Annotated in this window: 33 protein-coding genes and 1 pseudogene (1 of these 34 running past the window's edge); 9 read left to right on the top strand and 25 right to left on the bottom strand. The window is 41.4% G+C overall.

The genetic code is table 11. From position 1 onward, the window contains the following. Positions 1-1,580, top strand: partial view of a fibronectin type III domain-containing protein gene (locus LPH68_RS03750; protein WP_015532384.1) — the 3' portion only. The gene continues 16 nt to the left of window position 1, outside the view; only the last 1,580 of its 1,596 coding nucleotides appear in the window; its start codon lies off the left edge, out of view; its stop codon occupies positions 1,578-1,580. A 227-nt stretch (positions 1,581-1,807) separates the two neighbouring features. On the opposite strand, the gene LPH68_RS03745 is transcribed toward LPH68_RS03750, so the two are convergent. The 5 genes from LPH68_RS03745 to LPH68_RS03725 form a co-directional block, all read right to left on the bottom strand. Next, on the bottom strand, positions 1,808-6,382 hold the full coding sequence (locus LPH68_RS03745; RefSeq protein WP_192923095.1) for a hybrid sensor histidine kinase/response regulator transcription factor: 4,575 nt from the start codon (positions 6,380-6,382) through the stop codon (positions 1,808-1,810). A gap of 90 nt (positions 6,383-6,472) precedes the next feature. Next, a complete protein-coding gene (locus tag LPH68_RS03740; protein WP_134985078.1) occupies positions 6,473-7,813 on the bottom strand; it encodes an ATP-binding protein in 1,341 nt (446 codons plus the stop codon). Between the two features lie 332 nt (positions 7,814-8,145). Next, positions 8,146-9,894 carry a pectinesterase family protein gene (locus LPH68_RS03735; protein ID WP_004315063.1) on the bottom strand — a complete coding sequence of 583 codons (1,749 nt, stop codon included), beginning with the start codon at positions 9,892-9,894 and terminating at the stop codon, positions 8,146-8,148. Positions 9,895-10,253: 359 nt separating this feature from the next. Further along, positions 10,254-11,225 (bottom strand): pectinesterase family protein, encoded by a 972-nt coding sequence (locus tag LPH68_RS03730; protein ID WP_004315061.1) that lies wholly within the window; start codon positions 11,223-11,225, stop codon positions 10,254-10,256. Between the two features lie 9 nt (positions 11,226-11,234). Continuing rightward, a complete protein-coding gene (locus tag LPH68_RS03725) occupies positions 11,235-12,434 on the bottom strand; it encodes a glycoside hydrolase family 88 protein (protein WP_151923406.1) in 1,200 nt (399 codons plus the stop codon). A 301-nt stretch (positions 12,435-12,735) separates the two neighbouring features. Between LPH68_RS03725 and LPH68_RS03720 the strand changes: the two genes are divergently transcribed. The 4 genes from LPH68_RS03720 (at position 12,736) to LPH68_RS03705 (ending at position 17,204) form a co-directional block, all read left to right on the top strand. Then, complete coding sequence (locus tag LPH68_RS03720) at positions 12,736-14,142, top strand: PTS galactitol transporter subunit IIC (protein ID WP_004301502.1); 1,407 nt, start codon at positions 12,736-12,738, stop codon at positions 14,140-14,142. A gap of 67 nt (positions 14,143-14,209) precedes the next feature. Continuing rightward, a complete protein-coding gene (gene kduI, locus LPH68_RS03715; protein WP_004301501.1) occupies positions 14,210-15,130 on the top strand; it encodes a 5-dehydro-4-deoxy-D-glucuronate isomerase in 921 nt (306 codons plus the stop codon). Positions 15,131-15,458: 328 nt separating this feature from the next. After that, positions 15,459-16,976: an MFS transporter gene (locus LPH68_RS03710; protein ID WP_008642154.1), complete on the top strand. Its 1,518-nt coding sequence runs from the start codon at positions 15,459-15,461 to the stop codon at positions 16,974-16,976. Between the two features lie 87 nt (positions 16,977-17,063). Beyond that, positions 17,064-17,204, top strand: a complete 141-nt coding sequence (locus tag LPH68_RS03705; protein ID WP_153882606.1) for a hypothetical protein — start codon at positions 17,064-17,066, stop codon at positions 17,202-17,204. A gap of 176 nt (positions 17,205-17,380) precedes the next feature. Here LPH68_RS03705 and LPH68_RS03700 read toward each other — a convergent pair whose 3' ends face one another. From LPH68_RS03700 to LPH68_RS03675, 6 genes are all read right to left on the bottom strand, one after another. After that, entirely contained in the window at positions 17,381-20,902 is a 3,522-nt protein-coding gene (locus LPH68_RS03700; protein ID WP_151923407.1) for an AAA domain-containing protein, read from the bottom strand. Beyond that, the gene (gene tatC, locus LPH68_RS03695) at positions 20,865-21,701 is read right to left on the bottom strand and encodes a twin-arginine translocase subunit TatC (protein ID WP_004301498.1); all 837 of its coding nucleotides are present in this window, start codon (positions 21,699-21,701) and stop codon (positions 20,865-20,867) included. The genes LPH68_RS03700 and tatC overlap by 38 nt, the downstream gene beginning before the upstream one ends. Before the next feature lie 17 nt (positions 21,702-21,718). Then, on the bottom strand, positions 21,719-21,940 hold the full coding sequence (gene tatA / locus LPH68_RS03690) for a twin-arginine translocase TatA/TatE family subunit (RefSeq protein ID WP_004301497.1): 222 nt from the start codon (positions 21,938-21,940) through the stop codon (positions 21,719-21,721). Positions 21,941-22,094: 154 nt separating this feature from the next. Continuing rightward, complete coding sequence (locus tag LPH68_RS03685) at positions 22,095-24,635, bottom strand: bifunctional UDP-N-acetylmuramoyl-tripeptide:D-alanyl-D-alanine ligase/alanine racemase (protein ID WP_151923408.1); 2,541 nt, start codon at positions 24,633-24,635, stop codon at positions 22,095-22,097. Then, the gene (locus LPH68_RS03680) at positions 24,611-25,600 is read right to left on the bottom strand and encodes a GSCFA domain-containing protein (protein WP_151923409.1); all 990 of its coding nucleotides are present in this window, start codon (positions 25,598-25,600) and stop codon (positions 24,611-24,613) included. Before LPH68_RS03680 ends, LPH68_RS03685 begins: the two co-directional genes overlap by 25 nt. Before the next feature lie 26 nt (positions 25,601-25,626). Further along, complete coding sequence (locus tag LPH68_RS03675; RefSeq protein ID WP_151923410.1) at positions 25,627-27,084, bottom strand: RNA-binding domain-containing protein; 1,458 nt, start codon at positions 27,082-27,084, stop codon at positions 25,627-25,629. 148 nt (positions 27,085-27,232) lie between these two features. Here LPH68_RS03675 and LPH68_RS03670 point away from each other — a divergent pair, with 148 nt between their 5' ends. The 4 genes from LPH68_RS03670 (at position 27,233) to LPH68_RS03655 (ending at position 32,433) form a co-directional block, all read left to right on the top strand. Further along, entirely contained in the window at positions 27,233-27,370 is a 138-nt protein-coding gene (locus LPH68_RS03670; protein ID WP_153882607.1) for a hypothetical protein, read from the top strand. Positions 27,371-27,638: 268 nt separating this feature from the next. Next, entirely contained in the window at positions 27,639-29,543 is a 1,905-nt protein-coding gene (gene dxs / locus LPH68_RS03665) for a 1-deoxy-D-xylulose-5-phosphate synthase (RefSeq protein ID WP_022199673.1), read from the top strand. 1 nt (position 29,544) lies between these two features. After that, positions 29,545-30,885 (top strand): Trk system potassium transporter TrkA, encoded by a 1,341-nt coding sequence (gene trkA, locus LPH68_RS03660; RefSeq protein ID WP_004305310.1) that lies wholly within the window; start codon positions 29,545-29,547, stop codon positions 30,883-30,885. Positions 30,886-30,981: 96 nt separating this feature from the next. Continuing rightward, entirely contained in the window at positions 30,982-32,433 is a 1,452-nt protein-coding gene (locus LPH68_RS03655; RefSeq protein ID WP_004324867.1) for a TrkH family potassium uptake protein, read from the top strand. Between the two features lie 213 nt (positions 32,434-32,646). Here the strand turns inward: LPH68_RS03655 and LPH68_RS03650 are convergent, their stop codons facing one another. From LPH68_RS03650 to LPH68_RS03585, 14 genes and pseudogenes are all read right to left on the bottom strand, one after another. Next, a complete protein-coding gene (locus LPH68_RS03650) occupies positions 32,647-34,029 on the bottom strand; it encodes an SGNH/GDSL hydrolase family protein (RefSeq protein WP_004324866.1) in 1,383 nt (460 codons plus the stop codon). A 49-nt stretch (positions 34,030-34,078) separates the two neighbouring features. Further along, entirely contained in the window at positions 34,079-35,212 is a 1,134-nt protein-coding gene (locus LPH68_RS03645) for a glycoside hydrolase family 130 protein (protein WP_004324865.1), read from the bottom strand. Between the two features lie 78 nt (positions 35,213-35,290). Continuing rightward, positions 35,291-37,447 carry a GH92 family glycosyl hydrolase gene (locus LPH68_RS03640; protein ID WP_230296861.1) on the bottom strand — a complete coding sequence of 719 codons (2,157 nt, stop codon included), beginning with the start codon at positions 37,445-37,447 and terminating at the stop codon, positions 35,291-35,293. Between the two features lie 30 nt (positions 37,448-37,477). Next, on the bottom strand, positions 37,478-39,751 hold the full coding sequence (locus LPH68_RS03635; RefSeq protein ID WP_151923412.1) for a GH92 family glycosyl hydrolase: 2,274 nt from the start codon (positions 39,749-39,751) through the stop codon (positions 37,478-37,480). A gap of 50 nt (positions 39,752-39,801) precedes the next feature. Beyond that, positions 39,802-41,397, bottom strand: coding sequence for a sulfatase (locus LPH68_RS03630; protein WP_369867928.1), 1,596 nt, complete (start codon positions 41,395-41,397; stop codon positions 39,802-39,804). A 48-nt stretch (positions 41,398-41,445) separates the two neighbouring features. Beyond that, positions 41,446-43,434, bottom strand: coding sequence for a sialate O-acetylesterase (locus tag LPH68_RS03625; RefSeq protein WP_151923413.1), 1,989 nt, complete (start codon positions 43,432-43,434; stop codon positions 41,446-41,448). Positions 43,435-43,591: 157 nt separating this feature from the next. Beyond that, on the bottom strand, positions 43,592-44,914 hold the full coding sequence (locus LPH68_RS03620; protein ID WP_118218930.1) for a DUF5005 domain-containing protein: 1,323 nt from the start codon (positions 44,912-44,914) through the stop codon (positions 43,592-43,594). Positions 44,915-44,938: 24 nt separating this feature from the next. Continuing rightward, positions 44,939-48,025 carry a TonB-dependent receptor gene (locus LPH68_RS03615; protein ID WP_049701900.1) on the bottom strand — a complete coding sequence of 1,029 codons (3,087 nt, stop codon included), beginning with the start codon at positions 48,023-48,025 and terminating at the stop codon, positions 44,939-44,941. Between the two features lie 6 nt (positions 48,026-48,031). Then, complete coding sequence (locus tag LPH68_RS03610; RefSeq protein ID WP_230296860.1) at positions 48,032-49,789, bottom strand: RagB/SusD family nutrient uptake outer membrane protein; 1,758 nt, start codon at positions 49,787-49,789, stop codon at positions 48,032-48,034. A gap of 11 nt (positions 49,790-49,800) precedes the next feature. Next, positions 49,801-52,929: a SusC/RagA family TonB-linked outer membrane protein gene (locus tag LPH68_RS03605; protein ID WP_118218975.1), complete on the bottom strand. Its 3,129-nt coding sequence runs from the start codon at positions 52,927-52,929 to the stop codon at positions 49,801-49,803. Positions 52,930-52,977: 48 nt separating this feature from the next. Next, positions 52,978-54,039, bottom strand: coding sequence for a DUF4961 domain-containing protein (locus tag LPH68_RS03600; protein WP_118218932.1), 1,062 nt, complete (start codon positions 54,037-54,039; stop codon positions 52,978-52,980). Between the two features lie 17 nt (positions 54,040-54,056). Further along, positions 54,057-54,512, bottom strand: a complete 456-nt coding sequence (locus LPH68_RS03595) for a DUF5004 domain-containing protein (protein ID WP_118218977.1) — start codon at positions 54,510-54,512, stop codon at positions 54,057-54,059. Positions 54,513-54,528: 16 nt separating this feature from the next. Continuing rightward, on the bottom strand, positions 54,529-56,388 hold the full coding sequence (locus LPH68_RS03590; RefSeq protein ID WP_049701899.1) for a RagB/SusD family nutrient uptake outer membrane protein: 1,860 nt from the start codon (positions 56,386-56,388) through the stop codon (positions 54,529-54,531). Between the two features lie 139 nt (positions 56,389-56,527). After that, a pseudogene (locus tag LPH68_RS03585) lies at positions 56,528-57,316 on the bottom strand (transposase); the annotation flags it as partial. Between the last annotated feature and the right edge of the window lie 355 nt (positions 57,317-57,671).

Here is a 57,671-nt window from a genome sequence, read left to right as displayed (position 1 = left end):
ATATACACACGCTATTAAGCATCATTTGCTTAACAGTTATTTCATTTTCGTCTTGCGACAAAAGTAATGACTGGAGTTCGGACGAACGATACAACCGCTTATTCCGCAGCAACAATCTTGCGGTTACTCCCCAAACATTCGAAGCAGAGGTTATTTGGAACGCAACTCCCAACACCGACTACTATATCATAGAGGTAAATAAAAACGAATTTACAAATGACGAACTGCAAGAAGGCTCTATCATCTACGGAGAAGACAAAGGCATTACAAGCAGCCCTTACAGTATCACAGGACTAGAAGAGCAAACGACGTATTACTTGCGTCTGCGTTCCTGTTCCGAATCTGCCCAACCGTCTAAATGGTGCACTTTGGAGGATGGCACTTTCACCACGAAGAGCGAACAAATTATCGAAAGCAGCAGCAACGTGACCAGCAAGAACGCCACCATCCACTGGACTGCAGGAGTGGACGTTACCCACTTCCTCATCGAATCTACCGAAGAGGAGACACGCCGCGACATCACCGCCAACGAGAAGAATGCTGGTCAAGCTACGTTGACAGGACTCAAAGCTGCCACCACTTACAAAGTTTCTATCTATAACAATCAGAAGTTGAGAGGAAACTGTAAATTTGAAACAACAGAAGACTTTCCGGAAGGATACAACATAGCCAACCTGAAAGAGGGCGATGATATTGATGCGGTTCTTGCCGAACAACAAGGAGATGTAGTACTCGTCTTCCCTGCTGGAAGCACTTTCGAACGTACGGAAAAACTCAGCATTCCCGCATCGGTAAATGCAATTATCTTCTGGGGCGCCTCCGGTGGGACACAGCCTAACTTCAAGCCCAAAGAAGTGACAGCCACAGAAAATACGACTTCTATCAAGTTTTATAACATGAACCTCTACAACAACGGTAAGAGTGGCGACTATATGATTAATCAGGATGCCATGACAACGGATGTAAACATCTCTTTCGACAAATGCAACGTATCCAAAACTCGTGGTATATTGCGTGTGCAAGGCGGCGGTGTGGATTGCTCCATCAATAGTATAGAGTTTACTAATACCACCTTCAGTGAAATCGGTTCGTATGGTGTCATCAACACTAAAGACATGACGGGAAATCTGAATTCCATTCATATCAGTAAATGTACATTCAATAATGTAGCAGCTACCGACGGACCGACATTTACACTAACAGCAAAAAATACAATGCATCCTATCACATTCAATATCGATCAATGTACATTCTATGCTTGCGATCAAAAAAGTGGAAAACACTTCATTGATGCAAACAAAGTGGAACTACATGATATCAGAATCACAAATTGCTTATTCGCCAACTGTGGTAGCAGCGATGCCAAAAACAAACTATGTAGCATAAAGGGTATCGTTAAAGAGACCTCCGACAACTGGTATACCACCGATTGCGCATGGCACAGTGAGGCACAAGCGATGTGCACCGAATATAGCAAAACATCTGCCGAACTCTTTGAAGATCCTGAAAACGGTAATTTCAAAATTAAAGACGCTTTATTCAAGAACCGTGCAGGCGACCCTCAATGGTTCAGTGAATAATATAGTTTTTACCTAAAAAACATATAAAAAAGATAGGGCGAATGTATATTTGAATATATACACTCGCCCTACTTTTTTATATACATTCCCAAGCAAATGAACGTTTACAAACAAAGCATATAAAATACACTTTGAGTTTGGAATATATGAATTGAGAAGTTCATAGGAATAGTCTCTCAAATCATTTATATCCTAAAATAGAATAACAAAAAGATTATTATTACGTATTACCGGCCTATTTTTTCCTTATACTCAGTTGGTGTCATACCCACTTGTGCCTTAAAACATTTGCTAAAATAACGCGGGTCGTTGATTCCGACCATATATGAAATCTGCGTCATATTAAACTCTCCGGTTTCAATCAGTTGCGTAGCACGCTTGATGCGTATTTCTTTGATAAACTCAATAGGTGCCAGTCCTGTCAATGTCTTCAGCTTCTTGAAGAACACGGAACGACTGACAGCCAGTTCACGTACCAAATCATCCACTACGAGGTCTCCATTATCCATGTTCTGCTCCATCAATTCCACCAGTTTATCCATAAACTTACGGTCATTTGGAGACATATCAGGAATGGTCGGTTGCTGTTGTGACTGTAATTGCGTTTGCTCTTCTTCTCGCTCCGACACTATCTTTTTTTCCTCTTCAGCCATAGCCTTTGTCGACGCAGGCAACTCGCCGGAAGTAACGGACATATTGATATGCATCAGGCTATCCCGATAGAAACTTTGCAGTTTCTTACGCTGCATCAACAGATTTTCCACACGGGCTTGCAGATAGGTAGCACTGAAAGGTTTCGTGATATAATCATCCGCACCATATTCCAATCCTTCCAGTTTACTTTCAATCGTAGTCTTGGCAGTAAGCAGGATAATAGGTATATGGCTGGTTGTCATATCCGCACGCAGTTCACGCGTCATTTCAATACCGTCTTTCTCGGGCATCATCACGTCACTGATAATAATATCCGGAAGATACTTCAATGCTTTATTCGCTCCTTCCCTACCATCGGCAGCTTCCACTACCCTGTACATCGGAGTAAATATACTACGCAAGAATTCACGTAACTCCTGATTATCTTCGACTAATAACATCAGTTCTTTGGAGTTTTCTTCTTTCGCAGCATCTTCCTCATAAACGGCTTCAATTTTCTCCGAATCATCGGGTATCAGCGTTTCAGACTGAATGGAAGAGTTGGCTATATCCACCACTTGCCCCATCCTTACCGGAGCTTCCGCATCTTCCAGGATAAACTCGGTTTCCTTATCATAATGTTCTTTCCCTTTCAGGAAATCGACTTTGAAACAACTTCCCTCTCCCAAACGACTATCCACGGAAATTGTAGCCTTGTGCATCTCCACAAGCTCTTTCACCAATGAAAGTCCGATACCCGTACTAGCCTGATTGAACAGATTCTTGTCCACCAGATTCTCAAAACGGACAAACAAGGACTTCTTTTTATTTTCCGCGATACCAATTCCCTGGTCTTGTACACCGATAGAAACTGTATTCTCATCTTCACGGATAAACATCGTTATCATCTTGCCATTCGGCGTATACTTAAATGCATTGGAAAGCAGGTTGAATACAATCTTTTCCAGCTTATCGGCGTCCACCCAAAGATAAAGATGCTCCTTTTCCGTCTGAAACAGGAAATCAATCCGATGCTCTTCGGCCACAGCCTCAAAATTATCCATCACCTTGCGCACGAAAGGAACGATGTCCACACGCTGTACCTGCATCTTCATCTTCTTGTTCTGAATCTTACGGAAGTCCAATATCTGATTGACAAGACGAAGCATACGGCTGGTGTTCCGTTCAACCACCACCAACTGTTCGCGGGCATCAGCCGGCAATTTATCATTCTTCAAGACTTGCTCTACCGGACCTGCTATCAACGTAAGCGGAGTACGCAACTCATGGGATATATTCGTAAAGAAGCGCAGTTTTATATCCGAAATCTGCTGTTCGACCGACACTTCATGCTTCAACCGGTAAATGGTGAACAGGATATAAACGGCCACAAGAATAATAATCAGAATGAAAAGTATATAAAGCACGTATGCTATCGGCGTTTCCCAGAAAGAAGGCAGAATGACAATATCCAAGATACGTTCGTTATCCACCCACACACCATCGCTATTGGTAGAACGGACGCGGAGCACATACTCTCCTTTCGGAAGATTCGTATAAGTCACGCTACGCTGTTTGTCGGCAAAGGTCCACTGTTTTTCAAATCCGTCGAGAATATAAGCATACTGTATATTCTGCGGATTGGTATAATCGAGTGCCGCGAAATGAACGGAGAAAATATTCTCTTTATGCGAAAGTACCAATTTATCAGTGTCGTCAATATCCACTTTCAATAATGAGTTGCCGCCGGGGGTAATGTCCTCATTAGCCACTGTCAGTTTGGAGAATACGATAGGCGGGATATAGCTGCTCTTACGAATAGAGTCAGGATTAAATATAAAGACTCCGCCACTGGCACCGAAAAGCATGCTTCCTTTAGCAGTTAATGCCGAAGCGGCTTCACTAAAACGTACGGGGAAAGTGATACTACGTTCGTCATAACTTTCAAAACGTTCTTCAGAGGGGATGAACTTACAAATTCCATTCTCTGTACTAATCCATAAATTCTGCTTACTATCTTCGCGGATGGAAAGCAGGACATCAGAAGGAAGACCATCCAATACGGAATATGATTTGAATTCTCCGTGACCGTCCTTACTGATAGATACCAGTTTGTTGAGTCCGCCGCCGAAAGTAGCCAGGTAAAGTTCCTTTTTCTTGGTGGAGATAATCCAATGGACATCATTATTACTCAAACTTTGCGTATCATTCGGCATACGGGAGAAATGATAGAACTTCACATCCTCCGGTTTCTTAAAATTCTCATCAAAAGCAACGGCACCCGTAGTTGTTCCTACCCACAAGCGTCCGTTGTTATCGGAAGTGATGAAACGAGCTTTGTAACAAGGATCGATGGGATAACCTTTCAGGTTGTTCCGGTGATTGATAAACAATGTCTTTCCAGCTTCATTCTCCGTGATATAATTGATACCTCCGGCAAAAGTTGCCAGCCAGATACGACCATAATGATCTTCATAGACGCAATATACATTATTATCGCTCAAACTGTACATATCATCTTCACGATGAAGATAACGGGTCAACTTATAAGACATTCCGTTGGAAGAAGTCGGCTCGGCACGAACAAGGCCGTCTCCTTTTGTCGCAATCCAGATGATTCCTTTTGAATCCTGAATAACAAAATAAACGGTTCCCAACATGGGAGTACCGATGGTAGAGATCGTGCCGTTTTCGGTGAGGTATCCTTTATAAGTTTTGCCGGCATCATATATACGAAGTATACCGTCTTTCAAGCCAACCCACAAATTGCCCAGTTTATCTTCACACAGGGCACGCACCTCATTATGCAACGATTCGTGTTCATGAGGCATAGGGGTCATCATCGCAAAGGGTACATTTCGATAAGTCACCTTCTCCAATCCTTTGGAGTGGGTACAAAGCCACAGATTACCTTGTTTGTCGGAAAAGGCCGAATGAATCTTATTGGAAAAACGCCAGTCACGGCTACCCAGTCCGTTATAGAAAGGAACCAAGCATTTTTTTTGAGGATCGAAGTAAGAGAAACCTCCTCCGTAAGGATGTACCCAAAGATAACCGTTTACGTCTTCATGGATATGAAAAGCCGGACGGGAACGTTCGGGATTACTATATTCTATTGGAATTTGTTCACGGGTCACCACTCCGGTCGAGGGATTAAAATGAGCTACAACACCCGGTTCTTCCTGTTCGAACCACACTTCCGAAGAACGGTCTACATAAGCAGAAAGGATCGGCTTTGCGGGTAACGCCTTACAAGCCAGGAACGAGTAATGTACGTTTGTTTTTGTTCGCAGGTTGTAAGTAAAGAAGCCATCCGAATCGGTAGTAATAACGGATACGTCCGGTGCAATGGGATGAATGGAGGTTATCTGTCCTTTTGTGGGAAGCTCGATCAACGTAAACTCTCCGCTTTCTTTCTGATAAGACCAGATGCGTCCATGATCCGAGGCGAAGCAAATATCTTTATCGCGTTCCTGCACAGCATAGAAAGCCTGATTCATTCCGCCAAACTTTCCTTTTGTCTCCGTAAAATAAGAATCCGGCTCTTTCTTTCCGGGATGGATCATACCGAGGCCATTATCCGTCAACAACCAGTCATTGCCGGCTTTATCCTGATGAACTTTGAATACATGTAAAGAAGGAAACAGTTCTGTCTTGCTGGAATAAATATCCCATGTCAAGCGATTATTCTCATCCGGATGCGTCAGGATGCGGATAGCTCCATCGTTTTCCGTTAGCAGCCAGACGGTTCCGTTCGGCATCACTTCAATGGTATGCACATTGAAAGCACTCCCCTCTTCTCCGGCAGCAGGCACTTGCTCGAATGTCTCTGTCTTCGGGTCGAAACGATGGACACGGTTGTCATAAGTCAGCAACCACAGAAAGCCGTAACAATCTTCATACATACGGTCTACACGGTTATTGGTCAGACTGATGTAGTTTCCCTGACGAGCCTTGTATGTTTTGAAAGTATAACCGTTGAAACGGTTGATACCATCCCAGGTGGCAAACCAAAGGTTGTCTTTGTGATCCTGCAAGATGTTCATCACCGTATTTTGGGATAATCCATCTTCAGTAGAATAGTGGGTGAAAAAACAGTGCTGTTGCGCGTATGTTGAGAACGCAATAGCTAACAAAAGAATTACTGAAATTAAGGTTTTCTTCATCATATCACTCGGTTCTGTGGCGTAAAGATAGAAAAATACTTGTAGTATCATGCAATCTTTAGCGGCTATTTAACAGAATCGGGCCAACATGACTTATGTCTCTATTTTTTTTAAAATATTAGGCAATGCGGCTATCATGTAAAAAGGAAGGTTGATAAGTTTGAAATGTTTTCCTTCATTAGTAGTAACTTCGTCTATGGCATAATTCCCCGACCAGATTCGAACTGCCAAATCATGCTCCGTTTCATTCATAAACTGATGAATGGATTTTAAGTGGGCGTTGTGTCCGTTTTTCACTTCAATTGGAATGATTTTCCCGCCATATATGTATACAAAGTCCACTTCTGCAGAACTCCCCCTTTTAGCCCGTACCCAAAACTTTTGCTTCTTACCTACTTCGTTGGAAAGAGCTTTTAATTCCTGCGCAACGATTTGTTCGGCAGCCATACCTCTCCATGTATCCGTCAAATCTTTACTAAGAAGATATTCTTTTTGTATTTCAGCCGCATAATTTACTAGTCCTGTATCCAGCCAGATCAATTTAGGAGCGCGTTTCAAATCTGTGGTAGCTGGCATTATCGTATGAGTGGTAGGATATACCAACTCCAGCAACAATGCTTTTTCCAGAGTACGGAAAGCCTCGCCCGTTTCACGGGCTTTGTAAGCGGACTGTGCAAATCCTCCTAAAGTGACAGCTTGCCCTGCATATCCCCAACCTTCTTCCAGTATGTAACGAATCACCGCAGCTTGCGTGTTTGTCCCCGCATACTTTTCCACATCATTCTTGTAGGCATTTAGCAGTTGATTGTAAGTATCGGACAAGGATACAACATCTCGGTTGGCAGCATACCTCGCTACAATTTCGGGCATCCCGCCTATCAGTGCATAACTATTAAAAAGTAGCATTAATTGTTGATGGAAAGCCTCCGGCAAACGTGCTTCCAAAATCCAATCTACAAACCGTCCCTCTCCTATTGCCTGAAGAAATTCAATAAAGGAACACGGATGCAAAGCCATATACTCCACCCGTCCTACAGGCAACGAGATGTGTTTGTCCAACATATTTTCCAGAAGAGAACCTGCTGCAATAACATACAACTCCGGCAATTCCTCGTAAAAGTACCGCAACAATGCAACAGCTTGTGGCGACGACTGTATCTCGTCGATAAAAAGCAGGGTTCGTCCCGGCCTCTGCGGCTTATTATCATACAAAAACAATAAAGGCAGCAGCATCTTTACATCATCAGTAGACTCAAACAAATCCTTTGCCTCTTTCTTTTCAAGATTTAAAGACAGGAAATTATCAAATTCTTTGCCAAACTGCTCAACAATAGTGGTCTTCCCTACTTGGCGGGCTCCTCTCAATATCAGAGGTTTTCTATTATTTTTCTCTGCCCACTCATGCAACTGATTCTGTATCCTTCGTTCAAACATATCGTAATTTGTTTATTTACAGTTACAAATATACAAATTTGTTTCATTGCAGGGGTGAATTTACTCATTTTTTGTTTCATTGCAGAGGTAAATTAGCTTAATTTTTGTTCCATTGCAGAGGTATATTACACCAACTTTGTACCAGTTCAATAAAGTTGTACCAGCTCAATAAAGCAGTGTACCAGTTGAGCATATGCAGTTCCGCCCTTTCAGGGCTTATGTTTGGTGTATACCTATCACGTAGGGCAATGCCCTACGCTATATAATAGAAGGCTTTCAGCCTATTAAACTACTTCCGAAACTTGAGTAAACAATCATATCTGTTCGTCAGATCAACGCTTTACCGTTATCAGTTTATTTCCGTTCTCTATCGGATTCCATCCGTCTTCTCCTGCCAAAACTGCATTTATCTCATATCCTTTCAGATTCTTCAATTGTTGGGAGAAAGCAGCGCGCGCTTTCGGATGGGCTCCTTCGCCCCGACTTTCATATTCGGCATAAAAGACAGTTTTCTCGTTTTCCTTCTTGCCCCAGTTGTTCCAGCCAACGGGAAGAATGTGTTTCCCCAATTCGCAACGGATGAATACAGCTTGTGCATACGGACGCCAGGGACGGGACAGATACACTTTTGTGGCTTCCGGTTCCGCAGTCAGTTTGCAATTATAGAATACATAGCCATATTTTTTACCTTTATCAGTAGAGGGAGCGGTGACATAACCATCCCGTTTGCTATGAATGTGGCAACGGTTGAAAACAGCCGTAGACCAACCGAAGATAAAATCTACCGTTCCTTCGATGTAGCAGTCTTCATAATATTGGCGGCTTTGCTTGCTGTATGTATAGAGGGTATCCTGGAAGCCGAGGAAACGACAGTTCTTAAAATAGACACGATCGGCAGACACAAAGCAGGCAACTGCCTGTCCTACGGGACCTGATGAGTTCTCGAATGTGATATTCTCCGCATAAAAATCGGGGGCATAGATGTAACAGCTGGACGAACCGGAAGTTCCCATGTTCTCGCCGAATACATTTTTCTTGTTTGCAAAACCGTCATAAGTCAGTATCGCACTGTCTTCTCCAATCAAAGAGATATTAATCTTGGATTCAGGGATGATGAGTTTCTCTTTATAAGTTCCTTTACGAATCAGGATAGTGGTACGGACGTCTTTGCGAAAATCGGGAACAGCATTGATAGCTTCCTGCACGGTAAAGAAATCACCGCTACCGTCTTGGGCCACTACATAATCGAATTGACGGATATATTTCGCCAGTTCCGGAATTTCCTTGCCGATGGCATCCACTGCCAGTCCGGCAATTGTTCGTGCTCCGTATACGTTTAAATGAGTATTGTCTTCACGACCTTTCGGGAAAGCCGGCACCTGATTGGGTTCGACAAACATAAATAGTTTCTTTGATTCTACTGGTCCCAGTTCCTGCACCAGGTCGTGGGTGATTTTATTCATGTCGATGAAAGTCACTCCCAGTTCTTTTGCCACATTGCGGGGAGCATCCAGATAGGCGCCATGCGTATCGAATAAAACAATTCCTTCTTTCGGTTGTTCCTTTTCCCCTGGTGTGCGGCGGACATCTTTTGCGATGGCATCATCCTTCGGCTGTACGAAATTTCGACGGACGATAGAGTTGAACAATACCGGTATTCCACCTTTGGCGCGGGTTTCATTCACATACCGACGAAGATTTTCATCAAAAGTACTGCCCGGATCGGTGTGACGGGTAGAGTCTGCTTTCTCATCATTATGGCCGAACTGAATAAAGACATAATCTCCTTTTTTCACTTTAGAAATTACTTTTTCCCAGCGTCCTTCGCTGATAAAGCTCTTAGAACTTCGACCGTTGGCGGCATGATTGTCTATCCGTATGTCTTCGGAGAAGAATCCGGGAAGTACCATTCCCCAACCACGTTCGGGATTTCCTCCGTCTATTTTCTTGTTAGCCATTGTCGAATCACCTATCATAAAGATAGTGATGACCGGTTTGTCTGCACGAAATGCAGAAAAAAGAATAAGAGCCGTTGCAAGTAGCCCTACCATTTTAACCCTAAGTGTTTTCATATTCTTCATCCCCTCTTACGAGTTTTATTTTTTGTTTTTATCTGCCACCTGCAACGTTTTGCTTGTATCTTACTTGCAATCAACTGATTGCAGCGTTGCAGATACTGTTGCAGATACCGTTGCAGATGTTTATCTGCAACACCTTATATAATCCTGTTTTGCACGCAGGCAAATTCAGTTTCCACGCATAGGAACTACAGTTTCCCCGGGAAGAAACGCTAGTTTCCACGTAGAGAAACGACAGTTCCCACATAGGGAAACTGCAGTTTCCTGCCTTGGAACAGGAGTTTTAAGCTAGGGAAAGCAAAGAGCCAAGCCCGGAAACAAAAATTTCAAGCTGCATAAACAGTCGGAAAACCTACGTATTTTTATTTATAGGGATACCAATTACTGCTTTCCTTAAAGATATTTTGCGGAGTATACTTCATTGCCTCCTTATTTGTCAACTGTTTAGCCCATGCCACACGCCCGGAAGTATCTGCGCCCGCACCCGTATTTCCGAATTCGGCATAACGGGCTGTCTTTTCGTTCTCCGGATTCTTCCAATTGTGCCATCCTTCGGGACGGATATGATTACCAAACTCACAATTGATAAAGACCGTTGCCGCATAAGGACGCCACGGACGACCTAAATATACTTTTTTCACTCCCGGAGCGGCCGTCAACTTACAGTTTTTGAAAACATAACCGAATTCTTCACTTTGAGGAGTGGAAGCGGCAGTGATATACGAATCACGTTTACTATGCAGTTCACAATATTCGAATAGAGCGGTGGAAGGACCAAAAATAAAATCGGTAGTTCCCTCGATATAGCAATTTGTGAATAAGAGACGCGCTCCTTCGGTTCCTGTATAAATAGTATCCTGATTTCCCAAGAAACGACAGTTGACAAACATCAGTCTGTCACCTTCGGTGTGAAGAGCTACCGCTTGCCCCAGTGGAGCCGCATTATTTTCAATCGTCAGGTCTTTGAAAGTGATGTCATTCCCTTCCACTTTTACCGTATAGGTACGGAAAGTACCCATCTTATTGATATTGGCATGGTCATCGTAAGTGATAATCGTTTTTTCTGCGCTTTCGCCCACTAATTGCACATTCTTTACCCAGGAAGGAATGACCAGTTTTTCTTTGTATATACCGTTCTTGATAAATATCGTCACCGTATAATCCATAAAAGCGCGGACAGCTTCCACGGCTTCCTGAATGTTACGATACTCCCCTGTCCCGTCGCGTGCCACAACTAATGTGTCTTTGCGTTGCTGTTGTTGTGCATAAACAGATGTTGCTCCCACACCCAGTAGAAGCAAACACATCATTCCTTTAAAAATACTCCTTTTCATTGTCGGAAATTACTTTTGTAAACGTTCGTATTCCAAGCTAGCCATAATAAAAGGTCCTACGGCTTTAGGATCGTTATTGCGGATAGTTTCATTAATATAATAGTCATAATCGCCGGAACGATAGACCTTTCCTCCCAATCCTGCCACTGCACAAGCCTTGGTGATGGTTACCAATCCGTTCTTGTCCACTTCGATAAAATTATCCAGGAATCCTTTGTAGCCCTTCAATGCCACATCCAGATAAGACTTATCAATATATCCCAAACGAACCGCCTTAAAGAGCGAATAAATAAACATAGCGGAACAGGAAGATTCTACGTAATTACCCTTATCACCACTCCGGTCCATCACCTGATACCATCCTCCGGTCTTCGGGTCCTGAAGTTTCTTCACCTGCACAGCTACATTATTCAATATATCAAGCAGGGAATCTCTTCCGGCTTCATGTTGCGGAATAAATTCGAGCACATCCACCAATGCCATCGCATACCATCCCATTGCACGTCCCCATGTATGTTTCGATTGTCCGGTCACCGGGTCCGCCCAACGTTGAGTGCGGCTTACATCGCACGCATGACGATAAAGACCATTCTTAGGATCGTACGTATGACGGGCACAAGTGACAAACTGGTTGATTACATCTGCATAGTCCTGCGGAAGATTATTACGGAATGCATATTCCGCGTAGAAAGGAGCTCCCATGTAAATTCCGTCCAGCCACATTTGGTGGGGATAAATCTTTTTATGCCAAAAACCACCGTCCTCATTACGCGGTTGTCCTTCAAACTGGCTATAAAGCAGGTCGAGCGCTTTCTTATATTTAGGATTCTTGGTCTGCTCATAGATACGGAAAAGGATTTTTCCGGAGTTGATACGGTCAAGACTGTAATCGGTTAATTTATAAGCGGTAATGCTTCCGTCTTCGTGCACCATTGTATCCGCATACGCGATGGCGTAATCGCTAATTTTCTTGTCGCCATAAGCGTCGTACACATCGAGCATGGCTCCCAGTTCAAGTCCGTGGCAATAATCCCATTTCAGTTTCGGCTGAAAGTCGAGCTGCCAGGATTCGGGGTAACGGATCATTTCCGATTCAGTCAGTCGCACAGACCAGGGAAGTTTGCTGTCTACCTGTTGTGCCGATACAGAAGCGGTCATTGTAACCAATAAAGCCACTATAAAAAAATTATAAAAAGGAGTTCGTCTCATGGTTTGTTATTTTAAGGATTCAACATAGTCTTTTTTCACGGTACGAAAGTAGTGTTTTTCCTCCAAACCCAGTGGGATTTTTTAGTCAAGTAGGTGCATTTTTTGTTTTTCGTGCACGGAAACGACTAATTTTGTGCACGCAAACGTCAAAAATGTCCATTTTTGATGCAATATCTCATAAATTAAGAGTTTCGTTTTGGAAGAAAGCAAAAAAGGTCTTACTTTTGGCACGGTTTACAACTAATACCCTCTGGGGAAACACAGGTAATTTATCATTAAAACAGAGAAAAAATAGAACAGAATGGAAGAAGTATTTAAGTACATTATCGGTCTTGGAGCGGCAGTAATGATGCCAATCATTTTCACGATTTTAGGAGTATGTATCGGTATTAAACTTCCCAAAGCGCTGAAGAGCGGTTTGTTGGTTGGTGTCGGTTTCGTTGGTTTATCAGTAGTGACGGCATTGCTCACCAGCAGTCTGGGTCCGGCATTAAGTAAAATGGTTGAAATCTACGGATTGGAATTGGGAATTTTCGACATGGGTTGGCCTTCTGCTGCGGCGGTAGCTTACAACACTTCAGTCGGTGCTTTCATCATCCCTGTTTGCTTGGGAGTCAATTTATTAATGTTGCTTACCAAAACAACCCGTACCGTTAATATCGACCTTTGGAACTATTGGCACTTCGCATTTATCGGTGCTATCGTCTACTTCGCTTCCGACAATATCTATTGGGGATTCTTCGCTGCCATCATCTGTTACATCATTACACTGGTAATGGCTGATATGACTGCTCCTGCTTTCCAGAAGTTCTATGATAAAATGGACGGTATCTCTATTCCTCAACCGTTCTGCCAAAGTTTCGTTCCGTTTGCTATTGTAATCAATAAACTATTGGATAAAATTCCGGGATTCGACAAGCTGAATATCGATTCTGAAGGTATGAAAAAGAAATTCGGATTGATGGGTGAACCGCTGTTCTTGGGTATCGTAATCGGTTGCGGTATCGGCGCATTGGGTTGTGCCAGCTGGAAAGAAGTATTGGATAATATTCCGGGCATTTTAGGACTGGGTATCAAGATGGGTGCGGTGATGGAATTGATTCCACGTATCACCAGCCTCTTTATCGAAGGTTTGAAACCGATCTCTGACGCTACCCGCGAACTGATTGCTAAGAAATATAAGAATAACACCGGTTTGAGCATCGGTATGAGCCCTGCACTGGTTATCGGTCACCCGACTACCCTGGTGGTATCTCTGCTGTTGATCCCTGTCACTATCTTCCTGGCTGTTATCCTTCCGGGCAACCGTTTCTTACCGCTGGCTTCTCTGGCAGGTATGTTCTACCTGTTCCCGATGATTCTGCCTATTACAAAAGGTAACGTAGTGAAATCATTTATTATCGGCCTGGTAGCATTGATTGTAGGTCTGTATTTCGTAACAGGACTGGCAGGCTTCTTCACACTGGCTGCTAAAGATGTATACGAAGCAACAGGTGACCCGACAGTAAACATCCCCGCCGGTTTTGAAGGCGGCGCACTTGACTTTGCTTCCAGTCTCTTCTGCTGGGGTATCTTCCACCTTACTTACAGTCTGAAGATTATCGGCCCTGCCATCCTCGTGGCACTGGCACTCGGAATGGCTATCTACAACCGTATCCGCATGACTAGAAACGACGCAAAGAACGCATTGAACAGTAATAAGGAATAAGTAGAAAAGCCTTTAACTGATAATAATAAGTGGTATATAATATATAACTCAATAAAAAACTCGAAAGATGAAAAAATTAGCAATTGCAATGATGTTGGGTATCGCAGCAATGTCTGCCTCCGCCCAGGTGAATTACAAGATGCAAGTGGCTTGCAGCCCGCAAGACGTGAAAACGTATGATACTAACCGCTTGCGCAGTAGCTTCCTGATGGAAAAAGTAATGGTTCCGAACGAAATCAACGTTACTTATTCTATGTACGATCGTCTGATCTTCGGTGGCGCAGTACCTGCAACAAAAGAATTGGTACTTGAAACAATCGACCCGCTGAAATCTAAATTCTTCCTCGAACGCCGCGAACTGGGTGTCATCAACATTGGTGGCGAAGGTATCGTAACCGTAGACGGTAAAGAATATACGCTGAAATTCAAAGATGCCCTGTACGTAGGTAGAGGCAAGCAGAAAGTGACTTTCAAGAGCAAAGATTCCAGCAATCCTGCCAAATTCTACATCAACTCGGCTACTGCCCACAAGGAATACAAGACTCAATTGATTACTATCGACGGACGTAAAGGTTCTCTGAAAGCAAACTCATTTGCTGCCGGAAAGCTGGAAGAAAGCAACGACCGCGTTATCAACCAGTTGATTGTTAACAACGTACTTGAAGAAGGCCCCTGCCAACTGCAAATGGGATTGACTGAACTGAAACCGGGTAGCGTATGGAACACCATGCCGGCACACACTCACTCTCGTCGTGTAGAAGCATACTTCTACTTCAATGTACCGGCAGGAAATGCTATCTGCCACTTCATGGGCGAACCTCAAGAAGAACGCGTCGTATGGATGCAGAACGAACAAGCTATCATGTCACCGGAATGGTCTATCCACGCTGCTGCCGGAACAAGCAACTACATGTTTATCTGGGGTATGGCAGGTGAAAACCTCGATTACGGAGACATGGACAAGATCAAATATACAGAAATGCGCTAACCGTTGCGTATTCCTGTATGACATATAATTTTTCAGACGCAGATAACGCGGATAGCACGGATCAAAAAATAAGAATCCGCATTATCCGCGTCATCTGCGTCTAAAAGATTAGACTCATTTGCTCTTGATTCACAAACTCGTTTATCTTCTTTCTGTATTACCCCCAACGTTGCAAATGATAATGCTATGAGACATTTTTATATCCTTTGAAACAAATAGCATATATAATGCAACGAATAATACATGATTTTGACCAATTTTTACAAATAAAATTCAGTCGAAATACCGACCTTTGTCAACGAAACAAAATCTATTTAAATCCATTATCATGAATGCATTTCAAAAAACAGGCGAAAAGATGACAAACTACAGATGGACCATCTGTGCTATGCTATTTTTTGCTACTACAGTTAACTATCTCGACCGTCAGGTTCTCTCATTGACGTGGGATGAATTTATCAAACCGGAATTCCACTGGGACGAATCTCACTACGGTACTATTACTTCTGTTTTCTCCATTGTATACGCTATATGTATGCTGTTTGCCGGTCGTTTTGTCGACTGGATGGGAACTAAAAAAGGTTTTCTATGGGCTATCGGTGTATGGTCGGCAGGTGCTTGTCTTCATGCCGTTTGTGGTATTGTCACAGAAGCACAAGTTGGACTTCATAGTGCAGCAGAACTGGCAGGTGCCACAGGAGATGTGGTAGTGACTATTGCTACGGTCAGTATGTACTGCTTCCTCGCCGCCCGCTGTATCCTCGCATTAGGAGAAGCTGGTAACTTCCCTGCCGCTATTAAAGTAACCGCAGAGTACTTCCCTAAAAAAGACCGTGCTTATGCTACTTCTATCTTTAATGCCGGTGCATCTATCGGAGCATTGATCGCTCCTCTTACCATTCCTATTCTGGCAAAAATGTTCGGTTGGGAAATGGCATTTATCGTAATTGGTGGACTTGGCTTTATCTGGATGGGATTCTGGGTGTTTATGTACGATGCACCGTCGAAAAGCAAACATGTCAATCAGGCAGAACTTGACTACATCGAGCAAGATAATCGCGAAGCAGGCAGTGCTCCAATGACAGACGAAAAAGATGAAAAGAGAATGAAGTTCTGGCAATGTTTCAGCTACAAACAAACATGGGCCTTTGTCTTCGGTAAGTTCATGACTGACGGCGTATGGTGGTTCTTCCTTTTCTGGACTCCGTCTTATCTGAATACACAATTCGGTATCAAAACCTCCGACCCGCTGGGTATGGCGTTGATCTTTACGCTTTATGCAGTGACTATGTTATCTATCTATGGTGGTAAACTACCTACTATCTTCATCAACAGAACAGGTATGAATCCGTATGCAGCCCGTATGAAAGCGATGCTAATCTTCGCCTTCTTCCCGCTGGTTGTACTGTTAGCACAACCGTTAGGTACTGTTTCTCCATGGTTCCCGGTTATCTTAATCGGTATTGGTGGAGCTGCTCATCAATCCTGGTCGGCCAATATATTCTCTACCGTAGGCGATATGTTCCCAAGAACAGCTATTGCAAGTATCACCGGTATAGGTGGTATGGCAGGAGGCGTAGGCTCTATGATTCTTCAGAAAGTGGCAGGTAACTTGTTCGTATATGCTTCCGGAACAACGATGGTTGACGGTCATGAGGTGGAAATGACGAAAGAGTTACTCGAACAAGGGGCACAATTTGTTCACCCTGCCATGACATTCATGGGCTTCGAAGGTAAACCGGCCGGATATTTCATCATCTTCTGCGTGTGTGCAGTAGCTTATCTGTTGGGTTGGGTTATCATGAAGGCATTAGTTCCGAAATACAAACCTATCGTATTGGATTAAATCTATTCGTACAGATAGAATCGTTAAAAACAAAAGAGTAACTCGTCGCCGAGTTACTCTTTTGTTTTTAACCAATTATTCAAAAAAATGAAAAATGAAAAGAAAAATAAAAAAGCCTCTTCTCACGAAGAAGGCTTTTTAGGTTTACTTATCCTGCATCATCCTCCTGCAAAATTTTTAACCGAAACACTAGAAACAGTGTTTTTGCATTCCTATAATGAAGTATAGTAAACGTTAAGATGAAAAAAAGGGAAGTCTCACGACTTCCACAATTCTTCTAACCTTAAATCTAAATCTCTATGAAAAAAACGTGTTGCAAATATAGGCGTTTGTTCAACATAGAGGTGTTAATGAATTGCATAAAGAGAGAATAAAAACTAACATCTGCAAAATGATGCAATTTTTCAGAAGCTTTCTATTAATTTTAATAAACTTTTATAGAGTGGATTGCGTTCGAGGAGCTCGGGAACTCCTGTAATGAACATCTGTTTTCTTGCACGGGTCAAGGCAACATTCAGTTTCCGGTCGATCAAAACACCCTCTTCTTCCGTCAGATTGGATAGAAATTTTAGTTGGTAAGGGTAGTTGACACAGAAGGAATAGATTATTACATCACGCTCGCTTCCCTGGAACCGTTCTACTGTGTCAACCAGGATTCGGTTCAGAGCTGGAATACCTAATGATTCTATTTCTTTTTTTATCAATGCTATCTGACTCCGGTAAGGGGTAATGATCCCTAAAGTACGGGATTCGTCAAAATCTGTCTGATGATCTTCATAAATGCGAGCAGCTAAGTCGGCAACAATACGTGCTTCCGAATAGTTGATCTTTGCAGATGCTCCGGCCTTTTCCGGCACAGAGGGATAAAAAGCCAAACGACAGATAGTATCGGATGATTCTATTTGGTGAGGCAGGCCGACAGGGATCAGACGCCCTCCATAAAAGGCACGATTAGCAAACAAAGCAACTTCCGGATGCATTCGCCCTTGACGGCATAGCATATCGTAGGAGCGATGAACTGTTGCAGTACAGTTCCGGTAGAGGCGTTCAAACAAGGAATCTTTCAGATTGGTCAACCCGATAGACAGTAAAGATTCATCATAAATGGCCGATTGCTCCGTATTTTGCTGTACCACAGCAGGCAGTTGTTTATGATCTCCGATCAACACAAACTTATCTATTGCATCTTTTCCGTCTTCTCCACGTGCACAGAGAATGCCTAACAACTGCGGTTCCAATATTTGGGTAGCTTCATCAATAATAGCTACATCAAAATGTTTCAGACAAAACAGTTCCGGTTTGCCGGAAATAGCCGCTACCGTTCCCACAATAATCCGACAATTCCGGATGCGTTCGTACACTTCCGAACGACGGCTACAAGAGGATAATTCATTTTCAATCAGATGCCCGCGGTAGGCTTCATCACATGATAATTCACTTCCCACACGTATAAAATCAACAGCCGGAGCAATGGAAGCCAGCGACTTGCATATCTCATCGACAGCCCGGTTGGTGTATGAAAGCAAAAGAATCTGCGCATCTTTATCTGCATGAAAAGTCTCCACCATTTTCTTCAGGGCACATGAAGTTTTGCCTGTTCCCGGAGGCCCGATAAGAAGGAAATAATCCTGTGCGGCTTTTGCTTTCAGGGCGATTCGCGTAAAATCGTCTTCCGAACGGGAAATCATGGAATCCAATGATTCATCAAACCGAGGAGGACGCTGTGACAACAATAAGTCACGCCGCTCCTTCCTTGCAGAAAGATAAATATATAACCCCTGATACATCGAGCGGAATGTTGTATCCATTGTATCATGTTCTATCGCATAAAGGCTTTCGGCAGGAAGTACGGATGGATTCTGCTGGGTAGCACGTAAGCGGATACCTATTTCGTTTTCTGTCAAGTATTCAATATTGCCCTTGAAAACCATTTTATTGGTAACGTTATCTGTATCGCGGTTACGTTCATAAAGGATAATGGCGTCGCCTTGACGGAAATTAGGAAGAGAAGTCTCTGTTTCAAGAGCTTCACTTCTGACAGTCTTACTTGCAGAGGCTTCATTTCCAAGAATATCTTTTCCAATAGCTTTATCTCCGGTAATGTCATTTCCAATAGCTTTATCTCCAGTAATATCATTTATGGTAGCCTCATTCAACAAAGTTTCCCCAGCCTTCTCCTTTTTAAAGAAAGAAAAAGTAAGTCCGGCTTTATGTTCATCGGCAGCATGATTCTCCTTTATTTTCAAATCATAAATGATTTCTCCGGCCTCGCATTTCTCCGCTAATGTAGAAAGCCATAAAGAAGCTGCCCCGGTACGTCCTTCATAATCCACATCACCGGATTTTGAAGTATAAAGTTCCTTTGTAATGAAGTTGTACACCGCATAGAAGTAATTCTTTTCCAGTGGAGAAAGAGCTTTCAGTTTCGATTGAAAGTTATCAATAGAAGGACGCAGATATGTTTCCCAAAAACGTCCTTTCAATCCTCGTTCATTCAAGGTGGAGGCATTGATTTCTTCCAGTTTTTGTGCCGTATATTCCAGACTGTTGCGTAATTGGACGCCATATTCATCGGCCACAATCCGGTTACGCAAATCAATCACCCGACGTACCATCGCCCATGAAGGACGGGAGGGATAAAGGAGCGGATAACGGGTATAAAGCAAATAGGCTTTCACTTTCCGGTGATCCATTCCCATCGAATATTGCAGGACTGCTTGATAAAGTAACATCTGTACTTTATTATTCTCCTTCGGCTCTACCTTGCCTCGGATAGCGTATTCATCCGCCTTGCCGGATTTCATTTCTATGAAAGAAGACATATCCCGCTGCATATAGTCGAGACGTCCCTGAAGTCCGAGTGCTTCACAGATATAAGACGGTTCGAGCACGGCATCCGTCTTGTCCAGTTCATAACCGGCTGCATGAAAGGTATCATTGACCGTTTCACGAATATGATCGAAGTGCAGTTTGCAGTCCTCAAAGAATTGGCGTTCTTTCTCTTTGTCGCGCAAATCGGAACAGGCAGCCAGCTCAATAGGATAACGCCGGAAGGCTTTCTGCATACAGGTACGATAATCTATGTCTTCACTCTTCGCATGAATCCATTCGTCCAGGAAAAGATTGGCTATATTTCCCAGTAACAGAGGCCGGGCATTTTCGATCGGTTGAAGACGGGAAAGAAAATAATTGGCCGGATGATGCCCGTAATCACGGAAACACTCTGCCAAAGAACTGATGTCAAGTAAATAATCCGGTTCGAGTACAATGAAAGAAGGAGTCAGGATTCCCGCCTCATCCACTGCAACATCCAATAAATTGACCTGGGCATGACGCCAAAGCAGTTTGCACGTTTCTGCAAACTCTTCATTGATTTGAGGGATATTATAACGAACTAAATATGGTTTCTCCGAGACTTCGTCCAAGGGAGTCACATACAAATATTGCTCGTCAGCATACTGGAAGCAGACACGCATCCGCTGCACCCGTTCGCGGGCAGGAGGCGCAACCAGATAGGTGGCATCCGCACGCGGAAGTAGGCGGTATAATTCCAAGGGAATATCCTCTTCCAAGAGTTTACGAATAAAAAAAGCTAATGTTTTCGCATCGCGCAAGAGTTGTTCCCGGTTGGGCTCCTGCTGGCGGTTCAAGATAGCATTCGAAGTGAGCCGGAAAGTATGCAGCCGGTTCTGCTCTGCAACAGAGAGACCGACCTTAGCCGCCACAAAACTGATTCGTGCGGAAAGGTCGGTCATCTGTAAGCTTTCGTTTTGCATTTGCGCGCGACAAATACGCTCCAGCAAGTCGCGCATTTGCTTATATCCTACGGCAAGATAAGCATCTTCCGTCCGGCAAACTGCTAAAAGGATTTCATAAGATTCTATCGCTTCACTCTTCGGACAGGGCAACTTCATCTCCAGCTTCATCTTCAACTTCCTCTTCTGTTTTCTTCTTGTCCTTTATCATCAAAATACTCATCTCGTACAACAGATAAAGCGGAATAGCAACAACACTCAAGGTGAACGGGTCTCCCGTCGGAGTAATAATAGCAGCAGCTATCACTATGACGACAACCGCATGACGGCGGTATTTCCGCAGGAAGGACTTGTTGACCACTCCCATTAAAGAAAGCAACCATGTAACCAATGGAAGTTCAAAAGCCAATCCCATGCAGAGAATCAGCATCATAAAATTGTCGATATAAGAATTGAGCGACAGGATATTCTCCACTTCCGAACTCAACTGATAAGTAGAAAGGAAACGGAGAGTCAACGGATAAACCATAAAGTAGCCCAACAGTACACCGATGAAGAACATCAGTGTTCCGATAGTCAATGCTTTACGCACGCCCTTTCTCTCATTCGGATAAAGGGCGGGATTGATGAAACGCCATATTTCAAAAAAGATATAAGGCATAGCCGTCACCACCGACATCCAGAATGCTGTCGACATGTGAATAAAGAAAGGAGCAGCCAAGTTGATATTGACCAGCTTCACATAAAATTGTTGCGTGAAGAAGTCATCGGTCAAATCAAATGTTTTACCGATATGCCGTAATAAATCGTAGAATATGAAATCATTGTGGCAAGGCGCAAGTATTACATGGTCGAAGAGGTAGGGCATAGCAATAAAATAGCCTATTGCCAATACAAACCAAACTCCAACTACCCGAAAAAGTACCTTACGCAATTCGTCCAAATGATCCCAAAAGGTCATTTCTGCCATCCGTATGTTGTGCTCTTTTAGTTCTTAGAAGGATCTACAGGTTTGTCCAACTCGTCTTTAGCCTTGTTTATTTCATCTTTCGCTTCGTTCACACCGTCTTTGAAGCTTTTTACGCCTTTGCCTAATCCGCGCATCAGTTCAGGAATTTTCTTTCCACCAAAAAGAAGAAGGATAACCAAAGCGATAATAATCCATTCGGAACCACTGGGCAAAAAGCCTAACAATAATAAGTTTGTCATAAGTTTATTTGATATAAGAGGTTTTTAATAGCTGATGCAAAGATAATTATTTTAATGAAGAATGAAGAATGAAGAATGAAAAATTCGCGATGTGAGTGATTCATCATAATCGCGTAGCCATTCTTCATTCATCATTCTTCATTCTTCATTAAAATTAGTCCTGATAATATACCCTTTTCACCCGTGTCGATATACTTGTCAACACTTCATAAGGAATCGTTTCCAGCTTATCGGACAACACCGTAATCGGCAGATCATCACCGAAGATGATAGCCTGATCGCCTTCCCGACAATCAATATCCGTCACATCGATCATGCAGACGTCCATACAGATATTCCCCACATAAGGAGCTTTCTTTCCGTTCACCAGGCAATAGGCGTTGCCGCGTCCCAAGTGGCGGTTCAGTCCATCCGCATAACCAATAGGAATAGCTGCAATGCGGGAAGGGCGTACCAAATGCCCCATCCGGCTATATCCTACCGTATCTTCTTGGGGAACATCCCGGATCTGAAGGATGGTGGTCTTGAGCGTACTTACATTATGTATTATCGAATTGTCTATCGGGCTGACTCCATAAAGTCCGATTCCCAAGCGCACCATATCGTACTGTGCTTCGGGGAAACGCTCGATTCCTGCCGTATTACAGATATGACGAAGAATCTTATGAGAGAAGGCGGCCTGCAATTCTTGCGAACCTTTCTCGAACAATTCAATCTGTCCGCGGGTGAAAGCGTCGAACTGCGACGAATCACTTCCTACAAAATGAGAGAATACCGAACGGGGAATCACCGCGCTCTGATTCTTCAGTCGACGGATAAGCAATGGAATATCCTCTACCGCAAAGCCCAAACGGTGCATACCTGTATCAAGTTTCACATGAATGGGGAAGTTGGTGATTCCTTCTTTCTCCGCAGCTTTGATGAGTGCGTCGAGCAGATGGAAATTATAGACTTCCGGTTCCAGTTTATAATCAAACATGGTTTTGAATGCAGTAAGTTCCGGGTCCATAATGATAATAGAGGCGGTAATGCCTGCCTTGCGGAGTTCGGAACCTTCGTCAGCAACGGCTACGGCCAGATAATCGACATGGTGTTCCTGCAAACTCTTGGCAATTTCATACGAACCGGCTCCGTAAGCTGATGCTTTCACCATACAGATCATCTTTGTTTCCGGATGGCGAAGCATAGAACGGTAATGGTTCAAGTTGGCTACCATCGCCCCGAGATTTACTTCAAGAATGGTTTCATGTACCTTCAATTCGAGGGTTTCGGATACCAGATCAAAGTTGAACACGCGGGAACCTTTCACCAGAATCACTTCCGAATGAAGCGATTTGAGTATATTGGATGCAAGGAGTGCTTCTGTGTTAGGAAAGAAATAGCGTTCGAGATCATCATCAAAACGGGCAGAACAAGAAGATATCTCCTGCCCTACTCCAATCAGTTTATTAATACCTTTACTCTGCACCAATTGTGCCACACGCCGATAAAGCGTAGCGGTACTTTGTCCGGTTTCCAGTATATCCGACAGGATAAGCGTCCGTTTCAAGCCTTTCTTTTCCGAGCGGCGTACAAGGAAATCGAGAGCAATATCCAATGATGCCAGATCTGAATTATAGCTATCATTAATCAGTACACAGTTATTCTTCCCCTCTTTCACCTCCAGACGCATGGCAATCGGTTCGAGACGGGCCATCCGCTCTGTTATCTGGTCGGCAGGTGTCATCAGGTAAAGACAAGCTGCCAGACAATTCAGTGCATTTTCAATGGAAGCGTCATCGATGAAAGGGATACAGAAAGTATTATCCATCTCCAGATAACGATAAGATATAACGGTATGATCTTCTTTCTTGGTCACACGGCTGATATACAACGGGCGTTCAATGTCGGTACGGCTCCAAGCAATCTCACGTGCCGTCAGCATTGATTTTGCGACACAATTACTGATTAACTCGTTATCACCGTTGTAAATCACGACATCACAGTCTTTGAAAAGCGTCAGCTTTTCCATGCATTTCTCCTGCAAGGAGAAGAAGTTTTCCTGATGGGCACCACCGATATTGGTCAGAATACCAATAGTAGGCTTAATCATTCGTTTCAAAGCTCCCATCTCCCCCATCTCGGAAATGCCGGCTTCGAAAATACCCAGTTCGGCTTCTTCAGAAAGTTGCCACACAGAAAGTGGGACTCCGATCTGCGAATTATAACTGCGTGGAGAACGAACGATGCAACGATCCGGGCTAAGTAACTGATGCAACCACTCCTTCACAATGGTTTTTCCATTACTGCCGGTGATACCGATCACAGGGATCTTAAATTTATCACGATGTGTTTCGGCAAGCTTCTGCAAAGCTTTCAGAGGATTGGGAACGATGAGGAAGTTGAGAGTTGAGAGTTGAGAATTGAGAGTGGGCTGCGCACCATCATGCTGCATAGAACTCTCAACTCTCAACTCTCCATTCTCAACTTCTTTAAAGTCTTCTTCCGTAATTACAAAATTACGTACGCCCCGGTCATATAAATCGGGGATATAACGGGCTCCGCTGTTTCGTTTGGTAGTTAAAGCAAAAAAAAGAGTTTCTTCCGGAAAACTCAAAGAGCGGCTGTCTGTTAGCAGCCAATCAATAGTCGCTTTATGTTTGCCCACACGGCGGGCACCGATACTTTTGGCTATGGATTCAATCGCATATGACATAGTTCTGTTTCTTTTTGAAAATCTAAGTACGGGTATTTTCCGATAAGTCGTTCTATTTTTAACACTATTTGTCCTAAAAAGCGTTGATACGCTTCTGACTCGGGATGAAAGGGTTTGTGCGCCAAGTCCCGGCGGATGTCTTGCACAGCTACGATAACCTGCTTTGTTTCAGGAGAAAAGAAGGTTTCGGAGAAGCGTTCCCACAGGTAACGAATCGCCAGAGGAGACGGATGCAACATATCGTCGGCATAGAAGCGATAATCACGTAATTCGTCCAATATGATTTCATAAGAGGGGAAATAGAACACTCGTTCCGGGAACAGTTGTTGCAATCGGTCGATGGCAAGCAGCAGAGTCGATTTGCTTAACTGGTTGGCGTGCATCCCGTCGCGTATATGACGGATCGGGCTGACTGTAAACAGCCATTTTAGTTCCGGATTCAGGGCTGACATTTCGGTGATGAGTGCTGTATAATCTTCTACAATTTCTTCAACAGACAGAAGCCTACGATTAAATTTATTCTCAGGCAGTTTATGACAGTTAGACACTACCTTTCCCGTTTCTTTCTGCTCATAAACATAAGCAGTTCCAAAAGTCAACATCAGCCAGTCAAGTTTTTGCATAGCCTGATGAACTTGTAACAGCCGAATATTGATATTCTGCAATGTACTTTCCAAGGTAGGTCCAGAAAAAAGACCATGATGCATAGGACTATGCCAAAGGTCATTATGGAAAAACAAGTCACCCTTCTTATATACTTTTCTTTTTAAGATTTCAATCAGAACAGCAGAAAGAGAAGAAGGGTTGTAAAGAATACCAAAAGGATTCAAATCTAATTGAAATTTGGCATCTTTCAAAAAATTCCCTACATTTTGGACAAAGCAAGATCCCATCATGAGTATTTGTCCGGCATGAGTAATAGGCGGTAAACCAACAGGTAACTCTATTTGTGTACGGAAATCCATATTATTTTCTCTTTAAAAATTTCAAACTATTCTCCAAGCACTACCCAATACCCATATCGTTTGCTTCCTACGCGTTTTAATAAGCCCAACTCCTGTAAACGTGCCAAGTTATATTTTATACCATCGACTGTTATACCTTCAATATGACTATTTAAATCCGCCCGTGTGGCCTCCGGATGTTCTCTTAGATAACTTAAAATCATATTTTGGGCTTCTGTTAATTTCTGGGTAGTGTATTGGGTAGTAGATTGGGTAGTAGATTGGGTAGTAGATTGAGCCGGTCTTCGTTCATTATCGGCACTATCTTCCATATTTGTATTCTCCTGATAATTCTTTTTAATAAACTGTACTTGAAAAGACAAACCAACCTCCTTCCAACATAAATCAATTTCAGGATAAGATTTCATTTCTTCAGCCACCATTTTCAATCCATTACCCCATTGGTCAATGATGCCAAGTCTTTTAAACACAGGAGCTATTACTTTATTTCTTGCATCTGATTGGCGGCTCTCCATTGCCGAATAATCAATAGAGGGTGGTAAAAGACCAGGACTTGTGATCTCAACCATATCATCATATATGGCAACTTTGACATCTTTTCCTGTCAGAGAATAATCTCTATGTACAATCGCATTACGGATAATCTCCCTTATTGCCTTCACTGGATACTCCCAACGTGAAACCGTATATACTCCCTCTATATTTGCTGCTTTATTAATATGCCGAAGTACAAAGTTATAAGTTTCTTCCGCCTGTAACCCAATGTGGACAATAATACTTTTTTGATCTAAAAACTCTTCCGTTCCTGTCCCTTTGAAACGGGCACATTCAACTTTGGCATTCGGAAACATAGAATTACGCAAATTATCATCCGAAAATAGAAGTAAAGCTTTTGTAGGATATTCTTTATCCTGTTCAGTCTTAACCAATTCCAGTTTACGAAGTACTTGAATATTTAAATCTTCACCTGTTTTCTCTTTGTAGAGTAATTTAAGCCCACTTATATCCAATTCATCTGCGGACTTATCCATGACAACCTCACTATCAAAAGAAATATTTCTCCGTCTCCGCTCTAACTCTGCAATAATTGTTTCATCAGCTAGTTTATTGGTTGAACCAACCCTAATATAAGTTCCTTTCAGCTTCCCTTTATCTTTAAGATAGTAAGGGGGCATACTTCCACGATAAATACACACTTTAATAAGGTGTTTGTCCTCTATAGTTAAAAAAGAGACTTCAGGTAATATAATCGGATAACATCTATCATATATTAAATTACTAATTTGCTCTTCAATACGAGGTAATTCTTCTTCGGACAACCCTATTATCTGTCGCGGGTTATCATTGATACCTATATAAATTTCACCTCCCGCATCATTGGCAAAAGCCACTACAGTTTTTGCTAAATCAGAATTTGTAGGAAGCTCACCTTTAAATTCTAAACGCCGACCTTCAGACTGGTTTATAAGTTCATTAATAGACATCTATTGAATATATTGTTTTTAAAACTTTTTCTCGAAGCAAAAGTACAATAAAGATATGACAAATAATTGGAGAAGCAAAAGAACTTTCTTATCTTTGTCTTTATCTGATAATCAAACCAACAAACTGCAAAATATAATTATCCATAATATGAATAACATACAAGTTAGCCTAAAAGCAGATAACCAAAACGGAATACTATCCATACAAGGAGTTGATTTGTTTAGTATCATAGATACCGACTGGAACTGGAACAATATTTCATTCATACAAATCAGCTATCAATGAATATTTCTAATCAATTATTGGATGAAATAGCCAAAGAGTGCCAACCATTATTTAAAGGAATAAAACAAGAAGACATACATGTAAAATGATTAGTTCATTGATAAAAAGTAACCATTTAGATTAACTGGATAGTTAACCTACTCTCATTTATTCATTTATTATTGGTACTACAGACTGATTAGACAGTAGGAAACAAAATAAGTTTTTCGCCGAAAAGGAGGTCGAATATACTTTCTTTTCGTATTTTTGCACTAAATTTCCTAGAATCATGAATAGTGAACCAACATATAACTTGTTAAACTCCATCAATTACCCCGAAGACCTACGTAAACTAACCGTAGAGCAACTGCCGGAAGTATGCGGTGAACTAAGACAAGACATTATTAAAGAACTCTGCTGCAACCCCGGACATTTCGCCGCCAGCCTGGGGACCGTGGAACTAACCGTAGCTCTGCACTACGTCTACAATACACCATACGACCGTATTGTATGGGACGTGGGACATCAGGCATACGGCCACAAAATTCTTACAGGACGCCGTGAAGCATTTTCTACAAACAGGAAACTCGGAGGAATCCGCCCTTTCCCATCTCCGGAAGAAAGCGAATATGATACTTTCACGTGCGGACACGCTTCCAATTCGATTTCTGCCGCTCTCGGTATGGCTGTCGCAGCCGCCCGGAAAGGAGACGCCAAACGCCATGTAGTAGCCATTATCGGCGACGGATCAATGAGTGGCGGACTGGCTTTTGAAGGACTGAACAACGCATCTGCCACGTCGAACAACCTGCTCATTATCCTGAATGACAATGATATGGCAATCGACCGCAGCGTAGGAGGCATGAAGCAGTATCTTTTCAACTTAACGACTTCTAACCGCTATAATCAGCTACGTTTCAAGCTCTCGCGCATGCTGTTCAAGCTTGGCATTTTAAACGAAGAACGCCGCAAAGCACTCATCCGTTTCGGAAATAGCCTGAAATCAATGGCGGCACAGCAACAGAATATTTTTGAAGGGATGAATATCCGTTACTTCGGTCCGATAGACGGACACGACGTAAAGAACCTGGCAAGAGTATTACGTGATATCAAAGATATGCAAGGACCTAAAATCCTGCACCTGCACACTATCAAAGGAAAAGGATTCGGTCCGGCAGAGAAACACGCTACCGAATGGCATGCTCCCGGCAAATTCGATCCCGTCACCGGCGAACGTTTCATTGCCAACACCGAAGGAATGCCCCCGCTTTTCCAGGACGTATTCGGAAATACACTGGTGGAACTTGCCGAAGCCAACCCGAAGATTGTCGGTGTCACTCCCGCCATGCCCAGCGGCTGTTCGATGAATATACTAATGGAGAAAATGCCGAAACGCGCTTTCGATGTCGGTATTGCCGAAGGACATGCGGTTACCTTCTCCGGAGGAATGGCTAAAGACGGACTACAACCATTCTGCAATATCTATTCTTCTTTTATGCAACGGGCGCATGATAATATCATCCACGACGTAGCGATTCAGAATCTCCCAGTTGTTTTGTGTCTCGACCGCGCCGGACTGGTTGGCGAAGACGGTCCTACTCACCACGGAGCTTTTGACATGGCATGTTTACGCCCGATCCCTAACCTGACTATCTGTTCCCCGATGGACGAACATGAATTACGTCGCCTGATGTATACGGCACAATTGCCGGACAAGGGACCGTTCGTGATCCGCTACCCCCGTGGACGAGGCGTACTGGTAGACTGGAAATGTCCGCTGGAAGAGATTCCGGTAGGAAAAGGACGGATACTGAAAGAGGGTAGCGACCTTGCAGTGATTACTATCGGACCGATAGGAAATGTAGCCGCCCGTGCCATCACCCGGGCAGAAGCAGATTTAGGTCTGTCCATCGCCCATTACGATTTACGATTCCTGAAACCGCTGGATGAAGAGTTGTTGCATGAGGTAGGACGTAAATTCCAACGTATCCTGACTATCGAAGACGGAATTATCAAAGGCGGTATGGGTAGCGCTGTCCTCGAATTTATGGCAGACAACGAATACAAACCGACCGTAAAGCGTATCGGTATCCCTAATATATTTGTAGAACATGGGGCAGTTGCCGAACTGTACCAACTGTGCGGCATGGATGAAGAAGGGATTCTGACTAAAATAAAAGAATTTATCAATTGACATGAAGATTATTATTGCCGGTGCCGGCAACGTAGGCACTCATTTGGCCAAACTGTTATCGCGCGAGAAGCAAGATATTATCTTGATGGATGATGACGAAGAGAAACTAAGTGCTCTTAGCGCCAACTTTGACTTGCTGACTGTTGCCGCTTCTCCTTCTTCCATCTCCGGATTGAAAGAAGTGGGCGTCAAAGAAGCCGACCTGTTCATCGCAGTCACACCGGACGAAAGCCGCAACATGACTGCCTGTATGCTGGCTACCAACCTGGGAGCCAAAAAGACAGTGGCGCGTATCGACAACTATGAATATCTTCTACCCAAAAATAAAGAGTTTTTCCAGAAGCTGGGAGTAGATTCTCTGATTTACCCGGAAATGCTGGCTGCTAAAGAAATCGTATCTTCCATGCGCATGAGCTGGGTACGCCAATGGTGGGAGTTCTGCGGAGGTTCGCTGGTTCTGATTGGTACGAAGATGCGCGAAAAGGCTGAAATCCTGAATATACCGCTGCACCAGCTGGGCGGTCCCAACATTCCTTACCATGTAGTAGCCATCAAACGCGGAACGGAAACGATTATCCCTCGCGGAGACGATGTTATTAAATTGCATGACATTGTTTATTTCACCACTACCCGCAAATACATTCCTTATATACGTAAGATAGCCGGCAAAGAAGACTATGCCGACGTACGCAATGTAATGATTATGGGAGGTAGCCGTATCGCAGTCCGTACCGCACAATATGTGCCGGACTATATGCAGGTGAAAATAGTGGATAATGACCTGAACCGTTGCAACCGTCTGACAGAGCTACTGGATGACAAAACAATGATTATCAACGGAGACGGTCGCGACATGGACCTGCTTATCGAAGAAGGGCTAAAGAATACCGAAGCATTTGTAGCCTTGACCGGCAACTCGGAAACGAATATCCTTGCCTGTCTCGCCGCCAAACGTATGGGAGTGGAAAAGACGGTGGCAGAAGTGGAGAACATCGACTATATCGGTATGGCAGAAAGTCTCGACATCGGCACGGTTATCAATAAAAAAATGATTGCTGCCAGCCATATCTACCAAATGATGCTGGACGCCGACGTGTCTAATGTAAAATGCCTGACTTTTGCCAATGCGGACGTTGCAGAATTCACCGTACCGGAAGGGGCCAAAATAACCAAACACCTGATTAAAGACCTGGGACTTCCCAAAGGCACCACCATCGGAGGAATGATCCGTAACGGAGAAGGTATCCTAGTGACAGGTGATACGCAAATCCGCCCCGGCGACCATGTAGTCGTATTCTGCCTAAGCATGATGATTAAAAAGATTGAGAAGTTCTTTAACTAAGTATTAAGTATCAAGTATTAAGTATTAGTCTGTAAAAATGGACAGTTATGAGTAATACTTAATACTTGATACTTAATATTTAACAAATACTTGTTTATGATTAACTCGAAGATGATATTCCGGATTCTGGGTTTTCTGCTTCTGATAGAAACAGTTATGCTATTATGTTGTGGAGGTGTTTCTCTTTTTTATAAGGAGAATGACTTGCAGAGTTTTCTGGTTTCATCGGCTATTACAACTAGCATCGGTATTCTGTTGCTCGCCATCGGGAAAGACGCAGTGAAATCCCTGAATCGCCGTGATGGATATGTCATAGTTAGTGTAGCATGGGTCACCTTTTCCCTTTTCGGAATGTTACCTTATTATATAGGAGGGTATATCCCAAGTGTTACGGATGCATTTTTTGAAACGATGTCCGGGTTCAGCAGTACGGGTGCCACCATCTTGAATAATATAGAGTCAATGCCTCATGGAATACTTTTTTGGCGGGCTATGACGCAATGGATAGGCGGTTTGGGTATTGTATTCTTCACCATTGCCGTTCTACCGATTTTCGGTGTGGGTGGGATTCAGGTGTTTGCAGCAGAAGCCAGCGGTCCTACTCATGACAAAGTGCATCCCCGTATTGGTATCACTGCCAAATGGATTTGGGGTATTTATGCCGGAATGACAGGAACATTGATTGTCTTATTAGTATTTGGAGGTATGAGTGTGTTTGACAGTATATGCCATGCTTTCACGACAACCAGCACTGGCGGATTTTCTACCAAACAAGCAAGTATCGAATATTATCACTCACCCTATATAGATTATGTAATCTCTATTTTCATGTTTCTTTCGGGCATCAACTTCACGCTATTACTGTTGATGTTCAATGGAAAAATAAAGAAGTTCATTCATGATGCAGAGCTAAAATTCTATTTCTGGTGTGTTTCTTTCTTTACTATATTTATTGCAGTCTGGCTTCATCAGACTTCTTCTATGGAGATAGAAGAAGCGTTCCGTAAATCACTTTTCCAAGTGATTTCCTTGCAAACTTCTACGGGATTTGCCACAGCCGATTATATGCTTTGGCCTTCTATCCTTTGGGGATGCCTTGTAATAGTGATGATAATCGGAGCCTGTGCCGGCAGTACAACAGGAGGTATAAAATGTATTCGTATGGTTATCCTGTTTCAGGTTGTGAAAAACGAATTCAAACATATTCTTCACCCTAATGCCGTGCTCCCGGTGCGAGTTAACAAACAGGTTATTCCTCCTTCCATCCAGTCTACAGTATTGGCCTTTACTTTTTTATATGCAGTCATCGCTATCATCAGCATACTTATCATGATGGGGCTGGGAGTCGGTTTTCTGGAATCAATCGGAACAGTAATCTCAAGTATGGGTAATATGGGACCGGGACTCGGCACATGCGGTCCGGCCTTCTCATGGAGTGAATTGCCTGATGCCGCCAAATGGCTGCTTTCTTTCTTAATGCTCTTGGGACGCTTGGAATTGTTTACAGTATTATTGCTTTTCACTTCCGATTTCTGGAAAAAGAATTAAGAATTCAATAAAGGTAGTCTGTTTAATGCAAAAGCTACAATAAGGAGTACATTATCAGGCTATTACAAAGAGTACTTATCTATTCATATATTCTCAACGATACTCACTGTAATGAGAAAAAATACTCATCGCAATGAGAAAAAGTTCTCATTACAGTGAGAATTCTTTCTCATTACGGTGAGTATTCTATCGTATTTCTACGCTGTTATCACATCAGACCTTTCTAAGTAAAATCTTTCTTACAACAGGCTTATTTATTTCATAAATCTTATTGATAAGAACATCCATTTCCTGTTGGCGAGCATCACGGACAGCTTCAAACATCATCTTTGAATACATATCACGACGTCCCTTCAACCAAACGTTTTTATCCAAGTTTTCATCCATCACCTCGATCGCTTTTCTGTCGTCAGCATACAACAATCCCTTTTGCTGGAAAAAGCCGAATTCACACCACGCATATTCTCTGAATGTTCTTTCAATTTCCCAACGATATTCATTCAAGTGCATCACCGTCAATGCTTGTTGGTATTGGGGAGTTTTGGATTCAGCAGCAAGATTAATGCCCTTTGCCAATTCATCTCCACTCCAAGTTCCAATTTCTTCATCGTCTATCAACAACTTATAATTGCCTTTCAGCCCTGTTACTTTCAACGTTTCACGGTTCATTTCTTCCATAAAAGGAACAACTTTCAGCACTTCTGCCTGGCTCTTTTTTTGTCCCCAACCACGGGCAATAGTATCTAAAGGATAAGGAAGAGCTTCTGCCAAATAGTCAAAACTCAAACCTTTTCCGTTCTTCTTTATATTTGAAACGGTACAATTTTCCGACTTAACGGCTTGTTTTTTATTAGCATTAATCTCCATATCCGCTACTTCTTTACCTACAAATCCCTGGGCTTTCAGGAAAAGATAGGCCATTACCATGTGTCCGTCGTTATCGGGATGAATACGGTCACTGCCACAAAGGGTAAAGGTAGGATCTTTCTGCTGATATTGCTGATTAATAGCTGTCATAGGAGCATTTAAATCGGTAAATTCCCAATTATTCTTAGCTGCCGATTCTTTCTGATATTCAACAAGCCGTTTGATGGTTTCATTTTTTGTCTTGAACGGTGTATTCTCTTTCAGTTGTACAGTTTCATCATACGGAGAAGTTCCGACCATCACGATACGGGTATCAGGAAGATCTTTAAAACGCTTCTCCATCTGCTGGTAATTCTTTATACTTTCCTGATATTTCTGCTCACCGAATTCTTTGGGCTTATCACCGTTATATTCAAAATATCCGGAATCATTCATACCAAAAGTAACCATCAACACGGAAGGTTTCATCGCAAAAATATCACCATCCAGACGTTTGTTCATATCATAGGCCGTATCTCCACCAATACCACCGTTGAAAACACGGATAGGCATATCCGGAAAACGGGTCATATAGTATAACCAGATGTATGAATGGTAATGCCCACCATCCGTTATACTATTTCCCAGGAACACTGCTCTCTCACCCTCCTTAAAAGGTTTCACAGTTTGTGCAAACGCAGCAGTACATGTCATACAAGCCGCCGCAATCAATACAAAAAGTTTTTTCATGTCTTAATTTCTATTTTATAAACTATTATTTTCATTATGAACGTTTTCTTTATTTTTTGAGAGGATCATATACGGCAACTGCCACGCGTGAATCGGCACAGCCATAATATAAGAACCATTTCTGATTGTAGAATACAAGTCCTTCTATAAATACGGTTCCGGCTGGATATTGTCCGCTCTTTTCAAAGTCTGATTCGGGAATATAGAAAGGTTTATCCAAGCGATCGATTAGTTTAGTAGGATCTTTGGCATCAAATAAGGCTTGTCCGGCGCAATAAGAGTTGGCTGTATACAGTGTGTCTCCTTCTGCGCCCGATTTATTTTTGCCGTTATAAAATAAAAGGATTCCTTTGTCAGTCAGGATGGCAGGAGGACCACATTCGGTCAGGTCACTGTCGAACTTACCTGCGCGGGGAGTCATCACTTTCAGAAATTCTCCATTTTCATCCAACATCGGTTCCCAGTTGACAAGGTCTGTGGAAGTGGCTACATTCACAAACTTTTCTCCCCAGTACATCCAGTATTTGCCGTCAATCTTGGCAATCACTTGTTTGCCGTCGATTAATTGGGTTACGATAGAGGCAGATTTGGAAAATTCATCTATGAATCTTCCGTTGTATGCTTTTGCGAAAGCCGGTCCATGTTTTTCCCACGTTTGAAGATCGCGTGAGGTGGCCACTGCCAAACGTGCCTGTTTGCGGTTCCATTGTGTGTAATGCATTACGTAAAGCCCGTCTTCTGTTACAGCAACACGTGGGTCTTCGCAACCGCCGGGATTTTCCAGTTCTTTCTGACTATCGTCTGCCGGATAAAATACAGGTACGGACATTCGTTTGAAGTGTAGTCCGTCGTCAGAAGAAGCATATCCCAAACGGGAGGTACGTGATCCGATACCGGTTGCCGAGTTATCTTCAGCCCGGTAGAGGACTACTACTTTTCCATTATAAACAGTGGCAGCCGGATTAAACGTATCACTCGCTTCCCATGCTACTGAATCCTGTCTCATCGGACAATAGAAAAAGGTTGTAGTGTCAGGAGAGATAATCGGATTAATACCTTCCGGACGCTGGAAATCTGCCCATGCCCAATCCGGGAATTCAGATGTCTGCTTCTTCCCGCCACAGGAAGTGACTAATGCGGCAGCCATCAGTAGATAAGCTATGTTTTGTAGTTTTCTTTTCATTTTTACGTTTGATATTATAAATAAGTGCTCTTACAAAATAATCTTATATCATAAATTTATATGCCTCGTTAATTTGCTTTAAGGGAAAGAGGGAGGCGTCACTTTAGTTCCCCACTTCACGTCAGGCTTGGACGAGGTAGTGTATTCTATTGTAGCCCCATTATTCAGTTGGTCCCAATCGATCCATGTACTGTCATACGGTTTACCATTTAGCTTCATGGACTTGATATAAATATTCTTTTCCGAACCGCCTTTTATCACCATATCCCCTTTCTTCAAATGAACTTTCACGGATGAGAATATCGGAGTGTTCACCGTAAAGCCTCCCACTCCCGGTATTTCGGGATAAAGACCGATACAAGCGAACACATACCAGGCGCCCATCGTCCCTAAATCATCATTGCCCGGCAGACCATCAATTTTGCTTGAATACTGTTCATTCAATACACGGTTAATAATCTCCTGTGCTTTATAGGGAGTTCCGACCCAGTTGTATATCCAAGGAATGTGAAAACTCGGTTCATTGCCGGAAGCGAACCAGGCATCATTATAGCCGGCATCCAGACGAGTAAAGAATTCATCCAGGCGTTTTTCTGCCGCTGCTTTGCCTCCGATAATTTCTATCAGTCCGGCAATGTCGTATGGCACCATCCAGAAATAATTCTTATAGGTCGATTCACGGAAATCTTCAGTCAGTGGTTTCCACGAACCATCCGGATTACGTGATTGCAACCATCCGGTTTCCGGGTTATACAGATTCTTCCATGAACGTGCGAAATGGAAATAACGCCAGCTTGCAAACTCATCTCCTACGGCATGTAAGGCAAATTGTGCGATTGCAAAATCAGCGGAAGTATATTCTAGTTGTATAGAAGCGTTGTAATATCCTTTATCCAAATACTGTTTCAGTCCCGGACGAGCCTCAACCTCCTGTGACATTGCTCCCGGTTCTTCCGCTCCTTTTCTCATGGTTTTGAAAATCGGTTTCGGGTCATAATTGCGGGCACCAAAAGCGTAAGCATTGGATATCAGGATAGGAGTCGGATCTCCTTGCATCACGCCGGTCTCTATATTAGCCATCACCCAACGCGGGAAAGCACCACCTGCTTCTTCGGCAAACAATTGGTGAGAAATAACAATATCAGAGACTACTTCAGGATCAAGGATTGACAATAGTTGAATCTGTGTACGATAGGTATCCCAGTTGCTAAAAGAAGTATAGTGCTTGGAACGTGATTTATGCACTTTGAAATCAGCTCCCATGTATTCCCCATTCACATCACTACATACGTTCGGGTGAATGAATGAACGATACAGATGGGTATAAAATTGAGTGGTACGATCCGGATTGGTTCCTTCTACTTCAATCTTACCCAAATAATGATTCCATTTGGATTCTGCCTGATTCTGAATCTGCAGGAAATCCCATCCGGTATTCTCCGCTTTCAGATTCTCGCGTGCATTTTCTACTGATACATAAGAAACCCCAATCTTATATTGGATATTTTTCTTCTTATTTACATCAAATGTAAAATAGACTCCGGAGTATTCTCCTTCGGCAAAAGTTGTGTTCGGTTTCAGTTCATTTCTTTTCCATGTTCCCGATTCCAACGCATCCGTATCAAACTCTGCTACAAAATAGACTTTATACGGTGTACGGAGTCCACAGAAATTACCGCCTTCTGCATATCCTTCACACTTATTCGGTGCAGTAATGACGATGGCGGCCTGATCTATCGGAGTTGCGGAAATGCCTCCACCGATAATTACCGTACCATATTGCTGATCTGCCGAATATTCATAACTCGCCATACCGGTCCTTTCGGTTACTGTCAGTTTTGCATGAATATCTTCCTGCACCTTTGCTTCATAATAACCGGCGTGTCCTTTTTCTTCAGAAATATTGATACGGTAATTGAGAATATTGTCCGGAGACATCTTCAGTTTACCTTTTACCGGAAAAGTGGGAAAGTTACCCATGTGCTCGCAACCGCCACCACTCAACTGATTGATGACGAATCCGGAACGTTTGGAAAAATAAGAGGGGGTGAACTGCACCATTCCGTATGGATAGGTGGCTCCGGGATAAAGATATCCCGAAGTCAAACCCACGCCCTTCGTTCCTATCAGGGTATTTACCTGACGGGCATAATTACTCCCGACGTTCTGCGCCGAGAGACTCCCCCACCCTCCAATCAAAACCAATAACAAACCTGTTAAAATCTTATTTTTCATACTGTATTCTTCTTATATCTTTTTAGTTTCTTATTCTTTCGACAATGAGAAAGGAGCAGCATACTTCGACGTACATCGTTCTTTATTCGGTTGACTTCCCATTTCAAAACGGATAATTCCTCCGTCTGCTATATCGTCGTATCTGATAAAATTCTTATCCAACACACGTCCATTTAAGGTAGCAGACTGGATATAGAGATTCTCTTTACTATTGTTGTCCGCTTCAATCACGAATTTATTACCGTTTTCCATCGTTATAGTAGCTTTCTTAAATAACGGACTGCCAATTACATACTCATCCGTACCCGGACAAACGGCATAAATGCCTAATGAGCTCAAGATATACCATGATGACATACCACCCTGGTCTTCGTCTCCCGGATATCCTCTTTCTGTGGAATTATACAATCTTTCAACGATCTGGCGTACCCAATACTGTGTTTTCCATGGCTGGCCGGCATAGCTATACAAATAAGGCATGTGCTGAATCGGCTGATTGCCGTGTGCATATTGTCCCATACCCGCCAATTCCATTTCTTTCATTTCATGGATCACTCCTCCGTAAGTTCCCGGTTTAATAGTGCAGGGAAGGGTGAATACCGAATCCATTTTGGTCGTAAATCTTTGGTCGCTTCCGAACAAGTCTATTAATCCTTCTACATCATGGAATACGGACCAGGTATAATGCCAGGCATTACCTTCGCAGAAAGGTCCACCCCACTCCAATGGGTCAAACGGTTCCTGCCATTTACCATCAACGCCTTTTCCACGCATAAAACCGATAGACGGATCGAATACGTTTTTATAATTATACATCTGACGGGCAAAGACTTCCTGATAGTGTTTGTTTCCGGTCATTTTAGCCAGTTGGTAGCCACAGAAATCATCGTATGCATATTCCATTGTCTGTGCACTCGATCCCATTGATTCCGGATAAGGAACATATCCCAGTTCAAAATATTCTTTCCAGAAACCACGTCCGTTGGCACCTCCCCAAGGACCTTTATTCATGGCTTCGTGTGCGTAGGCTTTCAGAGCTTTCTCCGGATCAAAAGTCCGAATCCCTTTTGCCCACGCATCTGCCAATAATGAAATGGAGTGATTACCCAACATTCCTCCTGTTTCTCCGGGAGCTGACCAGGAAGGTAACCATCCGCATTGTTCTTGTGCGGCAAGCAAGGCATTCATGTAACGTCCCTGCATAGTAGGATGAAGAATATTAGTTAATGGAAATTGAGAACGGAAAGTGTCCCAGAAACCATTATCGGTATACATATATCCGTCATATACTTTGCCATCATAAGGACTATAATAATAAGGTTCACCGTTCGCTTTACGTTCATAGAATTTGCGTGAGAAGAGATTGGCACGGAACAGGCAGGAATAGAAAGTCTTCATTTGTTCGTCTGTTCCACCTTCTACCTGGATTCTGTTCAATAATTCATTCCACGTTTTATGTCCACGTATTTTGGTGGCTTCCAAATTCTTATCTTTACCCAGTTCGTCGTTCAGTGTAATCACAGCCTGCTCTGCGCTGATATAGGAAGAAGCAGCCTTTGCCTGTACTTTCGATCCTTTCTTAAATTTGATATAAGCACCATAGCCTTTGCCTTCTCCTTCCAACTTTCCGGAAAACACCTCATCTTTCTGATTTTCCCATACGCCATAATCTTCAAATGCTTTATCGAACTGCACGATGAAGTAGCTACGGAATGTCTTGGAGTTGTTTACAAAACGCTGGTTATTCACCCAACCGGATATTTGTCTTTTTACCGGATCAATTTTAATTTCGCTCATATCCGTATATCCGTCAATCACCAGATAAGCGTCTCCGGTAGAGGGATAGGAAAAACGCAAATGCACGCCGCGGGTAGTCGGAGCCATTTCGGTAGTAATGCCATTATTGAGCGTTACTTTGTAATAATGGGGCTTGGCTATTTCATTGTCATGACTGAACTTCGTGGCCCGTTTATTCTGATTCACAACCAATTCTCCTACCATCGGCATAAAGGAATATACAGCATAATCACTCATCCACGGGCTGCATTGATGAGATTGACAGAATCCCCTGATATTATCGACTGCATATTGATATTTCCAGCCTTCTCCGTTCTTTCCTGTTTGTGCAGACCATGTATGCATGGCATAAGGCATACCTGTGGTAGGGTATGTATTGCCATAACTCAAGCCGAAATGAGAGTCGGTACCTTGCAATGTATTGACATACTGCACGAGATCCTTCATTTGGGCATATATACCTGTTGAGAAGAAAGAAAAGATTACTAAATAAATAAATTTGTTCATGTTTTTTTATTTGCAATTATACAATTTCGATTAATAAACACATAAAGCTTTCACTTATCATTGTATTCGTCCACCTTTAATGCGCTTCTATACTCATCCAGCCGTTTTTGCAAGCGTTGCTGTACTTTTTTATACTTTAAATCATCATAAAGATTATTCAGTTCATTCGGGTCCTTCTTCAAGTCATACAACTCATTGCAATCCAATGGATCTTTCTTTGTACCATAAAAATGGATCAGCTTGTAACGACTATCACGGACCCCGTCGTGACGACGGACTTTGTGTTGGGCAGGATAATCGTAATAATGATAATAAATATCCCGGCGCCATTTTGCAGGTATCTTTCCACTCAACAAAGGAAGCAATGAATTGCCAACCATATAATGAGGTTTCTCAATCCCGGCCGCATCCAAAATGGTGGGAGCATAATCTATATTTTGAACTAAAGCATTACATTTACTATTTTCTTTTTTCTGAGGATAATATATGATCAGCGGTGTCCGGAAAGACTCCTCATACATAAAACGCTTATCGAACCACCCGTGCTCTCCCATATAAAAGCCCTGATCGGAAGTATAAACAATCATCGTATTTTCCATCAAATCATGTGCTTCCAAATACTCCAGCAAACGTCCGACTTCATCGTCAATAGATTTAATACACCGAAGATAATCTTTGAGATATTCCTGATATTTCCATTTTTTCATATCCGCCCCGGCAGCTTTCTTTTTCATAAAATCCGCATAACGTTTCTCATAAGCCGCTTCCCATTGACCGCGTTCTTCAACATTCATTCGATTGATAGACGCCTGCATCCCCTTAACATTCCATTCTTTATTGTAAGGTGAAGTATCTTTCAACTGATTTAGTTTGAGATCGTAGACAATTGTCATGTCTTTATCAATCTGCATTTCCTGTTCATTGGCAGGCCTACAACGTGTATTATAATCATCATCAAAAGTATCCGGATATGGAAATTCGGCATTTTCATAAAGATGGAGATATTTGGGTTCCGGCATCCAATTTCGATGAGGCGCTTTGTGGTGGACGAGCAGACAAAACGGCATGGATGTATTACGATGTTCCAAAAAGTCAATGGCATAGTCGGTTGTCAATGTCGTTGCATAGCCCTCACGCCTAACATACTTTCCATTCGTATCTTTGCTTTTAAACTCCGGATGATAATATGCGCCTTGATCCCACAAGACTTGATAATAATCAAATCCTTTGGGTTCACAACGCATATGCCACTTACCAACAACCGCTGTCTGATAACCATTTTGCTGTAAAATCTCCGAGAAAAAAGTCTTGGTTGTATCCACATTACCAAAAAGAGTCCGTTGACCATTCTGGTGACTATACAATCCGGTCATCAAACACGCACGCGAAGGAGTGGAAAGAGAATTTTCCACAAATGCTCGTTGAAAAAGCATTCCCTTGGCTGCCAAACGATCCAGATTTGGTGTGGGAGCCAGTTTGCCCAAAGGTCCGCCATAAGCACTGATTGTTTGATAAGAATGATCATCCGTCATAATATAAACTATATTCATTTTCGACTCCCTGTCATTCTTTCCATACCCCCACAAGCTATTACATAATAAAAGCGGAACAAAAAAAGCGGTTGGTTTCATAATTCTTGCATTCATTAATATTAATTTTTGAGAATGTTCTAAAATAGTGTTTTTGAGCCCTTATCATTTACCACTATAAGTGATTCCCTGCCAATCATCGGTACGGAAAGGCGATGCAGGAAGATTAGCGCCGTTATATAAATTACAGATCGGATTATCCGCCCACGCATAACGCACTGCTATCGGAAAAGAGACTTCCGGAGAAGAAACTACAACCGAATTCCCATCAATCACAGCATCAGCCCAATGAAACTTACGATCGACTCCGGAAATGGTAAATCCTTTCAGAACTTCATTATTCTTTGTTTTCAGCCCTCCGTTTGTATGCTTAAAGTAAATACGTATCTTATTGCCTTCAATCCGGTAAGTATCATACATAGGACCGGAGTATGGTATTTTTTCTCCATAGGTTTGTGCCCGTGCAACTAATGCCAGACGTCTTCCCACTTCCTGTTTGTTCTTTGGATGAATATCAAAAGCATCGCCTATATCAATTGTTACAGCCATGCCTGTGTTTGCAAGATGTAAAGTTCTTGTTTGTGCTTCTCGCAGTTCTGCCCAAGTTGCATCCACCGGAGCTGTTTGTTGAGCTGTAAAATTAGCTAGCTGCACCATATAAAAAGGAAAATCACATCCCCAGCGATCCCGCCAGTCTTTTATCATTAATGGCATCAATTCACGATATTGATATGCCCGTCCCGTATTGGCTTCTCCTTGATACCAAATCGCTCCCTTAATGGCATAAGGAATAAGGGGATGCAACATTGCATTGAACAGAAAACCGGGAACATTCGGTTCATTAGCAGTATTAACCGGCATGTGTGGTATATCCTTCATAGTCAAAGAAACCTGATACTTCCAATTACCGGCCAACTGCATATCATCTGTTTGAGAACGCTGAAGAGAAATGCTCCCCGGACTACCGTTAATACCACCCGTGCCACCTGTATCCATTACCCGCACAGCAATCACAGCCTTTCCTTTCTTAACCAATTCTTTCGGAATTTTATAACTTCTAGGAGTCATCCATCCTTCTGTATGCCCCACTTGCACACCATTAAAGTAAGTAAAATCATTGTCATCAATTACTCCCACATTCAGCGTCAGCTCTTTATTAGCCCAGTTAGCCGGAATATCTATCGTTTTTCTAAACCAAACAATACCATTAAAGCCTGCCAATCCCTGTTCTTGCATCAAACCGGGCACTTTCATTGTTTTCCAAGAGCTATCCTCCAAATCGGTAGCCGCCCATACAGCTTTACCATTTATAAATCCTTTATCGATCTTCTCAATATTCTTTTTCCAGTCTTCTATATCCGAATGAAATTTCTTTTCACGTTCTTCCTTGGTTACCGGAAGCCCATTCAACACCTCTAATTTCTTTTGCATATCCGGCATTGTTGCCAGCGCTTCTTTACTCGTCCAGGTCTCTATATACGTACCTCCCCAAGATGTGTCAATCAGTCCGATTGGCACATTCTGATACTTATGCAAATCACGTCCGAAAAAATAACCGGCCGCCGAAAAGTCTGCCACACTTTTTGACGAACAAACCTGCCAGCCATTTTCCGTAGCCTTAAGTCTATCACCAGGAACAGGGCTTATCGCCTTTTCTACCAATAGAAAACGGATATTGGGATAATTTTCCGCTTCCATCTTTTCTTGTTGATAGTTCAGAACCTTTCCCCATCCTTCTACCTGCATTTCCATATTGGATTGACCGGAACAGATCCAAACTTCACCGATCATCACATTTGAAAGCTTCACCTTCTTTCCGTCAGAAATTGTAATTTCATAGGGTCCCCCAGCAGCGGGAGTAGTTACTTTGATATTCCATTTTCCTTGTGCATCAGCCTGAATTGTGTATGTCTTCTGATCCCATGAGGTAATAATTTCTATTTTCTTATTAGGCTTACTCATTCCCCAAACAGGAGCTTCTGTTTTCTGTTGCAATACCATATTATCCGAAAACAAAGGTGACAATTTTACTTGTGCACAAACATTAGTAACAAACAATAGATACCATAAAACACATACTAAAACTTTTTTCATTTCTATTCTTCATTAGTTATATAATATATGACGAACAAAACTCTGTTTACCGTTAATCGATCCACTTTATCCTAAGAATTAAATAATCAAAAAAAGAACCATTTCTTTTTTTTGTAGAAAAATGGTTCTTTCATTTTCTTATCCGAACAAGCAAGAATTATTCATCGTAAACCTTCTCCCAATTATAAACACGATAGAAGTAAGGACGATAAAAATCCGCACTACCAACTGCATTAAAGTTATCTCCAAAATCTTTTGCGTCAGTATTTGTAGAGAAAACCAACTCGCCATTGCGTGATAAATGAGGATGTAAGTTTACCATATATAAATTCTTATAAGTGCGTTCACCAAGTTTATCTAACAAATCCGGGAGTCCGAACAGTCTTTTGCAATCAACAAAAGGTCCATACGGTTTATCACTTCGGAAAATATACATTTCACGTCCAAACCATTTAGCTTGTGCAAACATATAATAGGTATCTCCTTTCTTAATTACCCACGGCATACTGCAATCTGTATCCTGAATTCTGGATCTTTTAACCTCTTGCTCAGTAGGATAAGTAGTCTGCCAAGAAAAATTTCCTTGTTCATCACTTACATAATATTCCCATGGGCTAGTAAGATCATGTCTAGCCGTACGGGCCACCAACATATCATAATTATTATATGAACCATACAAATAAATATGACCGTCTTCATCTTCCCATAAAGTAGAGCCATATCCATATATATCAGCATCATTAAAATGATGATCGGCATTAATCAGCTTCATATAACTATCATCACCGGGGTTTCCCTCCAAACTGTAAGTTGCCAGACAAATCCCCTCATGCCTCATCAAAGCTTGCTGGTTTGTATTATCTACTCCATTCCAAAGTACTTGTAACTGATTATTACATACAGTAGCATCACCTGCCCAATATAGCCAATCCTGATCAATCTCTCCTTTCTGCACCTCCTCTTCGCTCAAACTGGCTTTCGGATGACGTATATGAGTGCGTGCCTGATAATAGCGAGAGGCAGCAGGATCAGTCGTTTGAACAAAATCAGCTAACCACACCAGATTTTCCTCCTCATCACCAGGAGTTTGCACCATAATAGTGTTACGTGGAAAATTCACTTTATTTCCATCACGCGACCTGTTTTCTCCATCTACAACTCCATACCAACTATCATTAAACGACCAAAATGCATTCCCATCAGGCAACAGGGTCGTCAACACACCGTCACCTCCATTCCAACCTAAAGTCCGAGTAAATAATTTATCATACTTTTTATCCTTAAAAGCCATCACATAACCGTTAGTCTCCATCAGTTCTAATTCCCATGTCGGCTTAATAGTATTCAAAACCGCTTCTTGCGCTTCTTCCTGAGGAGTACTTTTATATTCTAAGGGAACTGCTTCAAATTTATCACAAGCTCCTAATATACCACACAACAAAAGGAGTGATAAAATCTTTCTATTTTTATATCTATCCATATTTATGTCCGTTTAATCATTAAATTAGAATGTTAATTGTACACCAAGATTCACTACCCGCTGATTCATATAAGCATCACCCGCTGTATTGGTTTTTATTTCAGGATCTTGTTGATATTTATCATAACCTGTAAATGTCAGCAAGTTATAAGCATTCACATAAAAACGAATATTATCCACATACTTAGGCAACACCTTCTTAGGAAGTTGATATCCTAAATCAATAGTCTTCAAACGAATATACCAAGCATTAATCAACCAGAAATCAGACATGTAAGTACTAGCACTATTTATTGTAGAAGGGTTGGTCGTCAAACGAGGGAAAGTTATTTCTTCTCCATTTTGATAACGTTCCAATGTCCAACGTCCGGTATGAATAGGTTGGAACTGACTCTTGAACGATTCTATACCAGTACCATTGATTGCAAAACTATAGTCGAATGAACCTTGAAATAATACATTAAAACTGAATCCTTTCCAATATCCTCCGATTGACCAGCCCAAAGTAGTAGTAGGCAAATTGGGTTTACCAATGGCTCCCTTATCAAAATCATCAATAGAGCCATCACCATTCAAGTCGGCATACTTCAAGTCACCCGCCTGAACCGGAATATCCGTATAAGGCACTGCCGGAGCTTTAATTGTAGGATCGGTTTTGGCAGCATTTATCAATTCGATATCTTCCGGCGTATAATAACCTATCCATTGATATCCAAACGGTTGATTCAAAGGCTTTCCTGTTTCCGCTAACCAAGAATATTTTTGTTGAGCCTCAGCCTTAAAATCAACTTTATTCTTTGCATAAGAGAATACTAAACTTGTATTAAAATCGAACTCTCCAAAACGATCTTGATAACCAATTTGCCCGTCAAAACCTTGGTTAGTAGTCCTTGCCACGTTACTCGGAGCATATCCTATACCTATTATCAAAGGAACATCGGCACGTGTCACCAATTGATCATAACGTTTATCTAAGAAATAATCAAGAGTAAACGAAACTTTATTGAATAAATTCATATCCAAACCGATATCAAGCTTTTTAGCCTTTTCCCAAGTTACACTAGGAGTCCCCAAATCGCCTTCTTTTATCACCGGTGTATCACCTGGATAATCACCAAAAGGATAATTACCATTCTCTTTATACACTTGCTCGTACAAATAGCGATTGCCTGCCGCTACATCTGATCCTACCAAACCATAAGAAGCTCTTATTTTCAATAGTTGAACATTTTTTTCCAGCCAATCTACGTTTTTAAAGAAATTCTCTTCCGAAATAGCATAACCGATACCAATAGCCGGGAAAAAACCAAAGCGATTATTTTTACCGAAGCGATCTGTTCCATTATAAGCCATATTAAGATCAATCAAATATTTGCTCTTATATTTATATCCCATCGTCAAAGTATAACCTTCAAAGTTGTTAGGAACTGCCGCATCTTTTTCATTGGTCGTGCTTTGACGATTATATAAGAACATAGCGTTCACATCATGGTTTCCATTAAAAACACGTGCATAATTTAATGACGCTTGGATATTCAGGTCTTTCGTCGCCCGTTCCGTTCCACTAGTCACTGAATATGTTCCATAATCATATTTTTTATTGGGATTGATCTCATATTGATCAGATGACGAATTATAATGATAGGTAGGATAATCTCCACGATGCACCTGACGATAATTTTCATCTACACTCGAATAAGCCAAACGAAAATTAGCAGCAAGTCCCTGTGTCAGAAAATCCATTTTCCAAGTGGCCCCATACAGAATATTATTATCATTACGACGAGTACGCTTATAACCTTCATTTGCCAAACGGGCATTCAATGTGGGTTTATACCCTTCCGTATCACTCAAATAAGCATAAGAACCATTAGGATTTAGTACCGGAGCAGAATAAGGATGCATTTTGGAAAAATCGTAAATTTCACCCGTTGCATTCATATTGCAAGGTTCATTAATATTCATAAAACGTGAAGATACATCCAAACGCATATTTAAATTATCCGTCACATCAAAATCTATATTAGTACGATAGTTAAAACGGCGATAGAAATAGTTGGAATTTACATCATTTTCCTTTGTTCCAAAATCTTTCACCATACCATCTTGGGTAAAATAGCCGGCAGAAACAAAATATCTTAGTTTTTTAGATCCTCCGGAAATATCCACATTCACGTTCTCCTGAAAAGCACTTTTCTTAAAAATCTCATCATACCAGTTTACATCCGGATGACCATAAGGATCAGTATGATCTCTGAAAGCCATTATATCTTGTTTAGAAAACAACCTGGGCATACCATCATTTTCATAAGCTTCATTCACCAGGATAGCCGTATTATATGAGTTCAAAAAGTCGGGAGTACGGACCGGTGTCTGTATACCTCCTTCCAAACGCACATTGATTTGTGGTTTCCCTTCTTTTCCTCTTCTTGTTTTCACAACCAATACTCCATTGGCACCTTTAATACCATAAATAGCAGTTGTCGAAGCATCTTTCAAGATTGAAATACTTTCAATTTCGTTTACATTGATTTGCGACAATTGTTCGTATGTATACTGTACGTCATCTACAATAATCAAAGGTTTATTGCCATCGGCATTCAAAGAACTTACACCACGAATAAAAAAATCAGAAGCATCCTTACCTGGCTGCCCGGAGGACTGCTGACTAAAGAAACCGGGCAACTTTCCTGTCAAAGCATTTTGTAAACTACTCGTTGGCACATTGCGAATTTCACGTGCCTGTATACCGCTTACCGCACCCGTCAGTGTGATACGTTTTGCCTTACCATAGGCCACTACGACCACTTCGTCAAGGTCTGTCTGGTCGGGAGTTAACTCCACATTCCAAGATGTCTGGTTTCCAACTTTCAACTCATGCCTCTTAAAACCGACATACGTGAATACCAATATATCTCCTTTATCCACTTTCAACTGATAATTACCGTCAAAATCCGTAATTGTACCAATTGTAGCATTTTTTACCTTTACATTTACTCCGGGAAGCAATTCACCATCAGTGGAAGAGACTTTTCCTTTTACTGTCAACGATTGCGCTAAAGCAAACGTAAACAGGTTTATACTTAATAATATTAAAAATATTCTTTTCATAACATATTACCAATTCGGGTTTTGAATCATATTTCCATTCTTTATCACTTCAGAATACGGAATTGGATAGAAGTAACGCTTCGTATCAAATTCAGCAGAAAGCACATTCACTTCATTATAGATTGTTTTATTGCCAACAACCTGAATATTCAAACCTTTTAAAGGTTCTTTGAAAATATCCTCCGCTATTCTCCAACGGCGAATATCCCAATAACGCTGTTCTTCAAACGCCATTTCAATTCTTCTTTCGTTACGGATAATTTCACGCATCTCAGCCGCATCATAATTCTGAGGAGCAGGCAATCCGTAATAATTTTCATTTCCAGGCTCGATGCCGGCTCTCTTACGTAACTGAATAAGACTATTTAGCACTTCTTTGTTGTCAATCGTACCGCCTGCCAAAGCCACTTCATTCAATGCTTCCGCATAATTTAGCAACACTTCACCATAGCGATACATTACCCACAAATGAATATTGTCCTCATAGTTACTTGACGTCTGATAATCTTTCATAAATTTCGCCATATAATAACATGTTCGGCTATATTGCGCTCCCGAAGGGTTATGTGTTCCACCTACTTGCGTATCAAGAGTTGTATTCAACCAGCGAGAACCATGATGTAATATCGTAAAATCCAACCGAGGATCACGATTCTTAAACGGATCATCTACCGAAGTTGAAACATATTTAGTACCATCTTTCATTAAAAATGATTCCACTAAATTCTGCGTCGGATTGGTATTTCCATTGCCTAAAGAGTTGCCTGAGAATCCTAAAGGCCCATTGGCTGTTTCTATATTTTTATTTTTACCTACTGGGCGGAAAAATATTAATTCAGGGTTATTTCCACCATAAAAATCCACAAAAATATTGCGATAATCCTGAGCTAAATTCAATGTGCCTTTTCCTTTCGGACCATATTGATCTATCAAATCTTTAGCAGCCTGAGCAGCTAAGTTCCAACGTCCACTATCATAAGAAGGATAGCCTATCAATTCATTTCCAGCCTCTAAAGGTTTCTCATTGAATAAAGGACTAGCTGCATACAACAATACTCTGGCTTTCATCGCCAAACAAGCCTCTTTGGTAGGAGCATGTGCAAATTCTGTGGCATCCGCCATCGGTAATGACCGAAGATCATCTTTTATTTCATCCAATTCACGCACAATATAATCAATGCATTGAGCAAATGTATTTCGCGGAAGTTGGACATCATCTCCCAATACATATACATTATCACCTATCAAAGGCACACCTCCATAACGTTTCACCAGCTCAAAATAAAAATGTGCTCTTAAAAAACGAGCTTCTGCCTTCATCGTATAGTTCAATGGTTTTGTTTCTCCCAGTGCATTGATATATGTCAAATTAAAAGGCACCACATCTATATTATTAATCAAAATATTCGCTTTGCGAATTCCTTGATAATATCCTCCCCATTCCATATCTGTCAGACGGGACACCGCCGAATACCGTCCCATGAATAATTTATAGATTTCAGGTTCGTTATTATTAATAGATATAGCGTCGTCCGAAGCCGCATCCAAAAAATCTCCATTTATACGATTATATCCACTAGGTAAATGTTCATAATAGATATTGTTCAGAAAATATCGAGCTTGTATCCCTGCCGAATCTGCTCTTGAGAACAAATAATCCAGTGTAAAATGTTCTACCGGTTCCTTTTCATATCCATCATTACAAGCCGATGCCATGAACAATAACCCCACTCCTAAAAATGTTAAATATTTATTTCGTATCATATAGTAATTCATTAAAATCTGATATTAATACCTGTACTAATGCAACGTTGCAAAGGATAACTAGTAAAACCAACCTCCGGATCAACTAGCTCACATGCAGATTTTGTAAACAGATTCTGCCCATTAACAAATATTTTCAAGCGTAATCCTCCCAAGTAGTTATTACAGAATGAATCAGGTAAGCTATATCCTAAACTGATATTCTTCAAACGGATAAAGTTGCCTGAACGTAACCAAAATGAAGAATTCCAGCCATTACCTCGATTATATCCGTTTCCACCAGCAGTCAATCGTGGAAATGTTGCAGTCTGTGCAGTTTCCGGTGTCCAACGTCCTAACATGTTTTCATACGCTTGTCCGTAATAACGACCATTTGTTTGAAACCCTTCCAATAAAGTCCAATCCTGCAAATAAAGATCACGATTATAAGCACCTTGCCAAAACATAGAAAACTCCAGGCCCCGCCATTCAAATCCTAAATCAATACCGAAATAAGAATAAGGTTTATCACCTCCAATAACTGTACGGTCAAATTCATTAATTACTTTATCATCATTCAGATCTTTATACTTAATATCACCAGGCTGGATGTTTTCGAAGCCTTCAATCACCGGACTTCTTTCAATCTCCTCTCTAGTTGTAAAAAATCCATCAGCTACCAATCCGTAAATAGCTCCTGCAGGACGCCCTGTTTGACGTAGATACTCCTCCGGAACTTCTTGTTCATCCATATAAAGTAGTTTACTTTGTTCGCAACTCCAGTTGGCTGATACATAATAATTAAAATCATTTATACGATCTTGATAAGTAATAGACAAATCTCCGCCAAAGCGACGTACTTTTCCTATGTTCTCCATCGGATAAGATTGTCCAATCAATTCAATGCTTTTACCTCTATTCTGTAATAAATCAAAATATTTATCATTATAATAGTCCGCCGTAAATTTCAGACGATTATTAAACATAGCCAAATCTATTCCCAAATTCCATTTATATGCTTTTTCCCAAGTCAAAAAAGGATTAGCCAAAGGAGCATTTTCTGTTGTCACATTTCCCAAATATGACATTTGCGTCCCTAACGGATAACCGGCATTTCCGATATGTGAGAATGTTTGCTGATACATATAATATCCCGAGTTATCTATACCATTGCCCGTTTTACCAAATACTCCACGTATTTTCAATTGATTAAGCCAATCAGCACTCTCCATAAAGTTTTCGTTGCTGATATCCCACCCTAAACCAAACGCATAGAAAGTTCCCCACCGCTTGCCGGGAGCATAACGATTGTAATAGCTTTCACTTAGAGCTGCTTGAACAAAATATTTCTTTGCATAGTCATAAGCTACATCTGCTATAATATTGGAAGGTAACTGAGGTAAGTCATAATTTATTAATGTATTACGAGTATCCCCCATTAAAGTAGCCTTCACTCCATGCGGTCCAAAATGACGATTGTAATCTACAGCAAACTGACCATACATTTGCTGATAGCTAGTTACCGAATAAAATTTATTGATCTGTGAATCACTTGTTCCGTACTGAGTATATGCTTCATTCCCCCCTTTATCCAAACTATAAGAATACACCGGAGCACGTTTACTACGCTCCGTATACGAACGGTTTTGAATAGAAATATTTCCAACCAAACGTGCCGATAACCCTTTTACTAACTTATTAAAATCATATTTTAAATTAATTCCCCCTGCCATATCACGAGCAGTATCCATAATATAACCGGAATTAATGGCTTGTGACATTAAGTTATTATCAAATGTCACATTCCCCCCCCATGTCCCATTCGGATTCTTAACCGGATAAGCATTGTTAGGAGTAGTATAAATTCCATTCAGCAAATTACTGTAGTTCACCCCCGGCTGATTTCCATCTTCCACGCGACCCAACAAAGTTACTTTAGCAGTAAAGTCATCGGTAATATTGATATTCACTTTTGAAGAAATCATATAACGAGAAAAAGACAAATTGGTGTCATGAGCATCACTTTCCGTCGGATTCGAAAATAATCCCTTTTCACCCATATAGCCTACACTAACAAAATATTGTGCAAACCTGTTACCCCCAGCCACATTTAAATTGTAAGATTGAGTAGTAGACGTCTTATTTAAAATTTCATCAAACCAATTTACATTAGGATGTGTATACGGACTAGATTGCGTACGGAACTTATTGAAATCATCGTAGGTATAAAACGGTTCCTTTCCGTCATTCTGTAATGCCTCATTCAGCAAATAAGCATATTGATGCGCTGACAAAGGGTTAGGAGTTTTAAGAGTACTCTGCACTCCAAAACGTCCGGTAAAGGATAACTGAAAACCTTGCTTAATAGGTTCCTTAGTGGTGATTACCAATGCTCCTCTCGAACTACGCATACCCAAGAACATGGATGACAAAGCATCTTTTTGAATGGAAACTGACTCAATAGCATCCGGATCTATTGAATAAAGTTCCCGTTGTATTCCATCAATTACTACTACAGGAGCTATACCACGCGAACCAACATTAAACTCTGTATTGTCACTATAAAAGCCTTCCCCAAACACAGGAATATTTCCTATAATACCACTTGTTGAGTTAGCAGAAGTCTGATGAACACGTGCTCCTCTGTATTGAGTAATATTCAGCCCCGCTAAACGCCCTGCTAAAGCCGGAAGAATAGTAGTCCCCATCATAGATGACAGTTTGTCTGTATAAACAGTAGATGATGAGCCTAAAAAACTATCTTTATCTTTTTTCTCATAAGGGCCATTGAAAGTCTGTCTATCTTTAACAAATTGCTCATCCAATGTTACTTTAAAAACACGCTCAGTATTCTTCAATTTGTTCACTCTTACTTCCTTATGTAGGAATCCCGGATGTGACAAACGCAATATATCACCTTTCTTTAATTGGAATTTAAAAACACCATCAACACCCGTTATTACTCGAAAATCACTATTTTTCATCGTTACCGTTACATCCGATACCGGATTACCATATTGGTCAACTACCTTTCCGGTAATATCAGCATACTTACTCATTTCCTGTGCCGATACATTCGGAGTTAATATCCCCAAAAACATGCACATCGTAAGCAATGCGAAATAAAACCAGTCATTTCTTTTAATTACTATATTATACATATAATTTCCTATCATTTAATATTAATAAAAACATAAATACTGACAGCTTTATTCACAAATAAGTTCGTAGCTGAACGGTTGTTCTTCTCCTTCTATCTCACCTCCCTGAGCAGCTATTTTATCATCGGTACCGGTAATATTAATTGTACCGTCTTCATTTGTGAATATATAATCAATTCTGGTGATAACTTCTCCCTCAGGAATACCAAAAAATCCTGCCGGCCAAATAGTCAAATTATAGGTTTCGCTAAATACTCGGTCTTCCTTAATCATCAATGTTTTTTCACTCCTCTCATCTACCGAATAAACATTGCCATTATCTGTATATGCCGTGGCTTCCATATAAATGGCATCAGCCTTCACAAGATCATTGGAATAAATATCACCTAAAAATGAAAACGTCACATAATCATCTTGTAATGCCGCCAGTGGTTCTACTCTATTAAAATGGAAAGAACAAAAATCTGTTATTCCGCCATCTCCTTCCACTACTTCAAAGCATTGGGCACCAGGACTATATTTCTTATATTCCTCCTTTTGCGGAAAATCATCTTCCGCAAAATTGATAAAGAAAGCTGGTTTAAAACGCAAATTTTTAGGACCAGTTTTACATCTCAAAGTAATAGTAAAACTTGCCTTGTCATGTTGTTTGATAGAATATATTTTATCAGTACGAAAAGCTACCCACTCCATATCATTCAACACATTCGTGCTAACTCCATATTCTGCCATCAATAGCTCTGCCCAAGGTACGGTTGCATTCTTTGGTACCAATTTAGTATCTACCGGAGACATTGGTAATGAAGTGACCCCATCTTCCACCCCATCAGCAATGTAAGTTACCGTAGTATTTTCACGTGCATTCCAACTTTTAGGAACCAATATAGCTACCAAAAATCTCTTCGTTTCACCTCCGGCAGCATCAATATGACCTTTCACTGTAAAGGTAGCAACTTCTCCTGCCTTCACCCAATAAATCGGCTCTTCTTCTGTACCTTGATTAAGATTAATGGAGTCAAGATAAACACACCCAACCATTATAATTGTCATCAATAACAGAAGAACTCCCAAAGCATAACTTCTATTTTGTTGTTTACTATTTGTTTTCATAAGGTTATATTAAAGCGTTATTCTATTACTTGTTTAAAAGTATAAACATAGGTGTTAGTATGACATCCCGGACTTAACTTTATTGTCAATCGGCGTTTCCCGTCCACTGTCGAAAATCCAATTTCAGTCTTTACTTCTTTATTCATCCCTTCTTCTTCAAATACAAGATGAAATGGAAACTGTGGATCATCTACACTCCATTTCCCTTTATTTTTTACAATGAATGGCAGATAATTTTTTATTTCATAAGTATTGTCTTTTTTCAATATAATATGAAAAGCACTAAAATCCATATACTCTGTAATGTCTATTCCATTTCGAAAAACAGTAGCTAATTGCCAATTACCATCTATGTACTTAACCGTCTCCGAATAACTTCCAGGCGTCATTTCATCTTTAAATGTGTCGCAAGAACTGATAATCACAGTTAATGCCAGAAATGCCGCAATCGCAAATTGCATATTCAGTCTCATATTTCTGTTTTTTTGATTATTCATAATAAGGGTTTTGAAGCAAATCGTCACTCTTTACAGTCTCTTTATAAGGAATAGGGAAGAAATACATAGCTTCTCGGAAAGTATGTTTACGTACTTTTACCTTCTCTCCCTTTTCAATACCATTAGTACTTCTCGTAATTTTATAACCATGCATCTGTTGATTCTCTGTTGTCTCTGCAATCATCCAACGACGTACATCGAAGAAACGATGTCCTTCAAAAGCTAATTCAATACGACGTTCCAAACGAATAGCTTCTTGCATCTTTTCATAGTCACTTTCTATACCTTCCTTTAGCCCATATCTCCCGTCACTTCCAGGGTCAATTCCAGCGCGCTCCCGAAGCGTTCTCAATACTTCATAAGGGCTTACAACATGTCCATCCAGAATTTCTTTATGATTCGGTCCATAATATTCATTAGCAGCTTCTGCATAGTTCAACAAAATTTCGGAATAGCGAATTAAGTCAAAGGCTTGAGAAGTACTAATCCAATGATTACCAGCTACCCCACGATGACTAAATTTACGAATATAATATCCTGTCGGTGTGCCCGCCCCAAAAGCATCAGAAGTACTTCCAGCACCCACATGCGTATAAATAGTATGATTCCGGTCCCCGGCACTATTTAACTTTGATCCATGCCATACTACCGTATTAGCCAAACGTGGATCCCTCCCCTCAGCTGGTTTCAATGGATTATAAGTATATTTACTAGTGAGATCATCTATGTTTTTTCCATCTTTCATTGGAAATTGCTCTACTAAATCATGATAAACATAGCCACCGTTTCCATCCCCTCCACAGCTTGGAGGCCCAAACAAAGCTTCACGTTCCTTGCCAGCAGCTGTAGGTCTATATTCAAATAACATTTCACAATATGTTCCATCAGGATAAGTAATCCCGTCTCCAGCATCAGACACATTATAAAAGTCATTATTATGGAAGATTGCATAAAATCCCCAACCCGGTTCAGAATTACCTTTTTCATCTTTATGATTGGAGTAAATTGAAAAAGTATTCATCTTAATCACATCAAGAGCAGCATCAACTGCTGTTTTCCAACGTTCTTTATTATATTCTAGATGACCAATCAATTCTTTTGGAAAACCTGCTGACTTTCCAAAATCACTACCATTGAATAATTTACTGGCTTCATACAAACGAACGCGCGAAATTAATCCTTTACATGAACCGGCAGTAGCACGTCCTGTATTTATTCCTCGAAACTTATTAGGCAAATCACGAGCCGCCAACTCACATTCATTAACAATATATTCTACACAATCAGCATACGTATCACGACTAGTTTTCATATCATCATCCACCTCATATATATTATCGCCAATTAGAGGAACTCCACCATAATGACGTAATAACATAGCGTAATACCATGCTCTCAAGAAACGAGCTTCTGCTTTATACTGCTGCTTTACAGATTTAGTTATCGGACTGCCATCCACATATCTCATGAACACATTCGCACGCCGAATATTAACATAGGCAATCTTCCACACATCATCCTCCTTTACATTTACCGGATTAATCGTCCCGGTAGCAAACATCACATCATTAGTCACATCAGAAACAACTTTGTATGCTGCTTCATCACACGCAGTTTGTAAGCCTCCATGTTGAGTTACCCAACCCATAAACTCAGTCTTGTAACGGTTTGGTTTAACATCATAGCCCACGTTGGTATAAATTTGCGAAAGGAACCTCGCTGTATATGCACTGTCAGCGAATACCGTTTCCCGATCAAGGTTTATCGTTTCTACTTGTTCCAAATTAGAAGTACAAGAAGAAATCGCAAATGTACCTGCAATAAATAAGCACAAAAACACAACTTTTTTCATATTACTAGAAATTATTAATGAAATCTTATTATAATTTTATATTATGACGATTAAATAAATACATACCACTAAAAGAATATATGTATTTTCTGATCTTGTATATCTATTATCACAGAAACTAGATTATAGAGACTTTTCAAATCATCTTTCTAATACCGTCTGAATACTGGAAGTAAGCAGATAGCTTGTCCCAGTTATCCCGCTAGGATTTAATAACAATAGGATAGTCTTCTCCCTATTTAAGTTCCAGATTATCCAGTTCCATTTCGGCTTGTTCCTTGCTTACAGCCTGATAAACAAGCTCAAGGTCTTTCATGAATTTCTTTTGATTCTTGCTGATCACATACTTAATGGAGTTGCGGTTCTGGTGAACAATACAAGCCTAGACAGTTGTTTCAGGAAAAACACTTCTAATGGCATCCGAAAAACCTGTCAGGTTATCCGTACAAGCAATAAGAATGTCTTTTACGCCACGGGATTGTATGTCGCTCAAACAAGAGAGCCCAAAGTTAGCACCTTCGCTTTTAGAGATATACATCCCTAATAAATCTTTATGTCCATCAGGGTTAATACCGATGATATTGTAAATAGCCCGCGTTACAGGGCGATTCTTTTCATCCATTACTTTGTAATGAATAGCATCCGTCCAGACAATAGCATACACACTTTCTAAAGGCCGGCTGCGCCAGACCTGAATTTCCGGAAGAACGCGATCGGTGATGGAACTGATGGTCTCAGCGGATACGCGATTACCAAGAGAACGTTCATGATCGTCCATGTGGACATCCATTTCGCCTTGAAGGGCGGCATTGAGGATGCTTTCCAATAACGGAGCAAAAGCACCGTCTTTGCCTAACAAGGATTTACCAAACTTAAGCTGTTCCAAAGCCTTGTTTTTGATCTCTTCAAAATTGAATTCTTTGCTCATAAAAAAAACTATGTTAGTAAAGATATTAATTTTATTCGTTACTGACACTGTTTAAATTACAGTCTCCAGCGGCTTACTAGAGAAGATTTGGTTCTTAATCAAATTCCGTGCTAGTAAAGCTCATTGAAAGGCCGATGGATAAAGGGATATCGGCATATTAGAAATAACAAATAAATTATCCAAACTATATGCATCTTAAAGTACTCCAGAATAGCCATGAATAAGGTAATTGAACATAAATAAGTAGCACGGAATTTGATTAAGAACCGAAGATTTTCGGTTCTTCGTCAAATTTGGTGGTAAGTTTTTCTCCGCTCATTTAGCTAATTCAGTCAGTGCCTATATTTTCTTATGA

This window comes from Bacteroides sp. 1_1_30 (assembly GCF_020982715.1).
Lineage (GTDB): Bacteria > Bacteroidota > Bacteroidia > Bacteroidales > Bacteroidaceae > Bacteroides > Bacteroides xylanisolvens.
Note: the sequence above shows the minus strand (reverse complement) of the source record. Positions and strands in the feature narration are given on the sequence as shown.

What these genes read in the sequence shown, in the direction of transcription:
- LPH68_RS03670 (WP_153882607.1), top strand. Translation starts at nt 27,233, where the DNA reads ATGAATAACATACAAGTTAGCCTAAAAGCAGATAACCAAAACGGAATA.
- LPH68_RS03625 (WP_151923413.1), bottom strand. Translation starts at nt 43,434, where the DNA reads ATGAAAAAAGTTTTAGTATGTGTTTTATGGTATCTATTGTTTGTTACT.
- LPH68_RS03645 (WP_004324865.1), bottom strand. Translation starts at nt 35,212, where the DNA reads ATGAAAAGAAAACTACAAAACATAGCTTATCTACTGATGGCTGCCGCA.
- LPH68_RS03710 (WP_008642154.1), top strand. Translation starts at nt 15,459, where the DNA reads ATGAATGCATTTCAAAAAACAGGCGAAAAGATGACAAACTACAGATGG.
- LPH68_RS03590 (WP_049701899.1), bottom strand. Translation starts at nt 56,388, where the DNA reads ATGAAAAAAGTTGTGTTTTTGTGCTTATTTATTGCAGGTACATTTGCG.
- LPH68_RS03610 (WP_230296860.1), bottom strand. Translation starts at nt 49,789, where the DNA reads ATGATACGAAATAAATATTTAACATTTTTAGGAGTGGGGTTATTGTTC.
- LPH68_RS03615 (WP_049701900.1), bottom strand. Translation starts at nt 48,025, where the DNA reads ATGAAAAGAATATTTTTAATATTATTAAGTATAAACCTGTTTACGTTT.
- LPH68_RS03720 (WP_004301502.1), top strand. Translation starts at nt 12,736, where the DNA reads ATGGAAGAAGTATTTAAGTACATTATCGGTCTTGGAGCGGCAGTAATG.
- LPH68_RS03685 (WP_151923408.1), bottom strand. Translation starts at nt 24,635, where the DNA reads ATGTCATATGCGATTGAATCCATAGCCAAAAGTATCGGTGCCCGCCGT.
- tatC (WP_004301498.1), bottom strand. Translation starts at nt 21,701, where the DNA reads ATGGCAGAAATGACCTTTTGGGATCATTTGGACGAATTGCGTAAGGTA.
- LPH68_RS03700 (WP_151923407.1), bottom strand. Translation starts at nt 20,902, where the DNA reads ATGAAGCTGGAGATGAAGTTGCCCTGTCCGAAGAGTGAAGCGATAGAA.
- LPH68_RS03605 (WP_118218975.1), bottom strand. Translation starts at nt 52,929, where the DNA reads ATGTATAATATAGTAATTAAAAGAAATGACTGGTTTTATTTCGCATTG.
- LPH68_RS03725 (WP_151923406.1), bottom strand. Translation starts at nt 12,434, where the DNA reads ATGAGACGAACTCCTTTTTATAATTTTTTTATAGTGGCTTTATTGGTT.
- LPH68_RS03745 (WP_192923095.1), bottom strand. Translation starts at nt 6,382, where the DNA reads ATGATGAAGAAAACCTTAATTTCAGTAATTCTTTTGTTAGCTATTGCG.
- LPH68_RS03680 (WP_151923409.1), bottom strand. Translation starts at nt 25,600, where the DNA reads ATGGATTTCCGTACACAAATAGAGTTACCTGTTGGTTTACCGCCTATT.
- trkA (WP_004305310.1), top strand. Translation starts at nt 29,545, where the DNA reads ATGAAGATTATTATTGCCGGTGCCGGCAACGTAGGCACTCATTTGGCC.
- dxs (WP_022199673.1), top strand. Translation starts at nt 27,639, where the DNA reads ATGAATAGTGAACCAACATATAACTTGTTAAACTCCATCAATTACCCC.
- tatA (WP_004301497.1), bottom strand. Translation starts at nt 21,940, where the DNA reads ATGACAAACTTATTATTGTTAGGCTTTTTGCCCAGTGGTTCCGAATGG.
- LPH68_RS03630 (WP_369867928.1), bottom strand. Translation starts at nt 41,397, where the DNA reads ATGAATGCAAGAATTATGAAACCAACCGCTTTTTTTGTTCCGCTTTTA.
- LPH68_RS03595 (WP_118218977.1), bottom strand. Translation starts at nt 54,512, where the DNA reads ATGAGACTGAATATGCAATTTGCGATTGCGGCATTTCTGGCATTAACT.
- LPH68_RS03705 (WP_153882606.1), top strand. Translation starts at nt 17,064, where the DNA reads ATGAAAAATGAAAAGAAAAATAAAAAAGCCTCTTCTCACGAAGAAGGC.
- LPH68_RS03640 (WP_230296861.1), bottom strand. Translation starts at nt 37,447, where the DNA reads ATGAAAAATAAGATTTTAACAGGTTTGTTATTGGTTTTGATTGGAGGG.
- LPH68_RS03675 (WP_151923410.1), bottom strand. Translation starts at nt 27,084, where the DNA reads ATGTCTATTAATGAACTTATAAACCAGTCTGAAGGTCGGCGTTTAGAA.
- LPH68_RS03740 (WP_134985078.1), bottom strand. Translation starts at nt 7,813, where the DNA reads ATGTTTGAACGAAGGATACAGAATCAGTTGCATGAGTGGGCAGAGAAA.
- LPH68_RS03635 (WP_151923412.1), bottom strand. Translation starts at nt 39,751, where the DNA reads ATGAACAAATTTATTTATTTAGTAATCTTTTCTTTCTTCTCAACAGGT.
- LPH68_RS03735 (WP_004315063.1), bottom strand. Translation starts at nt 9,894, where the DNA reads ATGAAGAATATGAAAACACTTAGGGTTAAAATGGTAGGGCTACTTGCA.
- LPH68_RS03655 (WP_004324867.1), top strand. Translation starts at nt 30,982, where the DNA reads ATGATTAACTCGAAGATGATATTCCGGATTCTGGGTTTTCTGCTTCTG.
- LPH68_RS03730 (WP_004315061.1), bottom strand. Translation starts at nt 11,225, where the DNA reads ATGAAAAGGAGTATTTTTAAAGGAATGATGTGTTTGCTTCTACTGGGT.
- LPH68_RS03650 (WP_004324866.1), bottom strand. Translation starts at nt 34,029, where the DNA reads ATGAAAAAACTTTTTGTATTGATTGCGGCGGCTTGTATGACATGTACT.
- LPH68_RS03620 (WP_118218930.1), bottom strand. Translation starts at nt 44,914, where the DNA reads ATGGATAGATATAAAAATAGAAAGATTTTATCACTCCTTTTGTTGTGT.
- LPH68_RS03600 (WP_118218932.1), bottom strand. Translation starts at nt 54,039, where the DNA reads ATGAAAACAAATAGTAAACAACAAAATAGAAGTTATGCTTTGGGAGTT.
- kduI (WP_004301501.1), top strand. Translation starts at nt 14,210, where the DNA reads ATGAAAAAATTAGCAATTGCAATGATGTTGGGTATCGCAGCAATGTCT.